Annotated in this window: 55 protein-coding genes and 1 tRNA gene (2 of these 56 cut by a window edge); 13 read left to right on the plus strand and 43 right to left on the minus strand. The window is 65.0% G+C overall.

Annotated elements, in window-relative coordinates; genetic code table 11:
* Nucleotides 1-1009 carry the 3' portion of a 3-deoxy-7-phosphoheptulonate synthase gene (locus QQM37_RS09815; RefSeq protein WP_285727006.1) on the plus strand. The gene continues 119 nt to the left of window position 1, outside the view, so only the last 1009 of its 1128 coding nucleotides appear in the window; its start codon lies off the left edge, out of view; it ends in the stop codon at nucleotides 1007-1009.
* 75 nt (nucleotides 1010-1084) lie between these two features.
* Nucleotides 1085-1585: a potassium channel family protein gene (locus QQM37_RS09820; protein ID WP_285727008.1), complete on the plus strand. Its 501-nt coding sequence runs from the start codon at nucleotides 1085-1087 to the stop codon at nucleotides 1583-1585.
* Between the two features lie 13 nt (nucleotides 1586-1598).
* Here QQM37_RS09820 and QQM37_RS09825 read toward each other — a convergent pair.
* Nucleotides 1599-1674: transfer RNA gene (locus tag QQM37_RS09825), tRNA-Lys, on the minus strand.
* Between the two features lie 152 nt (nucleotides 1675-1826).
* Here QQM37_RS09825 and QQM37_RS09830 point away from each other — a divergent pair.
* The 3 genes from QQM37_RS09830 to QQM37_RS09840 all read left to right on the plus strand — a co-directional run bounded on the left by QQM37_RS09830 (nucleotide 1827) and on the right by QQM37_RS09840 (nucleotide 4370).
* On the plus strand, nucleotides 1827-2462 hold the full coding sequence (locus QQM37_RS09830) for a hypothetical protein (RefSeq protein WP_285727010.1): 636 nt from the start codon (nucleotides 1827-1829) through the stop codon (nucleotides 2460-2462).
* A 278-nt stretch (nucleotides 2463-2740) separates the two neighbouring features.
* Nucleotides 2741-3358, plus strand: a complete 618-nt coding sequence (locus tag QQM37_RS09835; RefSeq protein ID WP_285727011.1) for a DUF47 domain-containing protein — start codon at nucleotides 2741-2743, stop codon at nucleotides 3356-3358.
* 1 nt (nucleotide 3359) lies between these two features.
* Nucleotides 3360-4370: an inorganic phosphate transporter gene (locus tag QQM37_RS09840; protein WP_285727014.1), complete on the plus strand. Its 1011-nt coding sequence runs from the start codon at nucleotides 3360-3362 to the stop codon at nucleotides 4368-4370.
* Nucleotides 4371-4458: 88 nt separating this feature from the next.
* Here the strand turns inward: QQM37_RS09840 and pstB are convergent, their stop codons facing one another.
* The 4 genes from pstB to pstS all read right to left on the minus strand — a co-directional run bounded on the left by pstB (nucleotide 4459) and on the right by pstS (nucleotide 8767).
* The gene (gene pstB, locus QQM37_RS09845) at nucleotides 4459-5238 is read right to left on the minus strand and encodes a phosphate ABC transporter ATP-binding protein PstB (protein ID WP_285727016.1); all 780 of its coding nucleotides are present in this window, start codon (nucleotides 5236-5238) and stop codon (nucleotides 4459-4461) included.
* A gap of 14 nt (nucleotides 5239-5252) precedes the next feature.
* Nucleotides 5253-6359 carry a phosphate ABC transporter permease PstA gene (gene pstA, locus QQM37_RS09850; RefSeq protein WP_285727018.1) on the minus strand — a complete coding sequence of 369 codons (1107 nt, stop codon included), beginning with the start codon at nucleotides 6357-6359 and terminating at the stop codon, nucleotides 5253-5255.
* A complete protein-coding gene (gene pstC, locus QQM37_RS09855; RefSeq protein WP_285727020.1) occupies nucleotides 6356-7489 on the minus strand; it encodes a phosphate ABC transporter permease subunit PstC in 1134 nt (377 codons plus the stop codon). The genes pstA and pstC overlap by 4 nt, the downstream gene beginning before the upstream one ends.
* Nucleotides 7490-7642: 153 nt before the next feature.
* Nucleotides 7643-8767 (minus strand): phosphate ABC transporter substrate-binding protein PstS, encoded by a 1125-nt coding sequence (gene pstS, locus QQM37_RS09860; RefSeq protein WP_285727022.1) that lies wholly within the window; start codon nucleotides 8765-8767, stop codon nucleotides 7643-7645.
* Between the two features lie 293 nt (nucleotides 8768-9060).
* On the opposite strand from pstS, the gene QQM37_RS09865 reads away from it, so the two are divergent.
* Nucleotides 9061-10260, plus strand: a complete 1200-nt coding sequence (locus tag QQM37_RS09865; protein WP_285727024.1) for an FUSC family protein — start codon at nucleotides 9061-9063, stop codon at nucleotides 10258-10260.
* A 45-nt stretch (nucleotides 10261-10305) separates the two neighbouring features.
* Here the strand turns inward: QQM37_RS09865 and QQM37_RS09870 are convergent, their stop codons facing one another.
* Nucleotides 10306-10791 (minus strand): MarR family winged helix-turn-helix transcriptional regulator, encoded by a 486-nt coding sequence (locus QQM37_RS09870; RefSeq protein WP_285727026.1) that lies wholly within the window; start codon nucleotides 10789-10791, stop codon nucleotides 10306-10308.
* Between the two features lie 60 nt (nucleotides 10792-10851).
* On the opposite strand from QQM37_RS09870, the gene QQM37_RS09875 reads away from it, so the two are divergent.
* The 3 genes from QQM37_RS09875 (at nucleotide 10852) to disA (ending at nucleotide 15040) form a co-directional block, all read left to right on the plus strand.
* Nucleotides 10852-12312 carry an MFS transporter gene (locus QQM37_RS09875; RefSeq protein WP_285727028.1) on the plus strand — a complete coding sequence of 487 codons (1461 nt, stop codon included), beginning with the start codon at nucleotides 10852-10854 and terminating at the stop codon, nucleotides 12310-12312.
* A gap of 87 nt (nucleotides 12313-12399) precedes the next feature.
* On the plus strand, nucleotides 12400-13791 hold the full coding sequence (radA, locus tag QQM37_RS09880; protein WP_285727030.1) for a DNA repair protein RadA: 1392 nt from the start codon (nucleotides 12400-12402) through the stop codon (nucleotides 13789-13791).
* A gap of 172 nt (nucleotides 13792-13963) precedes the next feature.
* Nucleotides 13964-15040, plus strand: coding sequence for a DNA integrity scanning diadenylate cyclase DisA (gene disA / locus QQM37_RS09885; protein ID WP_285727032.1), 1077 nt, complete (start codon nucleotides 13964-13966; stop codon nucleotides 15038-15040).
* Nucleotides 15041-15050: 10 nt separating this feature from the next.
* Here disA and QQM37_RS09890 read toward each other — a convergent pair whose 3' ends face one another.
* Nucleotides 15051-15740, minus strand: coding sequence for a hypothetical protein (locus QQM37_RS09890; protein WP_285727034.1), 690 nt, complete (start codon nucleotides 15738-15740; stop codon nucleotides 15051-15053).
* A 93-nt stretch (nucleotides 15741-15833) separates the two neighbouring features.
* Nucleotides 15834-16256, minus strand: coding sequence for an arsenate reductase ArsC (locus tag QQM37_RS09895; protein ID WP_420030155.1), 423 nt, complete (start codon nucleotides 16254-16256; stop codon nucleotides 15834-15836).
* 139 nt (nucleotides 16257-16395) lie between these two features.
* On the opposite strand from QQM37_RS09895, the gene QQM37_RS09900 reads away from it, so the two are divergent.
* Entirely contained in the window at nucleotides 16396-17373 is a 978-nt protein-coding gene (locus QQM37_RS09900; RefSeq protein ID WP_285727038.1) for an HhH-GPD family protein, read from the plus strand.
* 49 nt (nucleotides 17374-17422) lie between these two features.
* Here QQM37_RS09900 and dhaM read toward each other — a convergent pair whose 3' ends face one another.
* The 23 genes from dhaM to dacB all read right to left on the minus strand — a co-directional run bounded on the left by dhaM (nucleotide 17423) and on the right by dacB (nucleotide 42096).
* Complete coding sequence (gene dhaM, locus QQM37_RS09905) at nucleotides 17423-18163, minus strand: dihydroxyacetone kinase phosphoryl donor subunit DhaM (RefSeq protein ID WP_285727040.1); 741 nt, start codon at nucleotides 18161-18163, stop codon at nucleotides 17423-17425.
* Entirely contained in the window at nucleotides 18160-18795 is a 636-nt protein-coding gene (gene dhaL, locus QQM37_RS09910) for a dihydroxyacetone kinase subunit DhaL (RefSeq protein WP_285727042.1), read from the minus strand. The genes dhaM and dhaL overlap by 4 nt, the downstream gene beginning before the upstream one ends.
* A gap of 43 nt (nucleotides 18796-18838) precedes the next feature.
* Nucleotides 18839-19849: a dihydroxyacetone kinase subunit DhaK gene (dhaK, locus tag QQM37_RS09915; protein ID WP_285727044.1), complete on the minus strand. Its 1011-nt coding sequence runs from the start codon at nucleotides 19847-19849 to the stop codon at nucleotides 18839-18841.
* A gap of 156 nt (nucleotides 19850-20005) precedes the next feature.
* Nucleotides 20006-20545 carry an amino-acid N-acetyltransferase gene (locus tag QQM37_RS09920; RefSeq protein WP_285727046.1) on the minus strand — a complete coding sequence of 180 codons (540 nt, stop codon included), beginning with the start codon at nucleotides 20543-20545 and terminating at the stop codon, nucleotides 20006-20008.
* Between the two features lie 78 nt (nucleotides 20546-20623).
* Nucleotides 20624-21988 carry an alpha/beta hydrolase gene (locus QQM37_RS09925; protein ID WP_285727048.1) on the minus strand — a complete coding sequence of 455 codons (1365 nt, stop codon included), beginning with the start codon at nucleotides 21986-21988 and terminating at the stop codon, nucleotides 20624-20626.
* Nucleotides 21989-22112: 124 nt separating this feature from the next.
* The gene (locus QQM37_RS09930) at nucleotides 22113-24605 is read right to left on the minus strand and encodes an ATP-dependent Clp protease ATP-binding subunit (protein ID WP_285727050.1); all 2493 of its coding nucleotides are present in this window, start codon (nucleotides 24603-24605) and stop codon (nucleotides 22113-22115) included.
* A 103-nt stretch (nucleotides 24606-24708) separates the two neighbouring features.
* Nucleotides 24709-25035, minus strand: coding sequence for a histone-like nucleoid-structuring protein Lsr2 (locus tag QQM37_RS09935; RefSeq protein WP_285727051.1), 327 nt, complete (start codon nucleotides 25033-25035; stop codon nucleotides 24709-24711).
* 336 nt (nucleotides 25036-25371) lie between these two features.
* Nucleotides 25372-26832 (minus strand): lysine--tRNA ligase, encoded by a 1461-nt coding sequence (gene lysS / locus QQM37_RS09940; RefSeq protein WP_285727240.1) that lies wholly within the window; start codon nucleotides 26830-26832, stop codon nucleotides 25372-25374.
* 56 nt (nucleotides 26833-26888) lie between these two features.
* Nucleotides 26889-27836, minus strand: coding sequence for a pantoate--beta-alanine ligase (gene panC / locus QQM37_RS09945; RefSeq protein ID WP_285727053.1), 948 nt, complete (start codon nucleotides 27834-27836; stop codon nucleotides 26889-26891).
* Entirely contained in the window at nucleotides 27833-28816 is a 984-nt protein-coding gene (locus QQM37_RS09950; RefSeq protein ID WP_285727055.1) for a Rossmann-like and DUF2520 domain-containing protein, read from the minus strand. Before QQM37_RS09950 ends, panC begins: the two co-directional genes overlap by 4 nt.
* A gap of 12 nt (nucleotides 28817-28828) precedes the next feature.
* Nucleotides 28829-30292 (minus strand): PH domain-containing protein, encoded by a 1464-nt coding sequence (locus QQM37_RS09955; RefSeq protein WP_285727057.1) that lies wholly within the window; start codon nucleotides 30290-30292, stop codon nucleotides 28829-28831.
* A gap of 15 nt (nucleotides 30293-30307) precedes the next feature.
* Nucleotides 30308-30862: a PH domain-containing protein gene (locus QQM37_RS09960; RefSeq protein ID WP_285727059.1), complete on the minus strand. Its 555-nt coding sequence runs from the start codon at nucleotides 30860-30862 to the stop codon at nucleotides 30308-30310.
* Complete coding sequence (locus QQM37_RS09965) at nucleotides 30859-31416, minus strand: DUF3180 domain-containing protein (protein ID WP_285727061.1); 558 nt, start codon at nucleotides 31414-31416, stop codon at nucleotides 30859-30861. Before QQM37_RS09965 ends, QQM37_RS09960 begins: the two co-directional genes overlap by 4 nt.
* 59 nt (nucleotides 31417-31475) lie before the next feature.
* Nucleotides 31476-32030, minus strand: coding sequence for a 2-amino-4-hydroxy-6-hydroxymethyldihydropteridine diphosphokinase (gene folK, locus QQM37_RS09970; RefSeq protein ID WP_285727062.1), 555 nt, complete (start codon nucleotides 32028-32030; stop codon nucleotides 31476-31478).
* A complete protein-coding gene (folB, locus tag QQM37_RS09975) occupies nucleotides 32027-32422 on the minus strand; it encodes a dihydroneopterin aldolase (RefSeq protein WP_285727064.1) in 396 nt (131 codons plus the stop codon). The genes folK and folB overlap by 4 nt, the downstream gene beginning before the upstream one ends.
* Before the next feature lie 8 nt (nucleotides 32423-32430).
* Nucleotides 32431-33354: a dihydropteroate synthase gene (gene folP / locus QQM37_RS09980; RefSeq protein WP_285727066.1), complete on the minus strand. Its 924-nt coding sequence runs from the start codon at nucleotides 33352-33354 to the stop codon at nucleotides 32431-32433.
* Nucleotides 33355-33423: 69 nt separating this feature from the next.
* Complete coding sequence (gene folE / locus QQM37_RS09985) at nucleotides 33424-34029, minus strand: GTP cyclohydrolase I FolE (protein WP_285727068.1); 606 nt, start codon at nucleotides 34027-34029, stop codon at nucleotides 33424-33426.
* Nucleotides 34030-34121: 92 nt separating this feature from the next.
* The gene (gene ftsH, locus QQM37_RS09990; RefSeq protein WP_285727070.1) at nucleotides 34122-36176 is read right to left on the minus strand and encodes an ATP-dependent zinc metalloprotease FtsH; all 2055 of its coding nucleotides are present in this window, start codon (nucleotides 36174-36176) and stop codon (nucleotides 34122-34124) included.
* A 354-nt stretch (nucleotides 36177-36530) separates the two neighbouring features.
* Nucleotides 36531-37538 (minus strand): hypothetical protein, encoded by a 1008-nt coding sequence (locus tag QQM37_RS09995; RefSeq protein ID WP_285727071.1) that lies wholly within the window; start codon nucleotides 37536-37538, stop codon nucleotides 36531-36533.
* Nucleotides 37539-37714: 176 nt separating this feature from the next.
* Entirely contained in the window at nucleotides 37715-38266 is a 552-nt protein-coding gene (gene hpt, locus QQM37_RS10000) for a hypoxanthine phosphoribosyltransferase (RefSeq protein WP_285727073.1), read from the minus strand.
* Between the two features lie 32 nt (nucleotides 38267-38298).
* Complete coding sequence (tilS, locus tag QQM37_RS10005) at nucleotides 38299-39378, minus strand: tRNA lysidine(34) synthetase TilS (RefSeq protein WP_285727074.1); 1080 nt, start codon at nucleotides 39376-39378, stop codon at nucleotides 38299-38301.
* A gap of 93 nt (nucleotides 39379-39471) precedes the next feature.
* Nucleotides 39472-40581, minus strand: coding sequence for a zinc-dependent metalloprotease (locus QQM37_RS10010; RefSeq protein WP_285727076.1), 1110 nt, complete (start codon nucleotides 40579-40581; stop codon nucleotides 39472-39474).
* Between the two features lie 90 nt (nucleotides 40582-40671).
* A complete protein-coding gene (gene dacB, locus QQM37_RS10015) occupies nucleotides 40672-42096 on the minus strand; it encodes a D-alanyl-D-alanine carboxypeptidase/D-alanyl-D-alanine endopeptidase (RefSeq protein WP_285727078.1) in 1425 nt (474 codons plus the stop codon).
* Between the two features lie 195 nt (nucleotides 42097-42291).
* Between dacB and QQM37_RS10020 the strand changes: the two genes are divergently transcribed.
* Complete coding sequence (locus QQM37_RS10020) at nucleotides 42292-42777, plus strand: inorganic diphosphatase (protein ID WP_285727080.1); 486 nt, start codon at nucleotides 42292-42294, stop codon at nucleotides 42775-42777.
* Between the two features lie 92 nt (nucleotides 42778-42869).
* Here the strand turns inward: QQM37_RS10020 and QQM37_RS10025 are convergent, their stop codons facing one another.
* From QQM37_RS10025 to serS, 8 genes are all read right to left on the minus strand, one after another.
* Nucleotides 42870-43754 (minus strand): HAD family hydrolase, encoded by an 885-nt coding sequence (locus QQM37_RS10025; RefSeq protein WP_285727082.1) that lies wholly within the window; start codon nucleotides 43752-43754, stop codon nucleotides 42870-42872.
* A 129-nt stretch (nucleotides 43755-43883) separates the two neighbouring features.
* The gene (locus QQM37_RS10030; protein ID WP_285727084.1) at nucleotides 43884-45134 is read right to left on the minus strand and encodes an ABC transporter permease; all 1251 of its coding nucleotides are present in this window, start codon (nucleotides 45132-45134) and stop codon (nucleotides 43884-43886) included.
* Nucleotide 45135: 1 nt separating this feature from the next.
* Entirely contained in the window at nucleotides 45136-45843 is a 708-nt protein-coding gene (locus QQM37_RS10035) for an ABC transporter ATP-binding protein (RefSeq protein ID WP_285727086.1), read from the minus strand.
* A complete protein-coding gene (locus QQM37_RS10040) occupies nucleotides 45836-47149 on the minus strand; it encodes a peptidoglycan-binding domain-containing protein (RefSeq protein WP_285727088.1) in 1314 nt (437 codons plus the stop codon). Before QQM37_RS10040 ends, QQM37_RS10035 begins: the two co-directional genes overlap by 8 nt.
* Before the next feature lie 35 nt (nucleotides 47150-47184).
* Nucleotides 47185-48099: a hypothetical protein gene (locus tag QQM37_RS10045; protein ID WP_285727090.1), complete on the minus strand. Its 915-nt coding sequence runs from the start codon at nucleotides 48097-48099 to the stop codon at nucleotides 47185-47187.
* A 74-nt stretch (nucleotides 48100-48173) separates the two neighbouring features.
* Complete coding sequence (locus tag QQM37_RS10050; protein ID WP_285727091.1) at nucleotides 48174-48503, minus strand: beta/gamma crystallin domain-containing protein; 330 nt, start codon at nucleotides 48501-48503, stop codon at nucleotides 48174-48176.
* A gap of 167 nt (nucleotides 48504-48670) precedes the next feature.
* Nucleotides 48671-49591, minus strand: a complete 921-nt coding sequence (locus tag QQM37_RS10055) for a hypothetical protein (protein ID WP_285727093.1) — start codon at nucleotides 49589-49591, stop codon at nucleotides 48671-48673.
* Nucleotides 49592-49735: 144 nt separating this feature from the next.
* Entirely contained in the window at nucleotides 49736-51049 is a 1314-nt protein-coding gene (serS, locus tag QQM37_RS10060) for a serine--tRNA ligase (protein WP_285727095.1), read from the minus strand.
* 83 nt (nucleotides 51050-51132) lie between these two features.
* On the opposite strand from serS, the gene QQM37_RS10065 reads away from it, so the two are divergent.
* Nucleotides 51133-52182: a diacylglycerol/lipid kinase family protein gene (locus QQM37_RS10065; protein WP_285727097.1), complete on the plus strand. Its 1050-nt coding sequence runs from the start codon at nucleotides 51133-51135 to the stop codon at nucleotides 52180-52182.
* A 3-nt stretch (nucleotides 52183-52185) separates the two neighbouring features.
* Here QQM37_RS10065 and pheA read toward each other — a convergent pair whose 3' ends face one another.
* The 4 genes from pheA to QQM37_RS10085 form a co-directional block, all read right to left on the minus strand.
* Nucleotides 52186-53121, minus strand: a complete 936-nt coding sequence (gene pheA / locus QQM37_RS10070) for a prephenate dehydratase (protein ID WP_285727099.1) — start codon at nucleotides 53119-53121, stop codon at nucleotides 52186-52188.
* A 75-nt stretch (nucleotides 53122-53196) separates the two neighbouring features.
* Nucleotides 53197-53523: a rhodanese-like domain-containing protein gene (locus QQM37_RS10075; RefSeq protein WP_285727101.1), complete on the minus strand. Its 327-nt coding sequence runs from the start codon at nucleotides 53521-53523 to the stop codon at nucleotides 53197-53199.
* 31 nt (nucleotides 53524-53554) lie between these two features.
* Entirely contained in the window at nucleotides 53555-54052 is a 498-nt protein-coding gene (locus QQM37_RS10080) for a hypothetical protein (protein WP_285727103.1), read from the minus strand.
* A gap of 54 nt (nucleotides 54053-54106) precedes the next feature.
* The gene (locus tag QQM37_RS10085) at nucleotides 54107-54574 is read right to left on the minus strand and encodes a DUF4190 domain-containing protein (protein WP_285727104.1); all 468 of its coding nucleotides are present in this window, start codon (nucleotides 54572-54574) and stop codon (nucleotides 54107-54109) included.
* A 211-nt stretch (nucleotides 54575-54785) separates the two neighbouring features.
* On the opposite strand from QQM37_RS10085, the gene pgm reads away from it, so the two are divergent.
* Nucleotides 54786-56384, plus strand: the 5' portion of a protein-coding gene (gene pgm, locus QQM37_RS10090; protein ID WP_285727107.1) for a phosphoglucomutase (alpha-D-glucose-1,6-bisphosphate-dependent). 57 nt of this gene lie beyond the right edge of the window; 1599 of the gene's 1656 nt are visible here — the first part of the coding sequence; it begins with the start codon at nucleotides 54786-54788; its stop codon lies beyond the right edge, outside the window.

Below are 56384 nucleotides of genomic sequence, written 5' to 3' on the forward strand. Positions count from 1 at the left end.
CGAGGCCGTGAGCGCCGTCGTCGAACGCGGTCGGGACCAGGTCCGCGCCATCATGGACGGGGTGGACGATCGCCTGCTGGTGATCGTCGGCCCGTGTTCGATTCATGATCCCCAGGCTGGCCTGGAGTACGCCCGTCGACTGGCCCGCGAGGCGGAGCGCCATCAGGAAGATCTGCTCATCGTGATGCGTGCCTACTTCGAGAAGCCGCGCACCACCGTGGGCTGGAAGGGCCTGATCAACGATCCGCATCTGGACGGCAGCCACGATGTCGCCAGTGGCCTGCGGATGGCACGCGAGTTCCTGCTGCAGGTGGCGGCGCTAGGGCTGCCGGCGGGAACCGAGTTCCTCGAGCCGATCAGCCCGCAGTACACGGCGGACCTGGTGACCTGGGGTGCCATCGGGGCGCGCACCACGGAGAGCCAGATCCACCGCCAGCTCTCCTCCGGCCTGTCCATGCCCATCGGGTTCAAGAATGGCACCGATGGCGATCTCCAAGTGGCGATCGACGCCTGCTCCGCGGCCAGCGCAGCGCAGTCCTTCCTCGGCATCGACGGCGAGGGCCGGGCCGCGCTGGTGACCACCTCCGGCAACCCGGACACGCACCTGATCCTCCGCGGCGGGCGTAAGGGTCCCAACTACGCGGTCGATGACGTCGCAGCCGCCTCCGCCAGGCTGACTGCGGCCGGGCTGAACCCGCGGCTGATGGTGGATGCCAGCCATGCCAACTCCGGCAAGAATCACCACCGTCAGGCGGAGGTGGCGCTGGAGATCGGTGCGCAGCTGGAGGCCGGCGGTGCCGCGGCCGAGGCCATCGCCGGGGTCATGCTGGAAAGCTTCCTGGTAGGCGGGGCGCAGAACCTCAACGTCGACGACGTCGCAGCCGGCACCGCTGAGCTGGTGTACGGCCAGAGCGTCACGGACGCGTGCATGGAGTGGGATGTCACAGCCACGGTGTTGGAACATCTGGCGCGCAGTGCGCAGGTTCGGCGGGCAGGTGCTGGATGCTAGACCTGGATAGTGAGTCGAGCCCCCCGCCGCGCGTGCCGCGGGCAGCGCCAGGACCTCGCCCCGTAGGCTGGGAACGTGAAATCTACGTCCGAGGTGCGTCAGAAGGCCCGTCGCATCGAGACGGCCGTCCTCGTGATCGCCTCGGTGGCCGTGGCCGTGCTGTTCCTGGCCGTTCCACTCGATCTGCAGGATGGGACGGGATCCTGGTTGATCGTCGTCGCGATCGCGGCAGCCCTGCTGTTTCTGGCTGCGCTGGTCCGGATGATCCTGCGCGGCGCACGTCTGTTCCGTCTGATCAACCTTCTGATCACCGTGGTGATCGCCTTCAGCGTCGTGTTCTACGTCGTCGCGGTTCATTTTCCGGGCCAGTTCGACGGCATCAGCACGCGCATCGACGCGCTGTACTTCACGCTCACCACCATGACGACCGCAGGCTACGGGGACATCCACCCGACGGGGCAGCTTGCGCGGGTGTTGGTGTCATCGGCGCTGGTGTTCGATGTCGTCTTCCTGGGCATGCTGGGCTCGGAACTGAGCCGCCGGGTGAGCCGACGGAATGAAGCGCAACACCGCTGACCAGCGGTTTCAGTGGTGGGCCCTGTGGGGATCGAACCCACGACCCACGGATTAAAAGTCCGATGCTCTACCATCTGAGCTAAAGGCCCCCATCGTTCAGCGAAACGCCCCATGGGCACCGTTCAAACGACTGTATTACCTTACAACACCGTCCCCGGATCACCACAAAATCGCCGCCCCGTGCGGGCACCAAGTGGCCGATTTCCTCGACCGCATCACGGGGCCGGAGTATGGTCAAGGCATGAGTGACGACGCGCCCCGCCCGCATAAGCCAGTTCCGCTGGCCCCCATCGACTTTGAGCCCTTCGCGGGCGGAGCCGACCCTGCGCGCGTCTCCGAAGCAGCGCACCTCGCTGCCCAGGCGCTGGTCCGCCACGGCCGGGAAAGCGACGACCCGGAGGTCACCGCACGACTGGTCAGCCTGGCCGACCAGCAGGGCCTCGAGGCTATCGCCGAGATGTGGGCGGAGAGCCCGGCCCGTTCACTGCCGGGCGCACTCTGGCGGCTCTACGCCCTGCGCGCCGCCACCCTCCAGGACCCGGAACGCATCGCGGTCTACTTCACCGCAGGCAAGGACACAGCCCAGGTCTCCCATGTGGTGGCTGGCGTCGCTGAGCCGCCCGGAGCTGCCGAGCTGACCACCATGGCGGATGCCATCCTCTCCGGAGCGTTCGATGGCGACTTCGACGTCGCGCTGGAGCGCACCGCAGCCTTCTGCCGGGTGGTGGCTCTGGGCCAGACCCGGGTGGCGGATCAGCGCGAGCACAGCAATCAGGCGCACGCCAGCAAACTCACTCACAGCGCTCAGCGCCTGGTCAAGACCGCGGAGGACCTCGAATATTCCGCCGAAGCCTGGCGCCGGGGAGAACTCGACTGAACGGCATCGCGCACCTCCCGGCGCATGACCCACGTTGACATGGTCCCGTGAAGGCGCAAGACTGAGATCGGTGTCGAACTGCGGAACCCCCGGGCTCCAACATTTAGCCGCTTCGAGCGGCCTTACGCCGAGAGGCGCTCCCGGTTCGGCACCATTTTTATGCCCCGATGCGGCTGCCCTGGTCCATGCGCAGGGCAAAAGGAGGCCCTCCGTACCGTGCTTTAGACTGTTTCCGAGGCTCGGGTCCCCGCCTTTTTCCGACAGCGCTAGGAAACCACGTGACGTTGAGGCTGTTCCCCCAGGAGCGTGCCGGGCTGACCATTCTTGCTGAAATGGCTCAACAGCTTGTCGCGGCCGTGGACATCCTCTCCGAAATCTTTGGCACCGGCGTGGAGGATTACCCGCATCTTGCGGCGCAGATCCGTGACCGTGAGGCCGAATCCGCCTCCCTGCACTACGCACTCTTGACGCATATGCGCACCAGCTTCATCAACCCGCTACCCCGCGAGGACCTTTACGCGCTCTCCCGCTTTCTCCACGAAGCGATGGCCAAGCTCGACGGCGCCGCGGAGCTCCTGACGCTCTACAAGATCGGGAGGATTCACCGCCGGGCCACCGAACAGCTCGAGGTCATCGCCCGCCAGTCAGAGCTGACGGTGCAGGCGATGCGTTCGCTGGACGACCTGGACGGCCTGGAAGACTACTGGCTGGAGGTGCTCCGCCTGGCCAAACGCGCCGAGCATACCCACCGGGTCTATATTTCAGAGCTGCTGCAGGACGTCAAACCCTCCAGCTACATCAAGCATCGGGATTTTGCCGACCAGTTGGTGGCCATCACGCGCGATTTTCAACAGCTCGCCACCAGGGTGGGCAGCATTATCGTCAAGGAATCCTGAGGTGGCTCTCGCCCTCCTGGTGGTAGTCTGCCTGCTTGCGGCTGCCTTCACCGTACTCAACGGGGTCCGGGACGCCTCCGCCGCGGTGGCCCTCGCCGTGCGCACCCGGGCACTCACGCCCACCGTCGCCGTCGTTCTCGCGGGAGCATTCAATCTTCTGGGAGCGGCGCTCAGCGGGGGGTTCGCACTGAGTCTGCACGATCAGCTGTTCGTGCTGCGTGCCGGGCCGGAGGGTCTGACCATTCTGCTGGGCGCCTTTCTGGCAGCGTCCATCTGGGGTGCCTGGCAGTGGCGGATCGGCTACCCCTCCTCCTCGACCCACGGCCTGATCGGCGGCATCGCCGGGGCAGCCGGAGCCTCTCTGCTCAAAGGTTACCCGCCCATGGTGGGTCTGGGTGACACGCTGGTTGTGGTGGTCGTGCTCCCGCTGCTGATTTCGCCGATCCTGGCCTTTGTGCTGAGCTACCTGCTGGTCTACCCGGTCATGTGGCTCTCCCGCTATGCCCAGCCCAACAGCATCAATCGGCGCTTCCGCCGGGCGCAGGCGGTGGCCACCACGGCGGTTGCCTTCGGTCATGGCCTGCAGGACGGATCGCGTGTGGCGGCCCTGATGGTGTTCGCGTTTATCGCCGTCGGCGTCCCCGCGACCGGTTCGCTGCTCTGGGTCTTCACGGTCCTGGCCGGGGTATTCCTCTGTGCCGGAACGTTGCTGGGCGGCTGGCGGATCAGCTATATGCTCTCCGAACGGCTGGTCCGGGTGGACCCGCTCCGCGGCCTGGTCTCGCAGGTGGTCAGCGCGACCATGTTGCTGCTGGGCGGCATCGCGCTTCACCTTCCGCTGGCTACCACACAATTGACGACGGCGTCCGTGATCGGCGTCGGGACCACGCACCGGCTGATGGCTGCCAACTGGCGGCTGACGCTGAAGATCGTGAGCAACTGGCTGCTGACCCCTGTGGTCTGCGCGCTGGGTGCGGCGATCTTCTATCTGGCCCTCTCCCCCCTGATTTAACGCTTAACGCCCGCGAGCGCCCCGATAGAGCGGGGCGCGAGGGCCCCGTCGTGGCGACGAAGTCGACACCACGGGAGGGCCCCGATAGTTACCCGAACCGGCCGGAGACGTAATCCTCGGTCGCCTTGACGGCAGGATTGTTGAAGATCGTGGTGGTGTCCGCATATTCGATGAGCTTGCCCGGCTTACCGGTCCCGGCGATGTTGAAGAACGCCGTTTTGTCGGAGACGCGGGCAGCCTGCTGCATATTGTGCGTCACAATCACCACGGTGTAGGTCTCTTTGAGCTCGTTGATCAGATCTTCCACGGCCAGCGTGGAAATCGGATCCAGTGCGGAACATGGCTCGTCCATCAGCAGCACCTGCGGCTCCACCGCAATGGCCCGCGCAATGCACAGACGCTGCTGCTGACCACCGGAGAGGCCCATCCCGGGTTTGTCCAGACGGTCCTTGACCTCGTTCCAGAGGTTCGCCCCCTGCAGCGACTTCTCCACCAGATCCGTGGCATCAGACTTGGAGATCCGCTTGTTGTTCAGCCGCACGCCGGCCAGCACGTTGTCCCGGATGGACATGGTGGGGAACGGATTGGCCCGCTGGAACACCATCCCGATCTGGCGGCGCACCGTCACCGGGTCAACCCCGGGGGCGTAGAGATCGTCGCCGTCCACCAGCACTTCACCCTTCACATGGGCACCCGGAATCACCTCATGCATGCGGTTCAAGGTGCGCAGAAAGGTGGACTTGCCACAGCCGGAAGGACCGATGAACGCCGTGACGGAGCGGGGGGCGATGTCCATGGACACACCCTCCACCGCCAGGAAATCGCTGTAGTAGACGTTGAGGTCCTTGACCGAAACACTCTTAGACATGGTGGTTTTCCGCCTTACCGGCTCGACTTCGGAGCGAAGATCATGGCGACCAGACGGGCCGCAAGATTGAGGATGATGACCAGGATGATGAGCAGCAGCGCCGCACCCCATGCCTCCGACTGGGAGAGCGCCTGGTTCTGGTCCGGGAACTTATAGGAGGTGTACGCCATCACAGGAAGCGTCTGCATGGCGTCCGCAAAGGGGTTCACGTTGAGCGAGTTGGTGAAGCTTGCCGCGATGAAGATCGGGGCCGTCTCACCGATCACGCGCGCAATGGCGAGGGTCACGCCCGTGGCGATGCCCGCGATGGCGGTGGGGATGACGATCTTGACGATGGTCACGAATTTGGTCACGCCCAGGGCGTAGGACGCTTCCCGCAGATCAGTGGGAACCAGGCGCAGCATCTCCTCGCTGGAGCGCACCACGATCGGGATCATCAGCACGGACAGCGCCACCGAGGCGGACAGGCCACTGAACGCCTTCGGGCCGAAGATCAGCGTGAACAAGGAGAAGGCGAACAGACCGGCCACAATCGACGGGATGCCGGTCATCACGTCCACCAGAAAGGTGACCGTGCGGCGCAGCCACTGCTCCGGCTGAGCGTATTCGACCAGGTAGATGGCGGTCATCAGGCCGATCGGCACGGAAAACAACGTGGCCAGACCGGTAATTTCCAGCGTGCCGACGATGGCCTGCCAAGCACCGGAGGAACGCACCACTTCCAGGGTGTCCGGATTGATCGTGGCCTTGCCGCCCACATTGGTGATGAAGCCCCAGCTCATGACGCCCAGGCCGTTGGCCAGCACCGTCCAGAGGGTGGAGACCAGCGGGGCGAGCGCGACCAGGAAGAACACCACGATCAGCCCACGGACAAAACGGTCCATGGCCCGGCGGCGATTCTCCACCACGATCGACATCACCGAAATACCCGCGAGGTAGATCACGGCGGCCAGCACCACGAAGCCGACCAGGTTGAAGCCGAGCAGACTCAGGATGGCAGCGGAGAGCACCACCGAACCGGCAATCGTGTACCAGTTGATGAGTCGGGGCAGCTGGCCGGAGGTCAGCCGGTTGCGGGTGTTGCTCCGGGTGCCGGAGGGTGCATCGGTGAGCGTACTCATTTCGAGGCTCCTTCGATGACGTCGGTGACTTCAGTGATGCTGACGGCGCTCTCACCGGCCGGGACGCGCGGGTGGAGGGCCTCCAGCGGGGAGGCTGCGGCATCGTCCAGGGTGTGCGCCCCAGGCAGCTCAGCGGCCGTCGCCGGACTCTTTTTCTTTTTCCTGGACGAGTTCGGCTGCCGATTCACAATCGCCCGGGCTACGAAGTTCACCGCGAAGGAGATGACGAACAGCAACAGGCCGGTTCCGATCAGCGCGGCGCGCCCCTCATCGGTGGCAATCGGGAAGTTGAGCGCGATGTTGGCGGCGACCGTCTGCGGGTTCTGGCCTTCGGTGACCAGGGTGAAGGAGACGATCACGGCGGGCGAAATGATCATCGCCAGGGCCATCGTCTCGCCCATTGCCCGGCCCAGGCCGAGCAGAATGGCGCTCACGACGCCGGAGCGTGCGTAGGGAAAGACCGCCAGACGGATCATTTCCCAGCGGGTGGAACCGAGCGCCAGTGCGGCTTCTTCATGCAGCTTGGGAGTCTGGAGGAAGATTTCACGGGAGATCGAGGTGATGATCGGCAGAATCATCACGGCGAGCACCACGGCGCCGGTCAGAATGGAGGATCCGGTGCTGGTGACCTCGCCCTGGAAGAGCGGAATCCAGCCCAGATTGTGGTTGAGCCACTGCTGCAGCGGCTTGAGGAAATCGCGCATCACGAAGATGCCCCAGAGACCGAACACCACCGAAGGCACGGCAGCCAGCAGGTCTACCACGTAGCCGAGCGCGTTGGCCAGCTTGCGGGGGCTGTAATGCGAGATGAAGAGGGCGATGCCGATGGCGACCGGAGTGGCCATGACCAATGCCAGCAGGGAAGCCCAGATGGTGCCGAAGGCCAGCGGGCCGACGTACGCCCAGAAGTTGGCGAATCCAGCGGTGAAATCGCGGTTCAGATTGGGATTGGTGGTCCAGTTCGTGAACAATGCCGGGAGTGCCCGGGCTACCAGGAAGATGGCGACACCGGCCAGGACCACCATGATGGACCAGGCGGCCGCGGTGGCCAGGAACTTGAAGATCCGGTCGGCCGGTCGGGCCTTGGTCGCCGATGTATGTCGTCGGCTGGCAGTGGTTGAAGTACTCACAGCGTGCTTTCTGAGTGCTCGGGCTCGGGTTGATGCCGGAGGTGACCTGCAGACTCTCCCAGGGAGCCAGGTCTCCTGGAGGAATCTACCGCTTGAGCCGCCCGAGTGACACTGGCGTCGCTCGGGCGGCTCAAGGGTGACAGTTCTGAAGAACTAGGAGATGGCCTTCAGGCTCTCCTGGATCTTTGCCGCCAGATCGGTCGGCAGAGGCGCGGAGCCAGCGTTCTTGGCGCTGATCTTCTGGCCCTGATCGCTGGCCACGTAACCGAGGTAGGCCTTGACCAGAGCAGCCTGCTTGGGGTCAGTGAACTTGTTGCAGGCGATGGCGTAGGAGATCAGCGGGATCGGGTACGCGTCGCCGGTGCTCAGCTTGGTGTAGTCGATCTTCTGGGACAGATCGCCCTTGGCCCCGGAAGGAGCCGCGGTCACCGAGGCCTGGATCGCCTTGGTCACGCCGTCGGCGCTGAAGTCAACGGCCTTGCCGCCAACCTTGATCGAGGCAGCTGCCACGGTACCGATGGCGGAGTGATCGGCGTAGCCGATAGTTCCGTCGCCGGCCTTGACGGTGTTGACCACACCGGAGCCACCCTGCTGGGCGGACGATCCGGCCACCGGCCACTTGTTGGAGACCGGGTCGGTCCATACGGAGGGGGAGACCTGGCTCAGGTAGTTGGTGAAGTTCTGGGTGGTGCCGGATCCGTCAGAACGGGTCACCGTGGTGATCGCGGTGGAGGGCAGCGTGGCGCCGGGGTTGTCCGCCTTGATGGCGGCATCGTCCCAGGTCTTGATCTGCTGCTTGAAGATCTTGGCGATCGTGTCAGCGGAAAGCTGCAGCTTGTCGACGCCCTTGACGTTGAAGATGATGGCGACGCCGTCAAGGTAGACCGGCAGGTTCACTGCGCCATCGGCGCCACACACGGCCTGAGCCTTGGTGGCCTGGTCTGCGGTGAGGGCTGCGTCGGAGCCTGCGAAGTCGTAGGACTTGGCGAGGAAGTTGGTGACGCCACCGCCAGAACCCTGCGACTTGTCGTAGTTGACCTTGACGTTGCTGGCCAGCGCGGTGAAGGCGGTGGTCCAGGCGTTCTGGGCGTTGGCCTGGGCGCTCGATCCGCCAGCGGTGATGGTGCCTGAGAGGCTTGAGTAGTCCACGGAGGCCGTGGAAGCACCGGCGCCACCGGAGGCGCTGGTACCGGAAGTGGAGCCACCGCCGCAGGCGGAGAGTGCAAGGGCGCCCACGGCCAAAACTGCCGCGACGCTACCGTAGCGAAGAACCTTCACGTGTTGTTACCCCTTCCAGGGATCCGGCAGGCTGATGGCGAAACTGACTCAGCTCTGAGACCGCCGGACGAGTGCGATGCGTGTATTTACCTCACCGAGGCTAGGGGGCTGAGGTAAAGGGATGGACCGGCCATGGTGAACGGAAGGTTAACTCCGCATGGACATTCGGTGATCGCCCGAGCGGCATCGATACGCGGGTGGCAATCCTGTCTACCGAGGCTCTCCCCTGGCGTCCAGGACGCTCCCAGGCTTCGCAAGCTCAGTCTGGGTCCCTAGCGTCCTAGACTTAGACCATGCCCGGCAGCAGCGGATCGACATCGCACACTCATGACTTGCCGGGCCACGATGCCGTCCCGCGGAGCCCGGTCATCCGCCGCACCGGCGTCCCGGCACTGCGGCGGTTTCTGAGCGCGCGGCTCCGCCTCGGGGTAAGGCGCAGTTCCCGCTCTTTCGTCCCGGCCCTGCAGATGACGATCTGCGCCATCTGCGCTTATTCCTTCGCCGAGTTCGTCCTCGGTCACGCCGGTCCGCTTTTTGCGGCCACCTCCTCGCTGATCGCCCTGGGCTTCTCCCGGGATGCCCGTATCCGCAGAGTCCTGGAGGTGTCGCTCGGCTGCACCCTCGGCATTGTGATGGGCGAGCTCGTCCTGTTCGGCTTCGGTCCCGGCATCTGGCAGGCGGCGGTGGTGCTTTTCGCCTCCATCATGCTGGCCCGGTTCCTGGACAGCGGCGGAATCTTCGCCACCCAACTGGGCCTGCAATCCGTGCTGGTGATCTTCCTCGCCCCTCCGGCTGCCGGCCCCTACAGCCGCAGCATCGATGCCGTGGTGGGTGGCTGTTTTGCTCTGCTGGTCACCCTGCTCACCCCCCGGGACCCACGACGCGAGCCACAGACCGAAGTACGACGGCTGCTCTCCACCCTCTCCGATGTGCTGCGCGAATGCGCTGCCTCGTTGGAAACCGGCGATTCCACCAAGGCCTGGCATGCTCTCGTCCTGGCCCGCGGCTCCCAGCCGATGGTGGATGCCCTGCGTGGCACCCTGCGGTCCTCGGGTGAGGTCGCCACGATATCTCCGGTCTACCGCAGATATCGTGGCGAGATCGGATCCCTGGAGAAATCCGTGGAACATATCGACTACGCCTTGCGTAACAGCCGCGTATTCGCCCGAAGACTCACCAGCGCCATCAACAACGCCGCGCTCAGCGATGCAGGCATGGAGGGCCTGGCGGAGGTGCTCTCCGAGACGGCCTCCGCCGTAGACCTGCTGGGTCTGGGGCTGGCCGAACGGGATCAGAGCGCCAGCACCATTTCGGTGCACGACGCCCGCTCCGAGTTGAGCCAGGCGGCCTCCTCACTCCACCCCCGGTTGTTGCATGTGGAGCGGCTGGAGGGAGTGGCCCTGATCATGATTCTGCGCCCGCTCATGGTGGACATCCTGGAGGCCGCCCGGATGCCGCACGAGGAAGCCAAGGGCCTGCTCCCAACGCTCTGATCGGCGCTTCGACAGTCGCCCTGACCAGCCACGACGCCGTGACGCTCAGTTCGGTGGTGGCGTCGTCTGGTCGTAGAGCCGAATCAGCTCGTCGAGGAAGCCTGCGGTGGCCGCCCGCTCCTGCTCGCTCATCGAGGCGATGATCTCCTCAACTCCTTCGACGAGCGGCAGAACCATCTGCTGAGCCTGGTCAGAGGACCCTTCACTCGCGATGACGAGAAGCTTGCGGCCGTCGCTCGGGTGCCGCTCACGGCGCACGTGCCCCGAGTCCTCCAGACGGTTGAGTACCAGCGTCATCGCGGCCGTCGAGACTCCGAGCCGGTGGGCAAGATCCGTCGGGGTGAGCGGGCCAGTTGCGATGAGGTGATCGAGGGCTTCGAGCCCGTGCCCATCCACCTCGAGTCGCTTCGCAATCGACCGTTCGAACCGCTGCTGGCGCAGGGTGAGTTGTTGCACCCGCGCCCGGATGTCGCCATCTGCAATATCACCACGATGGCGTCCGGCTGGGTCATAGGCGGAGTTGACAGTCATACAGGAGATTGTAATACTCAATATTGCTAATATGATTGATAATCAAGGAATGAGACAAGTATGGCTGCGTCGGGCACACGACCCTACCGATGGCGATGGGCGATTCTTGGCGTCATGCTTGCTGCCGAGCTCATGGACATGCTCGATTCAACGATCGTCAACGTCGCCGGTCCCTCCCTCGAGGTATCCCTCGGAGCCTCTTCGGTGGGCCTGCAGTGGGTCATCGGCGGATACGCGCTGGCACTGGGCGCCGGGCTCATTCTGGGCGGTCGCCTCGGTGACCGCTTTGGACGTCGGGGGACCTTTCTGCTCGGTCTCTCCGCATTCACGGCTGCCTCGATCCTGTGTGCGATGGCGCCAAACATCGAGTCGCTGATCGCCTTCCGCCTGATTCAGGGGGCGGCGGGCGCCCTCCTGCTCCCACAGGGACTCGGGCTACTGCGCGAGAACCTCTCCGGTCAAGAGCTCGGGATCGCGTTCGGCATCTTCGGCCCCGCACTGGGTCTTGGCGGCATTCTGGGCCCTGTCATCGGTGGCGGCCTGATCGAGGCGAACCTGTTCGGTCTGGGCTGGCGGTCGGTGTTCCTGGTGAACCTGCCAATCGGCGTGGCGGCACTCGTCGTTGCCTGGCTGACCTTGCCGCGCCGCTCTGGTGCCCGGGAGGTCGGCATCGACCTCGTCGGCACGGCGATCATCATCGCATCCTCGGGCTCGCTCGTCCTTGCGCTCAACTTCGGCGTCGAACAGCATTGGCCGCTCTGGACGTGGCTGTGTGCCGCAGCAGGGTTTGTCGGCTTCGTCCTGTTCGCCTGGCAGCAGAGCCGCGTGACCGCGCTCGGCGGAGTCCCACTCGTGGTACCGGGGATCTTCACGAAGCCTGCCTACACGCTCGGTCTGGTCGGCATCGCCCTGTTCTTCAGCGGCCTGATCGGAACGCAGCTGGTGTTGACTCTCTTCCTGCAGATGGGCAATGGCTTCAGCGCCGGCGAGGCCGGGCTGGGCAATCTGCCGATCGCCATCGGAACGGCCGTCGGCGGGGCAATCAGCGGCGCCTTCCTTGCAGAAAAGATCGGCAGACCACTCTTCCACCTCGCTGCCGTCGTGCAACTTGCCGGCGTCGGGGTGCTCTGGTTTGAGCTGCAGCCCGGTGGAGAGTTCAGCATCTGGCACATCGTTCCCGGCATCTTCCTGTTCGGCGTAGGCGGCGGAGCAGTCATCGCCGCGCTGTTCAGCAGCATCCTCGCGGCCGTCAACGACGCCGAGATCGGCTCGGCGTCAGGCGTGCTCACCGCTGTGCAAACGATCGCGAGTTCGATCGGCGTCGCGATCTTCGGTTCGGTGTTCCTCAACGCTCTTGCCTCTCGGAGCTCTGCGGAAGAGGCATTCCGGCAGACGCTCGCCGTCGAGGCCATGCTGCTTCTGGCCTTCTTCGCGGTGGCGTTCCGGTTCCCGAAGGAGCTGCGAGGAGACGTCCACGGGGCCGTCAACGACGATGCTGACGGGCGGCTTCTGACGTCTTGATCGAACCCTGGCAGACCTTCAGGATGTGAGGGTGGACCCAACAATGCACCCTCACATCCTGTCGGTAACCACCACTACGCTGGACTCATGGCCAAAACCTCCCGCACCGGTGGCAGCACCGCCCAGAAGCCTGGCTTTGCCTGCACCGAGTGCGGGTGGACCACGGCCAAGTGGGTAGGACGCTGCGGCGAATGCCAGTCCTGGGGCACGGTCACCGAGACCGGAACTCACGTGGCACGCACGACGGCGGCCAGCACCGTGGCAGTCCCGGCAGCCAGAATTTCCGAGGTCGACGCCACGGCAGCGGCTGTGGTCCGCACCGGCGTCGATGAGCTGGACCGGGTGCTGGGCGGCGGCGTCGTGCCGGGTGCCGTCATCCTGCTGGCCGGTGAGCCCGGCGTCGGAAAGTCGACGTTGCTGCTGGACGTCGCTGCCCGCTATGCCCGCACCAGCGGCACGGTCCTCTACATCACCGGGGAGGAATCGGCTGCCCAGGTGAAGCTGCGCGCCGGGCGTATTGGCGCCATCGCCGATCAGCTCTACCTCTGCGCCGAAAACGATCTGGGGACTGCGCTGGGCCAGATTGAAAAGCTTCAGCCATCGCTGGTGGTGGTTGACTCGGTGCAGACTCTGGCCAGCGCCGCGGTGGACGGCAGCGCCGGTGGGGTCACCCAGGTCCGCGAAGTGGCGGCCTCCCTGATTGCGGCCGCAAAGCGGCTCAATATCGCCACCCTGCTGGTGGGCCATGTCACCAAGGACGGCTCCATTGCCGGCCCCCGTCTGCTGGAACATCTGGTGGATGTGGTCTGCCAGTTTGAAGGTGAACGGCATTCCCGCCTGCGGCTGCTGCGCGCGGTCAAAAACCGCTACGGGCCCACCGACGAGGTGGGGTGTTTTGACCTCAATGAACAAGGCATCGAGGGACTGGCAGATCCCAGCGGGTTGTTCATCTCCCGCACCAAGGATCCGGTCTCCGGCACCTGCATCACGGTGGCCCTGGAGGGCCGCCGCCCGCTGCTGGCTGAGGTGCAGTCCCTGCTGGCCACCACCTCCACCTCGCAACCGCGCCGGGCCACCAGTGGACTGGATTCCGCCCGGGTGTCCATGCTGCTGGCGGTGCTCCAACAGCGTGCCGGGGCCAACCTTTCCGGGGAAGACTCCTATGTGGCCACCGTGGGTGGGGTTCGGCTGACCGAACCGGCCACGGACCTCGCCATCGCCCTCGCCCTGGCCTCGGCCAAATCGGGAGTGGCCCTGCCTCCCCGGTTGGTGGCGTTCGGGGAGGTGGGTCTGGCCGGAGAGGTCCGCCAGGTGCCCGGCATCGGACAGCGGATCCAGGAGGCGCACCGGTTGGGCTTCACGCATGCGGTGGTTCCGGCCAGCCCGAACGGGCCGGGACCGGTCCCCGAGGGATTCCGGGTGCGGCAGGTTCATCAGCTTTCCGAAGCGCTGGAGCTCCTTTTCCCTACCGAGGAGTAGCTGTTCAGCCAGCACCCCGGACGGAGCCGCCGGCGGCTCCGTCCGACGACTGATTCACCCGACGACGGGGAACACTAAGATTGGCATAGATTTGTGTTCTTTGTGCGTGCCCGCTGTGCCGGATTAGTCCGGCCATGCGGATGGATACCTGATGTCCGGGAAAGGAAACACCATGGTTCGCAGCCCCGAGGAGTCACTCCGGGCAACTCTGGCGCGCGTGGCACCGGGCACCCCGTTGCGGGACGGGCTGGAGCGGATCCTGCGCGGACGCACCGGTGCGCTGATCGTGCTCGGTCACGACCGCACCATTGATTCGCTGTGTTCCGGCGGATTCATGATCGACATCGACTTCGCACCCACCCGCCTGCGCGAGCTGGCCAAGATGGATGGCGCCATCGTCTGCGACCGGGATGCCTCGAAGATTCTGCGCGCTGCCGTGCAACTGGTTCCGGACCCGGCCATCGAAACCCAGGAATCCGGCACCAGGCACCGTACCGCGGAGCGGGTGGCCATTCAGACCGGCGTTCCGGTGATTTCGGTCAGCCAGTCCATGCAGATCATCGCCCTCTACGTGGAGGGGCTGAGATACGTGCTGGAAGGCTCAGAAAAGGTCCTGGCCAGAGCGAACCAGGCGCTGGCCACTCTGGAACGCTACCGGGCCCGCCTGGATCAGGTCACTGCCTCTCTCTCCGCCCTGGAGATCGAGGCGATGGTCACCATCCGCGATGTCGCGGTGACCCTGCAGCGCCAGGAGATGGTGCGGCGTATTTCTGAGGAAATCGCCCAGTACGTTCTGGAGCTGGGCGTGGACGGCCGTCTGCTGTCGCTGCAGTTGGAAGAACTGACCGTGGGCCGTGGGCCGGGCAGCGATATGGTGATCCGGGATTATCTTGACCTCGATGCCGACTCGGGCCGCGCAGACGAGGCCCTTGCAGAGTTGCAGGACATCAGTGCAGCCGACCTGATCGATCTGCACCGGATCGCCGTCATCGCCGGTTTGATGGAGCAGAATGGCAACCTGGACACCGTGGTGCACCCGCGCGGGTTCCGACTGCTCTCCAGCTTCAAGGCCGTCCCCCGGGCGGTGGCGTTCCGCCTGGTGGAGCACTTCGACGGTCTGCAGAACCTCATGGCGGCCACCATCGAGGATCTGATGGCGGTCGAAGGAATTGGCGAGCAGCGCGCCCGTACCGTCCGTGAAGGTCTTTCCAGAATCGCCGAATCCAGTCTGCTGGACAGGTTCCTTTAGGGGGCTTTCGTCAACCAGCTAGGGTGAATGCCTGGCCGGCGCTGGTCACTGAGCCCAGTTTGACGCTCAGCGTGTAATTGGCCGTCGGGCCTACGGCCGGAGCCGGACCTGCCGTCGCGCAACCAGGAACGGTGGAGTTCCGTTGCCAGGTGAAATTGGCCTTTTCAGCGACTCCGGGCTGCAGAACCTTCACCAGATCCGCGGCACCGTCCTGGCAGTCTTTGGAGGAGAACACCCGATTCTGGCCACTGAATACCAGGAATTCCATCTGGCTGGTCCCCACATTGAGCTGGCAAGGGGTAGTTCCCGTGTTGGTGACCGTCAGTGTGAAGACGGGGTTCTTGCCAGCCGGGTAACTGGGCGCATCGGTGCTGGCCACCACGGGGGTCGCGGTCGCGGCACAGCTCGCAGCCGCCGCTGTGCCGCTCGGCGTGCTGGTCGACGTAGCCGTCGCGGACGGCATCGGCGAAGCACTCGGTAAGGCTGTTGCCGAGGGCGTTTCGGAGGGGCTGGACATCACACTGGAGGAGCTCTCTGAACTCTTCGCTTCGGCGCTCTTTGCACCGGGCTTGTTGCTCAGCACCACCGCACCGATAACCACCAGGGCGATCACCGCCAGTAACGCGATGCCTGCCACCAATCGTCGTCTGCGGTACACCGCTGGTGACGGCTTGCGCCTTCCTGCAGTGCCCCTTGCCATGCCCTCCAGCTTACGGACAGCGACGCGATCCCGCCGACTCCCACGCCGCCGCAGAGCCGATCCGCGCGCCCAGCGGCCATTGACCCGCTGCCTTCACCCGCCCAGCAGGCCGGGTTCGAGGGAGGCGATCAGCGCTTCAACCCTTGCCCTGATCTCGTCGCGGATGGGGCGAACAGCCTCCAGGCCCTGCCCGGCCGGATCGTCCAGCTCCCAGTCCTCATAGCGCTTCCCAGGGAAGATCGGGCAGGTGTCGCCGCAGCCCATCGTGATGACGACATCGGACTCGCGGACGGCCTCCGTGGTGAGAACCTTGGGGATTTCCGTGGCGATGTCGATGCCCAGCTCCGCCATGGCGGCAACGGCGGCCGGGTTGACCCGTTCCGCCGGCTCGGATCCGGCGGAACGCACCTCGATGGCGCCACCGCCCAGGACCGTCAGGAAGGCAGCGGCCATCTGCGAGCGCCCCGCATTGTGGACGCAGACAAAGAGAACGGACGGCTTGGGGGTACTCATCATGGTCTCCTGCGCAGCAATGACGGGCTGCCTCCGTAGTGGGGCACAGTATCGACACCGAGCTTACGTCCTTCAGTGCCTTGCGAACACTCGCCGGGCGCTCGCGCTGCACTACCTCTGGCCGGGCATTACAGTGAAAGGAATGAACGGCAGCCCTCCAACCCAGCTCGTACCGGACCGCCTGGGTGCCGCGCATCGTGCGATCCCCCAGTGGTTCGCGAACCAGGCCCGGGACCTGCCGTGGCGTTCTGCCCAGCGCACCGCCTGGGGCGTTCTGCTCAGTGAAGTCATGCTGCAGCAGACTCCGGTCGTGCGGGTGCTGCCCATCTGGCACGAGTGGATGGCACGCTGGCCCAGCCCCACGGCACTGGCCGGGGCACCCACCTCCGAGGTTCTGCGCGGTTGGGGCCGCCTGGGGTACCCGCGTCGGGCACTGCGCCTTCAGGCCGCGGCGCAGGCGATCCGGGACCAGCACGATGGCGAGGTCCCCCGCACCGAGGAAGAGTTACTGACACTGCCCGGCATCGGCAGCTATACGGCTGCTGCCGTGGCGGCCTTCGCCTTCGGCGCGCGGACGGTGGTGGTCGATACCAATATCCGCAGGGTCCAGGCGCGGCTCTTCAGCGGGCAGGCCCTCCCCGCCCGGAGTCTGAATGCTGCCGAGACGGCACTGGCTGCCGCGGTACTACCCGATGCGGCCGAGGAGTCGGTGCGTTGGAATCTGTCCGTGATGGAGCTCGGCGCCCTGATCTGCACCGCCCGGAGCCCGCTGTGCGATCAGTGCCCGGTGCGACAGGAGTGCGCCTGGATCGCAGCGGGCAGGCCCGAGCCCACGTATCAGCCCAAAGGCCAGGCCTGGGCGGGGACGGACCGGCAAATGCGGGGTGCCGTGATGGCGGTTCTCCGGGCCGCAGAGCATCCGCTTCCGCTGGAGGCCCTGCTCGAGAGGATCTCCCCTGTGGACGGCGTGGAGCGCCCTGCTTCCGACCCGCTGGCCGCGGCGCTGCGAACCCTGCATGCCCTGGAGGCGGATCCGGAGCGTCTGGAGGGCATTGTGGCTGGGCTGGTGGCCGATGGGCTGGCGCATCGCGCGGCCCAGGGCCTGACGCTCCCCCACTAGCCACACCAATCCCCATGCCCCCTCCCAACTAGTGGCAGTTGGGAGGGGGTCAGAGCTCGCCGAAGCCGGTCTCCACCTCGCGGCGCACCAGGTCCACGGCTCGCTGCGCATCCGGCCCGCTGGCCCTGACGTGCAGCTCCGCGCCCTGCCCCGCGCCCAGGGTCATCAACAACATGACGGACTGAGCGTCGACGCCGTTAATCTCGATGTCGACGTCCAGCGCACCGAGCGCACCGGCCAGAGTGGCGGCCGGGCGGGCGTGCAGGCCCATCGGGTTGATCAGAGTCAACTCCGCGGTCACCGCAACGTCACCCGGCGCAGCCCAAGCGCCCGCAGCAGCAGCCTCGGCTGCCGCACCGACGGCACCGCCCAATCCACCGCCATCCGGAACAACTCCATCCGGAACACCCCGACTGAGCGCCTGCTCGGCAGCCCGTTGGACGGCCTCCACTCCGGCTCCGGCCTGGGCGGCCACGGCGGCAGCGACCGCGCCCTCCACGAGGGGCGCGTCAGCCAACAGCACCCCAGTGGGATTCCCGGCAAACTCCAGCGCGGTTTCCGCCGTCATCACCGCGGACCCCAGATCTGCGAGCAGCACGGCCTGCGGACCAGCCGCCTCCAATGCTTCGGTGACCTTGGTCAGCGAGGTGCCCAGGCCGCCATCGTCCATTCCACCCGCCGCGATCAGCCGGACCCGTGGCGCCATCTGCGCCGCCAGCTCCACCACTCCCTGAGCCAGGGTCGCACTGTGCGAGACGATGATGATCGCCACCGGCGCCTCGGAACTCATTCAGCCTCCACTGCGGTGGTCGCGGCGTCGCGGAGGATCAAGGCGCTGGACTGGGCACCGGGATCCCGGTGCCCAGCGCTGCGTTCACCCAGGTAGCTGGCCCGGCCCTTCCGGGCGACCAGTGGCTCGGTGGCACGCGCCCCGTCCTCCGCCGCCTGCGCCGCAGCCGCCAGAACCTCTTCCGGGCTCAGCCCGCTCTGCACCGCTACATCGGCTGCTTCCACAGCGGGCGTCCATGCGTCGACCATGGTCTTGTCGCCCAGTTCGGCCTTGCCACGGGCCACGATGCCGTCACGCGCCGCAGTCAGTGCCGCCGAGACCAACTCACCGTCAAGTTCGGCGGCGTCCCCCACTGCGGTGGCGGCCCGCAGGAACGCCGTGCCGTACAGCGGACCGGCTGCGCCGCCCACCACGGACATCAGCGTCATCGCGGTCAGTTTGAACACGGCCCCGGGCGTTTCCGGCGTGGTCTCCGCCAGCTTCTGGACCACGGCGCTGAAGCCGCGGTCCAGGTTCTCCCCGTGATCGCCGTCGCCGATCTGCCGGTCCAGTTCGATCAGCTGCGTGCGGTGTTCGGCAATGGTGGCAGCGCTTGCTTGCATCCAGGCAACAGCCCAGTCGGCATCCAGCATGGGATTCCTTTCCTCGGGTCCTCAGGGGTTGGTCAACAAAAACTCAGAGTCCCCAGCGCAGAGCGGGGGTGTTCACCGGCGCATCCCAGAGGGCTGTGGTTTCCTCGTCGAGCCTCAGTATGGAGATGGAGGCACCCTGCATTTCCAGGGCCGTGACGTAGTTGCCCACCAGGGACCGGGCCACGGTCACCCCATGCTCGGCCAGAACCTGCGTGGCGCGTCGGTACACGATGTAAAGCTCGCTGAGTGGCGTGCCGCCCATGCCGTTGACAAAGAGCAGCACCTTCTCCCCGCTGGAGACTCCGAGATCTGCCAGTATCGGATCCAGCAGACGGTCAGTGATCGCATCGGCCGGTTCCAGTGAGATGCGATGGCGGCCGGGCTCGCCATGAATGCCGATGCCGATCTCGATCTCATCCTCGGCAAGGTCGAAGCTGGGCACCCCGGCGTGCGGAACCGTGCACGCCGACAGGGCCACCCCCATGCTCCGGACGTTGTTGTTGACCCGCTGCGCAATCGCCGTCACGGCGTCCAGATCATCGCCACGCTCGGCAGCGGCACCGGCGATCTTCTCCACCAGCACCGTGCCCGCCACTCCGCGCCTGCCCGCGGTGTACAGCGAGTCCTCCACGGCGACGTCGTCGTTGATCAGGACGCTGCGCACCTGGACACCCTCGGCGGCCACCATTTCCGCGGCCGTCTCAAAATTGAGCACATCCCCGGTGTAATTTTTGACGATCTGCAGCACGCCCGCGCCAGAATCGGCGGCCAGCGTGGCCGGAATGATGGCGTCCGGGGTGGGCGAGGTGAACACCGCGCCCGGAACAGCGGCATCGAGCATGCCGTAGCCGACGTACCCGGCATGCAGCGGCTCGTGTCCGGAGCCACCGCCGGAGACCAGCCCCACCTTGGTTTTTCTGGCGCCGTCCGCGGGCACCGCCCGGGTCACGAAGAGCGGGTCAGGGTGCACAGTGACCAGGTCCGCATGGGCCAGACCGAAGCCCTCCACCGACTCTGCCACTACTTGTCTGGGATCATTGATGAGCTTTTTCATGGGTACCTTCGGATCATCCTCACATCGTTGTCAGCGGATATCCACGGACGCCCGGGTGCGGCGTTGCGGTGCTCTCAGCGTAGTTCTGATCCGGGTCGCTGAACAGTGCAGCACCGCCCTGAACCGAACGCAGGACGCACGGTCAGCCCGGCAAGTTCAGAGGCTGCGGATCATCCGGGTGTTGCCCAGCGTATTGGGCTTGACCCGGGCCAGATCCAGGAACTCCGCCACCCCTTCGTCGTGCGAGCGCAGCAGCTCCGAGTAGACATCCGGGCTGACAGCATCCTGAATCGGCATCACTTCAAAACCGTGACGGATGAAGAAGTTCACCTCGAAGGTCAGGCAGAAGACCCGGCTGACCCCCAGGCCGCGAGCCCGCGCCAGCAACTCCTCCACCATGGCATGACCCACACCGTGGCCACGCCAGCGGGCGGCAGCCGCCAGTGTGCGGATCTCGGCGAGGTCCTCCCACATGACATGCAGTGCCCCGCAGCCAATGACTTCGGCCTTCGTGGTGTCCGTGGCCGGGACCTCCGCGACCAGCATCTCCTGGATACCCTCGAAATAGGCCACCGTCTCCTTGGAGACCAGGACGCGCTGCTCAGCGAGGGGAGCCACCAGGCCCTTGATCGCCTGAACATCGCTGGTCCTTGCGGGGCGGAGGATAAAAGGCCGCCCGGAAATCGCTGTAGTCACGGCTTGAGTCTAATCTCCTGGGAGCCGATATATGCACACCTGCGGTTATTCATGCGGACCCAGGTCCCGGCCAGAACATCACAGCACTCCGTACGCGCTCATCAGCCAGTCCATATTGTTGGTCAGTCCCGGCCGCCAGACGTTCCAGCTGTGGCCGCCGGGCAGCACCTTGAGCTGCACCTGAACCCCGGCGTTCTTGAGTGCAGCATAAACTTCCTCACCCTGTGGGCGGTAGGTGGAATCGGTGCCGCCCACCACCACCATGGCCGTGCTCTGCGTGAAGCGCGTGGTCTTGAGGATGGCGAGCGGATCCACCCTGGCGAAGGCTGCGGCATCCCCCCCGAAGTATTTCGCCACCAGCGCGGCATCCCCACCCTGCAGATACGGTCCGCGTTCGCCGGAGATGTCCAGGAATATCGGGAAGGCGTCTGGCGCCGTGACGCCCAGTTGCAGAGCGCAGGTGCCGCCATAGGAGAAGCCTGCGATGGCGAACTGCTTGCTGGAGCCGAGGCCCAGTTTGAAGGTCTGACGGACGTAGTTGGGAACGTCGACCGCCAGGAAGGTCTTGCCCTTACCCAGCGCGGAATCCATGCACAGCGGCCATTGGGCGGCTGAGTTGCCGGAAACATCCGGCATGACGACCAAGGGCGCGATGCCCTGATGCCCTGCGGCATAGGCATCCATCTCCTGGGCGAGCTTCCCACTCTGAATCCAGTCCCCCGCGCTACCGGGGTTGCCGTGGATCAGCACCAGCACCGGGACATTGGCGGGCCTGTCCACCTGGTACGCCGGCGGGATATAGATATAAGAATCCCCGGAGGCCATGCCGGACACCGGACCGGGGATGGACACCTTGACGACTTTTCCTGTCGAGGGCATCCCCGCTGGCGGCTTCCAGTCCTTGAGCGTCACAGTGGGCGTCTGGGCCGTCAGTTGCCCGGCCTGCTCACTGGGGATGACCGGCCGGGTCTCCACGTGCACGCCGTTGTCACCCCACACGCTGCCCAGCGTGGGGTAATAGCCAAAGATCTGGTTGATCTGGCCTGCGAGTGCGGCGACCACCAGAACCAAGGCCAGCGGAACCAGCGCCCTGGACCACCAGCGCTTCGCCGAGAGCAGCCTGGGCACCACCAGCACCAGGGCGGTGGCACCGAGTCCCAGGTAGAGGTAGATGCGCCAGTCCAGCGCGGCGCCCCAGGGGTTGAGCACATCGTCGATCAGGACCTTAAGCCCGATGCCGACCACCGCCCCGACGCCCAGAGCGATCAGTACCGTGCGGAGAAGGTGCTTCCTCGGGAGCCAGAGCAGCCACAGGCCGCCGAACGCACCGAGTGCCGGGAGGAGCAGGGCAAGCCAACCGACGGTCAGCTCAATTCCCGCCATATGCTCTCCCGTTCGGTCGATATTGTCCAGGTGCGCGAAGTGCCCTTGGGGTTGCAGCATCGACGTGCTGCAACCCCAAGGGCACTCTAACGCGCAGCAGCGCTTGGGCCCACTCGCCCGAGGGCCCCACTGCGAGGAACGAACAGAGGGAGGGCGTGGGGACTATCCGGCGATTCTGGCCAACTCAGGCAACCGGTGCGATCTCGGGAACCCGGGGCTTGGCCGTTCCGGCGAAAGTGAACTTCGCGGTATCGCCCTCACCCTCGACGTCCACCACGATGATCTCTCCGGCCTTGATCTCACCGAAGAGGATCTTCTCAGAGAGCTGATCCTCAATCTCGCGCTGGATGGTGCGGCGCAGCGGCCGGGCACCCATTGCGGGATCGTAGCCGCGAGTGGCCAGCAATACCTTGGCAGCGGGCGTGAGCTCGATGCCCATGTCCTTGTCCTTGAGGCGCTCCTCCAGGCGGGCCACAAACAGATCGACGATCTCCACGATCTCCGACTCGGTCAGCTGCGGGAACACCACCACATCGTCGACGCGGTTGAGGAACTCGGGGCGGAAGTGCTGCTTGAGCTCCTCCGTCACACGGGCCCGCATCCGGTCGTACCCGGTCTGGGTGTCCGTTCCGGACTGGAAGCCCGTGGCCACGGAACGCGAGATATCCCGCGTACCCAGGTTGGTGGTCATGATGATCACGGTGTTCTTGAAGTCGACCACGCGACCCTGGGAATCGGTCAGGCGACCGTCTTCCAGAATCTGCAGCAGCGAGTTGAAGAGATCGGCGTGCGCCTTTTCCACCTCATCGAAGAGAACCACGGAGAACGGACGACGCCGGACCTTCTCGGTCAGCTGACCGCCCTCTTCGTAGCCGACGTATCCGGGAGGGGCACCGAACAGTCGCGAGACCGTGTGCTTCTCCGAGTACTCGGACATGTCCAGGGTGATCAGGGCATCCTCGTCGCCGAACAGGAACTCGGCGAGAGCCTTGGCCAGTTCTGTCTTGCCGACGCCGGTCGGGCCGGCAAAGATGAACGAGCCACCGGGGCGCTTGGGGTCCTTCAGACCGGCACGGGTACGACGGATCGCCTGGGACAGCGATTTGATCGCCTCGTTCTGGCCGATGACGCGCTTGTGCAGCTCATCCTCCATGCGCAGCAGACGCCCGGACTCTTCCTCGGTGAGCTTGAACACCGGGATTCCGGTGGAGTTCGCCAGAACCTCCGCAATCAGCTCCTCGTCCACCTCTGAAATGGAATCCAGGCCGCCACTGCGCCAGTCCCGGTCCTTCTCGGCGCGCTCGGAGATCAGCTTCTGCTCGGTATCGCGCAGAGCGGCAGCACCTTCGAAGTCCTGTGCGTCGATCGCAGCTTCCTTCTGGACCTTGACCGCGGCGATTTCCTCATCCATGGCCTTGAGCTCCGGCGGGGCCGTCATCCGACGGATCCGCAGCCGGGCACCGGCCTCATCGATCAGGTCGATCGCCTTGTCCGGCAGGAAGCGGTCCGAGATGTAGCGCTCGGCCAGCGTCGCTGCGGAGGTCAGGGCACCATCCGTGATCGAGACCCGGTGGTGCGCCTCGTAACGGTCACGCAGGCCCTTGAGAATCTCAATGGCCAGGGCCACCGAGGGTTCCTTGACCTGGATCGGCTGGAAGCGCCGCTCCAGGGCGGCATCCTTCTCAATATATTTGCGGTACTCGTCCAGGGTCGTAGCACCGATGGTCTGCAACTCTCCGCGCGCCAGCATGGGCTTGAGGATCGATGCCGCATCAATGGCACCCTCAGCGGCACCGGCACCCACCAGGGTGTGGATCTCATCGATGAACAGAATGATGTCCCCGCGGGTGCGGATCTCTTTGAGCACCTTCTTCAGGCGCTCCTCGAAGTCACCACGGTAGCGCGAACCGGCCACGAGCGATCCGAGGTCCAGGGTGTAGAGCTGCTTGTCCTTGATGGTCTCCGGCACATCACCGCGCACGATGGCCTGTGCGAGGCCTTCGACGACGGCGGTCTTGCCGACGCCGGGCTCACCGATCAGGACGGGGTTGTTCTTGGTCCGCCGGGAGAGGACCTGCATGACACGTTCCATCTCCTGCTCACGCCCGATGACGGGATCAAGCTTGTTTTCCCGTGCGGCCTGTGTGAGATTCCGGCCAAACTGGTCCAGTACGGCGGAGCCCGCAGGGGTACCTTCAGGCTGTCCCTGGCCCACGCCTGCGCCAGCGGGCTCCTTACCCTGGTAACCGGAGAGCAGCTGGATGACCTGCTGGCGGACGCGACTCAGATCCGCGCCCAGCTTGACCAGCACCTGAGCGGCCACGCCTTCACCTTCACGGATCAGGCCCAGCAGAATGTGCTCGGTACCGATGTAGTTGTGACCCAGCTGAAGAGCCTCCCGCAGTGAAAGTTCCAGAACCTTCTTGGCGCGAGGCGTAAAGGGAATGTGGCCATTGGGGGCCTGCTGACCCTGACCAATGATCTCCTGGACTTGTTCCCGCACCGCATCCTGGGAGATGTTCATTGACTCCAGGGCTTTAGCCGCAATGCCTTCACCCTCGTGGATGAGACCCAGCAGCAGGTGCTCGGTACCGATGTAGTTGTGGTTGAGCATGCGGGCCTCTTCCTGGGCCAGCACCACCACTCGACGGGCTCGGTCGGTAAATCTTTCAAACATTGCGCCACACTCCTCACTACTGCGTACTTTGATGCTACGCATAGCCGCCGCAGTGTGGCGCAATGTTCGCCACAGGGAAAACTGCGGCAGGAACCTCGTGGCCTCAGCCGTTGGCTTTGCGGTAGGCCTCAACGATCTCGGCGGGAATGCGTCCACGGTCGCTCACCGAATGGCCGTTGTCCCGGGCCCACTGACGAATCTGAGAAATTTCATTCGGTCGGGTCACCGCTGGGCGACCGGCACGGGCCGAACGCGCCGTGGCACGACGCGCGGCATTCAGATATGGGCGAATAGCATCACGGAGTTCCGCCGCGTGCAGCTTGGAAAGATCGATCTCATAGGTGGCTCCGTCAAGGCCGAAACGCACGGTTTCATCCGCAGTACCACCATCGAGATCGTCAACCAGAATAATTTTTACGCGCTGTGCCACTGTGGTCCCCTCACCAGACGACTCACCTCAGGAGTGTCCCTATGCAGGAATTACTTCGTACGTAAAAAGTATGCACGAAATCGGGGAATGGGTCAAAGAGGCTCACAATAATGAAATATCCACCACTCAGGAAGAAAATTCCTATTATTCTGGCTGGCCCCTGCGGAGCTGCTCGGCATGTTCAGCTTCCGCTGCTGCTAGCGCTTCACGTTCTGAACGGTCCGCACGGAATATGGCGCGCATTGCGAAAAAGAACAGCACACCGACTCCCAGCGAGGGGAGAATGACCGCCAAATAATCCATCGAAATCATCTGCTTTCGTTGTGCTCCAGCGGGTTAGCCCCGTGAAGAATCGGGCTTGAGCAGGGGGAACAGGATGGTTTCCCGAATGCCCGCATTGGTGAAGAGCATGACGAGCCGGTCGATGCCCAGGCCGATCCCGCCCATCGGCGGGGCGCCGTATTCGAGCGCCCGCAGGAAGTCTTCGTCGAGCTGCATCGCCTCAGGATCGCCACCAGCGGCACGCAGAGACTGTTCGGTCAGGCGTTCGCGCTGGATCACCGGGTCGATCAATTCGGAGAATGCCGTACCGCGCTCCATTCCACCGATAATCAAATCCCAGGCCTCGATCAGCCCTGGCTTACTCCGGTGGGGGCGAGCCAGCGGCTGTGCGGACGGCGGGTAGTCATAGACAAAGGTCGGCTGCAGCAATCCCGGCTCGACGATTTCGCTGAAAAGTTCCACCACCAACTTTTCAGCGTCCCAGGCCGGGCTGACCGCGAGGTCGAATTTCGTGGCAATATCGCGCAGCACCTGAACATCGGTTTCGGGAGTGATGTCCTGCCCCACGGCCTCAGAAAGCCCGGGATATACCGCCAACCAGCGCCATTCGGCATCGAGGTCAATAACACCCGCCTCGGTGGTGATCTGCCGGCTTCCTACCGCATCCGCGCAGTCAAGAATGAGTTGCTTCATGCGGTCCGCCATAACGAATTGGTCGCCATAGGCCTCGTAACATTCCAGCATGGTGAATTCGGGGCTGTGAGTTGAATCGACGCCCTCGTTGCGGAAAATGCGACCCATTTCATAGACCTTGTCGATGCCGCCCACCACGGCGCGCTTGAGGTAAAGCTCCAACGCGATGCGCAACGTCATTTTCTGATCAAAGGCATTGACATGCGTTTCAAAGGGCCGGGCAGATGCCCCACCGTGCACCAGTTGCAGCACCGGGCCCTCGACTTCAACATAGCCAAAACCGTGCAGGGTCTCCCGGATGGACCGGGTGATCGCGGCGCGGGTGTGCACCATCTGGCGGGCTTCCTCGCGCACCATCAGATCCACATAACGCTGACGAACGCGATTCTCCTCATTCAGATCCGCATGCAACACCGGAAGCGGACGCAAGGCTTTGGAAACCATCTGCCAGGAATCAGCCAGAACGGAGAGTTCACCCCGCTTGGAGGAAATGACTTCGCCGTGCAGAAATACGTGGTCACCCAGATCGACCAGGGCTTTCCACTCGGCCAGCGATTCGGCACCCACCCGGTCCAGACTCAGCATGCCCTGCAGTCGGGTGCCGTCACCCTCCTGAAGCGTAACGAAGCACAACTTGCCGGTATTGCGGACAAACACCACGCGACCGGCGACGCCGACCTCCTGGCCACTGGCCTGATCAGCCTCCAGGTGCCCCCACTGCTGGCGGATCTCCGCCAGAGTGTGTGTGCGGGGAACACCCACCGGATAGGCTTCCACCCCGCGTTCGAGCAGACTGGCCCGCTTGTCGAGTCGGATCTGCATCTGCTCGGAGATGTCAACGGCTGCGGGGGAATTGTGCTCGGTCACGATAGCCCAGTTTACCGGCACTGCCACACATCTGAGCCATCCGGCAACCCGGGCCCCGCCAGCAGCTCCATATTGTCGATCAGCCGCACCGGGCCGACGCGTGCGGCCACCACGGCGAGCGCCTGGCCGGTGAACGGCGTCTCAGCGCAGTTCTCCGCGCGCGGGCTGAAGGTCTCCGGATCCAGAACCTCCAGATAGTCCAGCTCCACCAGGGGCTCGCTGCGGATCAGCGCCACCGCCGATTCCAGATCGAGAGGCTCGGAGCGCGCAGCGCGCTCGCTCAGCAGACGCAGTGCCCCGGAAAGCACCAGTGCGGCTTCGCGTTCCGCCACGGAGAGGAAGCGGTTGCGGCTGGAGAGCGCCAGCCCGTCCGCATCCCGCACGGTAGGCACCCCGACGATCTCGACGGGAAAATTCAGATCGGCCACCATCCGGCGCACCAGCGCCAGTTGCTGCGCGTCCTTCTGACCGAAATAGGCGCGGTAGCCGCTGTGGATCACCGGCTGGGCGACGTGCAGCAATTTGGCCACCACGGTCAGCGCCCCGTCGAAATGACCGGGTCTGGAGGCCCCTTCCAGCCTCCCCCCCAGGGCGCCGGATGAGAGGCGGATCAACGGATCCCCGGCAGGGTACATTTCCGCCACACTAGGCGCGAACACGAGGGCGACGCCCACCTCCTCGAGCAGGGCGACATCGGCATCCAGAGTCCGGGGGTAGCGTTCCAGGTCTGCCGGATCCCCGAACTGCAGAGGATTGACGAAGATCGAGGCTGCCACCACCTGATTCGCCACCACCGCCGCCCGCGCGAGGCTCGCATGACCCTCGTGCAGGGCACCCATGGTCGGTACCAGGCCGAAGCTGCGCTTCGCTGCGGGCAATACCTCTTCCTCCAGTTCTTCCAGGAGCCGCACCGATGCCTCACGCAGCTCGGCAATGGTGTGAACCACCTGAATGCTCATGAATCCTCTTCTGTCGCTTCTGTTGCTGAATCCATTCCTGAGTTCCCGCCATCGAGCACCCGCTCCAGCGCCCCCCATTGTTCCGGACTCAGCCGCCCCCGCTCAAAGGCGCGGATCGCTGTGGCTCGGGCCATGGCGAGATAGGCCTGCAGGACGTCCTCTGACCCGGCCACCGAGTCCACGGCCTCCTCGACCGCCGCCCGGTGCGCGGCGACCGTCCCGGCATCGCCCCTCACCACGGGCCCGGTCAGCGCGTTTTCCCCGGAGGCCAGCGCATTCTCCAGCGAAGCCCGCAGCAGCGGGCCCAGCAGCCGTTCAGGGCGTTCGATGCCGATGCCGGCCAGCAGCTGAGCAGATTGCGCCACCAGCGTGACCAGGTGGTTGGAACTATGGGCCAGGGCCGCGTGGTAGAGCGGGCGGTCCGCCTCGGCGATCACTACCGGCTCCGCCCCCATCTCCACAACCAGCGCCTGGGCGATCGGCAGCATGGCCGGATCCGCACTGACCCCGAAGCTGCAGTCGCTGATTCTGCTCAGATCCATGCTCAGTCCGGTAAAGGTCATTGCCGGGTGAATCGCCAGCGGGATCGCCCCGACGGCCCGCACGGGTGCCAGAACCCCCACACCGAAGCGCCCGGAGGTGTGCGCCACCAGCTGCCCCGCCTGCCAGGCGCCCAGTGTGGCCAAGCCCTCCACCAACGTGCTCAGGGCGTCATCCGGCACGGCGAGCAGCACCAGTTCCGCCCGCTCCACGACCTCAGGGATCTCCAGAATGGGTACCCCGGGCAGCAGCGACTCGGCCCGCTCCCGTGAATCCTCGGAGACCGCGCTGACGCCGACGACGGCATGGCCGGCCCCGCGCAGAGCCGCACCGAGGACGGCACCGACCTTGCCCGCACCGACCACTCCGACGCCAAGGCGCCCGGGCCTGCGCGCGTTGCCGGATACCGCATGATCAGGGCCAGGCCCGGAGGCGCTCATGAAATCCACCCCTTAATCTTCGCGCATCTCCATCCAGCGTTCCGGACGGGCGATCCGCCGCGCCACAGCAGCGCGTCCGGCCTGCGCGGTAAACAGCTCCCGGGCCACCGCAAGATCGAGATGCGGCACCAGCGGACGGACGGGGCCGGTGGTGGAATGCAGGTGAAAGTCCGCCACCCGCAGCAGACGCTGCACCGGGCCCTGGTTCAGCTGAAGGGACTGGGTGCGCTCATGGGGTACCACCGCCAGCTGGCGGTGCAGCACGCCGTGACGGCACAGCAGCGCGGTCTCCGTGGAGCGGTAGCCATTGCGACGCCAGGCCAGAGGGTTGAGCCAGGCAGCCCGGCGCGGCGAGGTGACAAAGCCCTGCGCTGAGCCGTGGCCTCTCATCCCGGCGAGGAACACCGCCTCGGGGCTGCCTTCAGAGGAAGCGTCGCCTTCGCCGGCAGAAGCCTGGACCCCCGGATCGGGGAGAACCAGAGCCAACACCGCCAGAGCATCCTGCGCCGTTCCCACCGGCAGCAGCATGGACCCGTTCTCCCGACCGTGATGCCCATACCCGGCCACGTTGACCTGCAGGCGATACCAGCCGAACGGCCGCCACAGCAGGTTCTGCTGGACCCTGACCGCCTGGATCCGCCCGGGAGGAATGGTCTGCGCCCGCGTTTCGAGCAGGCCATAGTGAAGCCGGATGCCGTCCGGGGAGATGGCCACCCGGAAGTTGAAATCCTTGACGAAGCGCTGCCAGTAGGTGCTGCCCAGGCCCAGCAGACCGGGCAGCAGCGCCACCACGGCCGGCCACCACCCCTGTGTAAGGCACCACACCAGAAATCCCAGGAAGCCCAGCATGATGACGGTGGGCGCGGACGCGACCGAGGAGGCGATGATGCGCCCCGGAGGGACTCTGAGCACTTCCTGCTCCGGCGCCTCAGGGATCTCGGCATCGTCCCCGGCCTCGAGGCTGACCCCAGCGGCACGGGCCAGAATGGCGGCCCTCAGCCGTTGCGCGTGCCCCAGCGTGAGGAAGGAAAGCCGCATGACCGACTTCCCGCCATCGGCCACCTCGAATTTGAGCTCCGCCAGATTGAAGATCCGCGCCAGCAGCGGTTGCACCAGATCGATCGCCTGAAGCCGGTCGATCCGCGCCTGGCGCTGCTGCCGGATCAGCACGCCCGAGGTGATCCGCACATGGGTCTCGGTGACCTGGTAGCGGGTGAAGATCCAGGAGAGCACAAAGAACACGCCATAGACCACGATGGCGCCACCGAAGGTGGCCAGCGGAACCCAGTCCAGCGAAATCCCGGCCCCACGGCCGGACGCGATGCCACGGATCAGTTCTTCCAGCGAATTACGGCCAAAGATGACCATCACGGCCAGAATCGCGATCCAGCCGCGAATGGCGGGGGAGGCGGGGTGCACGCGGTGCCAGTCTGCCTCGCCATCGGCCGTCACTGTCGGCTCAGAGCCGAATCTCATGTCAGAGGGTTCATGTCACAGCCCGGCCAGCCTGGCTTCACCGAGCGCGGAGAGCTGCTCGCGCAGTCGCGCCGCCTGCTCCACCGGCAACCCCTCCAGATGGGCCCGTGTCCCCGGGGAGGCGGTGTGCAGTTTGAGCGTCGCCACGCCGAACATCCGCTCCAGCGGGCCCACCGAAACATCCACGTATTGCATGCGCCCATAGGGGATCACCACCAGGCGCTGGAAGAACAGGCCTTGCCGGATCAGCAGATCCTCGGCCCGCTCGGCATAGCCCACCGCAGCCACCTGACGCGGCACCAGCAGCAGCCGCCACAGGCGCACGATGACCGCCACACCCACCACCAGCCAGGCCAGCAACGGCGGGATGGCCGCCCAGACGCGGGTCAGGACGAGCACCACCGGAATGCTCAAGACGGCCAGCATCAGGAGGGAGGTCAAACCTTCGCGCAGCAGCCGCACCGTGACGAAGGCTGGCGCAATGCGGGACCAGACGACATCGTCGGGGTCGATCGGCTGCGCTGCCGGACGACTCGGGCCAGCGTGGCTGCGGCTCAGGCTCGGGTTCATCGGGCGTATTCGCCGCCATCGTCCTGCACGGGCCGGGCGCCGGCCTTGTCCGGGTCTTCCGGCGTGTCCGGAGGAATCCGGCAGAACCGCTCCACCAGCAGGCCCACGGCCACCACCACGGCAGCACCACCCAACAGCACGGCTGGCTGAATCACCAGGGTCAGCGGGGCACCGTATCCGACGACGGCGCTCAGCGCGTCCACCACGACGCCCAGGTGCCAGCCCATCAACAGGGCGCCGGCGTAGCAGCTCGCCTGCGCCAGGATCAGCGTGCGGGCGGCCAGAATCGGGTCAAGCGGCCGCGCTTTCGCGGGAGCCCTGCTCCCCTCCTGCCGCGCCCTGCTGCGGTTCTCCCGCCAGGAGCGCACCCGCCAGCCCAGCAGGAAGACCCCCACCGAGACAATGCCCAGGGTGATCAGTGCGCTGTAGGGCAACGATGGCGCAGGCCAGCCGACGCGCCCGGCCCAGGTGGCGGCCAGCCAGCCCAGGACCGTAGTGACGAACACTATGGAGCCCAGCCGCCACGGGCTGATAGTGCGCATCTGCCGTGCCATGGATTCCTCTGCTGTCGGTTGGTGCTGTTCGTTCTCGTCTGCCGGGCGGTGGTGAAACGCTACGCGAGCGTCTCGGTGTCCTTCCACGGTACCCGTGCCGCGGCGGGATGCACACGCTCCAGCGGAAAGCCATCAAAGTCCTGCACACCGGCCAGATCGGGAGCCTCCCGGACCAGATCCCGCACCGGGATCCCGGACAGGGCTGCCTGCGGGTTCATCAGCAACCACGGCACCAGGACGAAGGCACGTTCCGCTGCGCGGGGATGCGGCAGGGTGAGCACCGGGTCGTCGCTGATCATCCCGGCATAGTCGATCACGTCGACGTCGAGCGTCCGGGGGCCGAACCGCACCAGCCGCACCCGGTGGTGCTTGGCCTCCACGGCGTGACAGAGCTCCAGCAGTTCATAGGGACCCAGCTCGGTCTCGATTTCGAGGACCATATTGAGGTAAGGAGGTTGCCCTTCCGGGCCGCCCACAGCCTCGGTCTGAACCACCGGCGAGACATTGATCATCCGCACTTCCGGGGATTCGACCAGGTCCTGAACCGCCTCGGCCAGCGTCTCCGCCCGCTCGCCCAGATTGGAGCCCAGCGCAAGGATGGCCCGTGCGCTCATGGCTGACCCTCCGGCTGCGCGCTCCGCGTGATCGAGACCGTCACATCACCGAAAGGCACCTCGATGGGCGCCTGCGGCTTATGCACGGTGACCTCCACCTTGGCCAGCGGGAATCCCGCCAGCAGTCCGGCAGCGATCCGTTCGGCCAGCGTCTCGATCAGCTTGAACGGCTCACCGACAATGAACCCGTGCACCAGATTCGCCGCCAGGCCGTAGTGGACGGTTTTCTCCAGGTCATCCGTGGCTGCGGCGGCACGAAAATCGGTGTACAGGACGACGTCCACGATGAACACCTGCCCCTCGCGGCGCTCGTGGTCGAACACCCCGTGGTACCCGGTGCCGCCGATGCCGTTCAGGGAGATCCGGTCCAGCGGATCAGTGTGCTGCGTCATCGCGAGCCTCAGCGTGCCGCACGCGCGGCAGCAGCCACGCGCCCGGCGACCTTGGCGGCATCGAGGTTGCCGGGGACGTCATGGACCCGTACGCCCCAGGCACCCTTTGCAGCGGCCAGGGCCGTCGTCGCGACGGTGGCATCATCGCGCTCCAATGGCGCGGCCGCCTTGCCCGCCGTGGTGAGCAGGGTACCGAGGAAGCGCTTGCGGGAGGTGCCGACGAGCACGCGGTTGCCCAGTTCGGCAAAGCGCTCCAGCGCCGCCAGCAACACCCAGTTCTGCTCACTGGTCTTGGAGAAGCCCAGGCCGGGATCCACGATCAGCTGCTCCGGAGTGACCCCGGCCGCGTAGAAGCGTTCCTGGGCTGTGCGCAGCTCCGCCAGGACCTCTGCCACAACGTCCTGGTAGCGGGCCAGGGAATCCATGGTTTTGGCGGTGCCGCGACGGTGCATGAGCACGTAGGGGACCTGACGCTCGGCAATGAGCTCCACCATTTCTGGTGAGGCGTCCACGGCGGAGATGTCATTGATGATGGCGGCGCCGGCGTCCAGGGCTGCGCGAGCCGTTTCTGCGTGGCGGGTGTCCACGCTGACCAGCGCACCGGCCTTCACCATGGCCTCCACGACGGGCATGATGCGCCCCTGCTCGGTCTGAGAGTCGACTTCTTCCGCGCCGGGGCGGGTGGATTCACCGCCGATGTCGATCACATCGGCACCGGCGTAGAGCATCCGCAGACCGTGACCGATCGCCGTGTCCAGCGAGTTGTACGCCCCACCGTCGCTGAAGGAATCCGGGGTGACGTTGAGGATGCCGAAGACGACGGCGCGGTCCTGCGGCAACTTGGCGAACTCGGCGCGGGGGCGGGGCGGTCGCAGGGTCGGCAAAGGGGAGGTAGCGGGCCCGGTTCCGGGGGCTGCGGCGAGGGAGTCCATGGGTGTGTTCCGTTCCGTACGCTATCGGGAAGTATCAGAGGTGCTGGGATTCCGTCAGGTTCCCAGACGTCATTTCCCCAGAATGAGGCTCATCGCCTCGGCCCGGGTCGCTGGTTCATGCAGGATGCCGCGAACCGCCGAGGTGACGGTCTTGGCGCCAGGTTTGCGTACACCCCGCATGGACATGCACAGGTGCTCACATTCCACCACAACAATGGCACCCCGCGGGCTTAATTGTTCCACCAGGGCATCCACAATCTGCGTGGTGAGCCGTTCCTGAACCTGAGGCCTGCGAGCAAAGACCTCCACCAGCCGGGCCAGTTTACTCAGGCCGGTGACCTTGCCGTCCAGCGAGGGGATGTAGCCGACGTGCGCCACCCCGTGGAAGGGCACCAGGTGATGCTCGCAGGTCGAGTAGAAGGGAATGTCCTTGACCAGCACCAATTCCTGATGCGAGATGTCAAAGGTCCGCGAGAGCACCTCGGCCGGGTTCTGCGTCAGGCCGGAGAAGATCTCCGCATAGGCCCGGGCTACCCGCTCAGGGGTTTCAGCCAGGCCGGAGCGGTCCGGATCTTCGCCGATCGCCAGCAGGATTTCCCGCACCGCGGCGGCGATCCGTGGCTGATCCACGGAACTCCCGGCCGGGATGCTTCCTTCATCATCAATCTCGCACATAGGCCAGGCCCTTTCTCGGGTCATCCATCAGACACTGCCCGATGAGTCACTTTACGCGTTGGCACACGGCCAGATCACTGAAAGGTGATGGGTCACTGACCTTGCGGCGGGGTGTGGTGCCCAGGAGCCTGCGGCGCCGTCCCGTTGGAGGGATTTCCCCGCAGAGGAATCCCCTGTGCCGGGAATCCCTGCGTCTGACTCGCCTGCGCCTGACTGGCCTGGGCCAGGGCGTCTGCGTGCTCACGCCGTGAAGTGACCGGCGGAATGTCGGAGACCGGACGGTTCCCGGCGGACAGCCAGACCTCGCGCAGATCGCGCTTACGCAGATCGTGGAAGATCTGCTCCACTTCCTGCTGGTTCAGGGTTTCCCGCTCCAGCAGTTCCAGGGCCAATCGGTCCAGTACATCGCGGTTTTCGGTGAGTGCAGCGTACGCCTCGTTGTGCGCCTGCTCGATGAGCCGTCGCACCTCCTCGTCGACCAGCGCGGCGACCTCTTCGGAGAACTCGCGGCCGTTGCCGGCATCGCGCCCCATAAAAGGCTCTCCGCCGACGGAGCCGAGTTTCACGGCGCCGATGCGCTCGCTCATGCCGTACTCCATGACCATCTTCCGGGCGATGCCGGTGGCCTTCTCAATGTCATTCGAGGCACCGGTGGAGGGGTCGTGGAAGACGATCTCCTCCGCCACCCGGCCACCCATCGCGTAGGACATCTGGTCCAGCAGCTCGTTGCGGGTCACCGAGTACTTATCGTCCTCGGGGACCACCATGGTGTAGCCCAGAGCGCGCCCGCGCGGCAGGATGGTGATCTTGGTGACCGGGGCGGAATAGCGCAGCGCGGCTGCCACCAGGGCGTGGCCACCCTCGTGGTACGCGGTGATCTTCCGCTCGCGTTCCTTCATGACCCGGGTGCGCTTCTGCGGACCGGCCATCACACGGTCGATGGCCTCGTCCAGCGCGCGGTCATCGATCAGCTGAGCGTTGGAGCGGGCGGTCAGCAGCGCAGCCTCGTTGAGCACATTGGCCAGATCGGCACCGGTGTACCCGGGGGTCTTCTTCGCCACGGCGTTCAGGTCAACGCCCGGCGCCAACGGCTTGCCCTTGGCATGGACCTGAAGAATCTGCTCGCGGCCGATCTTGTCCGGCGCCTCCACCGGGATCTGCCGGTCGAAACGACCCGGGCGCAGCAGAGCAGGGTCCAGAACGTCGGGCCGGTTGGTGGCCGCGATCAGAATGACATTGGTCTTGGCATCGAAGCCGTCCATCTCCACCAGAAGCTGGTTGAGGGTCTGCTCACGCTCGTCGTTGCCGCCGCCGATGCCGGCACCACGGTGACGACCGACTGCATCGATCTCGTCCACGAAGATGATGGCCGGCGAGTTTGCCTTGGCCTGTTCGAAGAGATCGCGAACGCGGCTGGCACCCACGCCGACGAACATCTCCACGAAGTCAGAGCCGGAAATCGAATAGAACGGTACGCCCGCCTCGCCCGCAACGGCCCGGGCCAGCAGTGTCTTACCGGTTCCGGGAGGACCGTAGAGCAGGACGCCCTTGGGAATCTTGGCTCCGACCGCCTGGAATTTAGCCGGTTCCTGCAGGAACTCCTTGATCTCGTGGAGTTCCTCCACAGCCTCGTCGGCACCGGCGACATCGGCAAAGGTCACCTGCGGCATGTCCTTGGAGATCAGCTTCGCCCGGGACTTACCGAACTGCATGACCTTGGAGCCGCCACCCTGCATCCGGGAGATCAGGAACCAGAAGATCAACGCCACGATGATGAAGGGGATCATCAGCTGGAGGAAGCCAGTGAAGAAATTGCTCTGGATGGGCTGATCGTCGACCTTGGGCACCTTGGCGTCATTGAGCGCCTTGATGACATCCGGGAAGCGCTCCTGGAGGACATTGAAGTAGATGGTTTTGCCCAGGTTCTGATTGTCCTTGGTGAAGTTATCCTTCAGGGTCAGATCAACGCGACCCTCCTGGGAAACCTTGGCCGAGGCCACTTTGTCCCCCGAGATCAAACTCATGCCATCGGAGGTATCGACGCGGGCAGTCCCACCCATATTGAGCAGGGAGAATCCCACTCCGCCGATCACCAGCACCAGGATGATCCAGACCAGCGGACCCTTAAAGATCTTTTTGATGTCCATACAACTCGGAGCTCCCGCCCCGTCCTTCCTCCCGCGCACCTGCGGCGCAGGTGCCCATTCAGGGCCAACGCCCGGCCTAGATACTCTATCGAGCTTTTGGCCAGTGGCTGTTACTACCCGCACCATTCACGCATGGGGCCGCGGCGAAGTTCCCGCGCAGCGGGTGATGTTTGCCCACAGCGGAATCGCTGGTGGTGGTGCTGCTTCGGGTGGCTACGCGCCGTCTTGCGCTGCCGCCCGGTGTTTTGCCCTGCCGCCCGGTGTTTTGCCCTGCCGCCCGGTGTTTCGCCCTGCCGCCCGGTGTTTTGCGAACGTTAACGGAAAGAGCACCCGCTATTGCGGGTGCTCTTTCCGTTAACGTTCGCGATTTCCGATTCCCTGGGTGCCGGGCGAGTGCCGTTTGTTGCGGGGCACCCCTGCCCTCGTCAGGATTCCTGCCAGGTGAGCCGGGCGTCTGAGATCGGACCAGGTCCAGCGGACGACCTTCAGGCCCAACGCACGCAGCGCATCTTCACGCCGTTTTTCCGCAAACACCCGTTCCTGCGGTGTCAGCGGCGACCAGTCCTGCCGGTAGTACTTCTCCTTGCCGTCGAATTCGCCCACAATGCCCGCGTCACGCCAATGGAAATCAGCTCTGGCATCAGTACCATCGTCCAGAACAAACACGCTTTGAAGTTCCGGTATCTGAAACCCCAGCAGGTGCATCTGGGCCCGGCTCAGGGATTCCCCCGCCGATTCCGAGAGCCCGGAACCAAGACGCGCGACCGCCATCGCACGCTGTTCGCCTGCCCGGGAGAGCAGGCCCTGGCTGGCGACGGCCAACTCTTCCGGCGAGCAGGGCGGCCCCCAGGGCTTCCTCGCGTTCCAGGAACCGTCCGGATTCGGCCGTGACGACCGGAACGCGGCATCGACGATGGCGAGGGACCAGGGAAAGCTGAGTCGTGAGGCCAGCTCGAGAACGGTGCGGGATTTACTCGTCACCAACAAGCCACCCACCGCAACCACCTCCTCAACGGCACGGTCCAGGCCGCGCACCCGGCGAATATCGCCGCGCGACCTACCCCGGCTGGTGTCGGAGGTTAGCACAGTGGGCTTCGACGGACAGCTTGCCAGCGGCAAACCCCACAACAAAGCTGCGGATTCTCTAGCAAAGACCGGGGCGGCCGTGCTGCTGAGCGCCCACGAACAGGCTCGCATACCGTGTCTCTGGCGCTCATCGAGCGTGTCCCACTCCGCGACGCGCATATAGGAACCATGACGTACCCGATGAAGTTCCCCTCTCCGCTCGCGATCCACCAGGACGCGTGGGTCCAGGCCGAGCTCGCGCATGGTGCGGGTCAGAATAAGGCTGCTGGTTTCCATGCCATGACGCTACGAACCCGAGGAGCCGACCGCCAGCGGAATTGAGGTATTCATGACCTTATGTGGATAACTTTCCGATATTGGATGCAGGACGCACGGTTTCGCGAACGAAAACGGGAAAAGCACCCGTAATCGCGGGTGCTTTTCCCGTTTTCGTTCGCGAAACTGCCGGAAGCTTATTCGTAGACGTGCGGCGCCAGGGTTCCGACGAAATCGAGGTTGCGGTACTTCTCCGCAAAATCCAGGCCGTAGCCCACCACGAATTCATTGGGGATGTCGTACCCGACGTACCGGACATCGATCTCCACCTTGGCGGCCTCCGGCTTCCGCAGCAGCGTGCAGATCTCCACCGAGGCCGGCCCACGGGACATCAGATTGGCCCGCAGCCAGGAGAGCGTGAGCCCGGAGTCGATGATGTCCTCCACAATGAGCACATGCTTGCCCATCAGGTCCGTCTCCAGATCCTTCAGAATCCGCACCACACCGGAGGATTGTGTGCCGGAGCCGTAAGAGGACACCGCCATCCAGTCCATGGTGACGTGGCTGTGCAGCGCGCGGGCCAGATCCGCCATCACCATGACGGCACCCTTGAGAACACCCACAAGCAGCACCTCGCGGTCCGCGTAATCGGCGTCGATCTGGGCGGCGAGCTCAACGATCCGCCCCTGAATTTGTTCCTTGGTGTAGAGAACGTGCTTAAGGTCGGCTTCGACGTCGTGGGAATCCACCCGTTGCTCCTGACTGCGCCACTTCTGGTGGGCTAGCGGTGTCGTTTCAGGACTAGTTTTCCATAGTTTTGACCCGCTGACCGCGAGATCCGGTACGCAGAGACTCCGCCCTCCAACTGAATCGGTCCGGCGGAGCCGCGGCGCTGCAGCAGCGATTCGGCAGCCAGGAGCCTTTCGTAACTGGGCTGGGCACCCCCCAGACGCACGACGCCGATCGCCAACACTCGCTGCCTCAGTGCGGCAGGGAGCCGGTTCAGGGCTGCCTCCGGAAGCAGCAACTGCCCGGGATGCTGACTCGGGTCCGCCGGAACTTCTGGAAACTCCACCATCGCTTCAAATTTCGCGGCAGCCAGCTCATCAAGATACTCGGCGTCCTGAGCCAGAATCGCCGCACTGCGGGCCAGCGAGGGCGCCACCCCAGGCCCCAATTGACGTTCGAGCACCGGTAACACCAGATTCCTGGCCCGGGACCGGGCAAAACGTGCATCACGATTACTCGGATCATGCCAGGGTTCGAGCCCTTCCCCCCGGCACAGCTCCTCCGTCCCGGCCCGCCGGAGCGTCAGAAAAGGCCGCAGGAGTTCCACACCGGCAGCCTCAACAGCATCCCCGGCAGCGGGCTCCCGCAATAGCCGCCGCGCGGGCATCCCGGCCAGAGACCGGGTCCCGGAGCCCCGCGCCAGGCCCAGGAGCACCTGCTCCGCCTGGTCATCGAGAGTATGCCCGAGCAGCACCGCCCGTGCTCCGGATTCCCGCGCAGCAGCCGCAAAGGCCGCGTACCGGGCCTGCCGCGCCGCCGCTTCCGGGCCGCCGTCGTCCGCCACCTGGACCGTGCGCACCAGCACGGGATCCAGGCCCAGACCCGTCAGGACGTGCGCGGTGTGGGCAGCCACCTCGGCACTGCCCTCCTGCAGGCCGTGATCCACCACCACAGCACCCACCCGGACGATTCCGCGATGGCCATTGCCGCGATGGCCGAAGAATGCCGTCACAGCGGCGAGTGCCAGAGAATCGGGCCCACCGCTGCAGGCGACCAGGATCAGATCCTGGTGATTCAGGGGCGGTTCAAGCCCATCCAGGGCCTTGCGGACCAGTTGTCTCGCCTGCCCCATCCGCGGTTTCAGCCGAGGCCTGGGCCCGTCCGAGGCCAGGGAGCCCGGGCCGGAACCCGGCAAGCCAGAGCCCACCAAACCAGAGCCCACGGCTCAGAAACCCATGCGGGCGGTCCACAGCGCCGGCGCGTGGATCTCTTCCTCGGTGGGCAGATTACTGGCGCGCAGCCATACGGCGTTGAACCCGTCCATGCCGACCTCATCCACCACGGCACGGACAAACCGGGCACCATCGGTGTACTGGCGCATTTTGGCGTCCAGACCCAGCAACTTGCGCATGAACTTCTCCAGCGGGCTGCGGTCCTTGCCCCGGGCGTTGAAACGCTGCCGGATGGTGCGCACGGTGGGCACGATCGAGGAATCCACCGCATCCATCACCACGTTCGCGTGACCCTCGAGCAGACTCATGACGGCGGTCAGCCGGGACAGCGAGGCTTTCTCCTCCGGTGCCTCGAACAGGTCGATCAGCCCGGAGCCACCATTCGATGCCGCACCTGGACCCTCGGCGGTCAGCCCGCGCACCGCAGCACCCAGCCGCTCGCCCAGGGTGTCCATATTGCCCAGCAGGAGTCCGCCGAGTTGGTCGATTTCCGCCAGAAGATACTCCCGGAGCCAGGGGGCTGCGGCAAACTGCACCCGGTGCGTCTGTTCGTGCAGGCAGACCCAGAGACGGAAATCCTCCGGATCCACCGAAAGTTCCTGTTCCACGGTGAGGATGTTGGGAGCCACCAGCAGCAGCCTTCCAGCACCCGGAATGCCCGCCGAGCCAGCGCCCGGGCCAAGTGGGGCAAAGGGATCGTACTGGCCCAGCACCTTGGACGACAGGAATGCCAGCACCCCGCCGAGCTGAGCACCGGTCAGCGTTCCACTGACCTTCCGGGAAGCTGTGGAGAGCTGATTCTGCTCGCGGGCCTTCTCCTCCACCCGGGCCAGTGTGGAGCCGAGCATCACGGCAAAACCCTGAGTGTTCGCCTTCGCCCAGCCGGCCCGGTCCACAATCAGCACCTGAGAATCGCGCAGATCGGCGGCTGCCTGCAAGCCCGTGATCTGGTGGACATGAGGCACCGCGCGGTCCGCCATCTCGCGGAGGCTGGTCACCGCATGGCGGATCTGCTCGGGGCGCATCTGCGGGCCCGCAGGGGCCAATCGGGCGGCCGTCGTCGCCGCAAGGTCCCATTTCACCAGGCTCTGCTGTCCACTCACTCCCCCATCACATCACACTGATCAGACGGTGAGGCGGCTGCTCGCTACCAGCGCAACGAGGATCAGCCCAACGAGTCAGCAGCCAGCGCCTCAGCGACAGCCGCACGCGGCCAGCACGGTCGCGGCCTTATCGAGCACCGGCTGGGCGGTTTTAGCCCCGGCCGTGATGTCATTGGCCACCAGTGAGAAGACCAGCAGTCTGCCGTCGGCATCAACCACGGTCCCGGACAGCGCAGAGACGGTGTTGAGCGTGCCCGTCTTGGCCCGCACCAGCCCCGCCGCGGCACCCGTGCTGGGCCCGTCATAGCGGGTTTCCAGAGTGCCGTTCAGTCCCGCGATCGGCAGACCCGCCACAGCAAACCGGAGCCTGGGGTCCGATCCCTGGGCCAGCTGCCGCAGCAATGCCGCCAGCTGCGCCGGGCTCACCCGGTCTCCACCGGAGAGCCCGCTGTTGTCCGTGATGACCAGCCCCGCAGAAGGGACGCCCAAGGAGGTGGCGGTGGTCATCGTGAGCTTGGTGGCGGCGTCAAAGCTGCCCGGTTGCCCCGAGGCCATCGCGGCCATCCGGGCCAGAACCTCGGCCACATAATTATCGGAGTTGGTCAGCATATAACCGACCTGCTCAGCAACGGTCGCCGAATCCACGGAGGCCAGCACGGTTCCGCCAGCCGGGGCGCTGGAGCCGGAACTGCCGGAACCAACCCGAGCGACGGCGCCATCGACCGTCACGCCCTGAGCCTTCAGCGCCTGGGCAAAGACCTGCGCTGCGGTGAGGGCGGCATCCTGTGGGCGGCCCAGTCCACTCCCCGGAACAGCCAGTGCGCTGTGCAGGGCGAGTGGGTAGATCGGCGCGATTTCCCCTGCGTCAATATCGCCCTGTTCCCAGGCGGAACTCAGCGTGGGCCCGCTGAACAACGAGTCGTCGAGCAGCAGTCTGACCGATTTTTTGGGGTTCTTGGCCAGCTCCGCCGCGGTCTGCTGGGCCAGGGTGGCCAGCCCGGCCCGGCCGTCGATGGCGGACGGATCGGAGGCCTGCTCGCCCAGCAGGGCGTCGCCCCCGGCCACCAGGGTCAGCGTCGAGCCGTCAGCGGAGCGCTTGACAAAGGTGCTGAACCGGGACTGGGGGTCCATCGTGCTGAGCACCGCCGCCGCGGTGAAGAGTTTCAGATTGGATCCCGGGATGATCGCCGTGCTGGCCTGCCGGTCAAAGAGCACGGTGCCGGTCGCGGCATCCAGAACCTGCCCGGAGTAGCTGCCACCGGAGACGCTGAGAATGGGGGTCAACGCTGCGCTCAGCGCCGAGGTTGCTGGCAGCGGAGCTTGCGTGCCGGTCTGTCCGAGCAGGGACACGCCTGCCAGTGTCGGGGGGAGCTTCTGCGCCGCGGGAAGATTCGCGGTTGCCGGGGCCGGTGGGGGCACCAGCGCCGGGACCATCCGGACGCCGAAGGGAACTACCAGCGCTGCGACGGTGACGCTGAGCAACCCGACCTGGAGGAGGCGGGTCGATCTGCGCATAGGAGTACTCCGTTAAAAGTCATGGGGCGGGTGAGTGGCGATGCCGATATTTCGGGACAAATGTGGGGCACCACGGCGGACGCCTATATCCTCAATAGTAATCGGAGCGCGTGCTCCGAAAGAATCGCTGTGCCCGCACTGCGGCCCCTGTCTGGCAGCCGTCCGGGCAGTCACGGGCCAACTGAAGGAGTAACCATGAAGCACGATGTGACGATCGAAATCCCGCGCGGCTCGCGGGTCAAGTACGAGGTGGATCACGAGACCGGACGCGTCCGCCTGGACCGGGTGCTCTTCACCTCCATGCAGTACCCCACGCACTACGGCTTCTTCGACAACACCCTCGGCGAGGACGGCGATCCGCTGGACGCGCTGGTGTTCTACCCGGATGTTGACCTGTTCCCCGGCATCGTCATGGAGGCCCGCCCGATCGCCATCTTCAACATGGAAGACGAGTCCGGTGGAGACGCCAAGCTGGTGTGCGTCCCGGCGGACAAGCGCTTTGACCACCTGCAGGAAGCCTCAGATCTGGACGAGTGGCTGGTGAAGGAGATCGAGCACTTCTTCACCACCTATAAAGACCTGGAGCCGGGCAAGTGGGTCAAGCCGGCCGGCTGGGCAGACCGTGCGGCCGCCGAGGCAGAGTTGCAGGCCTCGATCGAACGGTTCGGCGCCGGGCACTGACGCCCAGTTGAACTCCCGCGAGTGGTGAGATGATGCCCCTAAACCGACGGTTTAGGGGCATCATCTCACCACTCGCGCGGGTTAAAGGCGGGTTAGATCAGGCTTCGCAGCACCCGGGCCGCGCCGTCGTCATAGACGGAGGCGGTGACCTCTGAGGCCACTTCCCGGACGCCATCGGGCGCCTGACCCATGGCCACCCCGCGCCCGGCCCAGCGGAGCATCTCGACATCGTTGAATCCATCGCCGATGGCGACCGTGTCCTCAGGCGCGATGCCCATGGACCGCCGCAGCGCCTCCAGCGCGGTGGCCTTAGTGACGCCTTCCGCGGCGATGTCCAGCCAGGAGGACCAGCCCACCGAGTAGGTCACGCCGTGCAGGCCCACGCCACGAACGGCCAGTTCAAACTCGTCCAGCGGCACCTCGCGGCTGTGCACCACCACGCGCACCGCCTCGGTGCTGAGCAGATCCTCAAAGTTCACCGCCTGAGCCTCGATGCCGAAGCTGGCGTCCTGGAAGCTGCTCGTGGAGAGGAAGGCGCCGGTGGCGGTTTCCACGGCGAACATCGCCTCGGGCAGCGTGGCGCGCAGGGCACTCAGTGCGGTGGCAGGAGTAAAGGTGGCCCGATGTAGCACCTCGTAGCCGGGCTCGCGCGAAGAATCCAGCCGTACAGTCACCCCACCGTTGCAGCTCACGGCGTGCCCGTCGCCGAGGCCGAGCAGTTTCACCACGGGCAGCGTGGCACCCAGCGAGCGCCCGGTAGCGATGATCAGGCGGTGGCCGGCACTGGCGGCATTACGTGCCGCCTCCCGGACCGCATCACTCATCGTGCCGTCGTGATCCACCAGCGTGCCGTCCACGTCGAGAGCCACAAGCTTGGTGCCCTGGCGGGTGGTGTTCCGGGTGGCCTGCAGGGCTGAAGGGGTCCGGTCATCGATGCCGGGGACTGCGGAGGCAGTCGTCTCAATCAATTCAGTCATGCTTCCAGTGAAGCAGACGCAGGTTCCCAGCCGGTCAACGGCGGCCTGCCTGAAGTGAACGATACGTAAACATTCACACGGTCATCCCCAGTGTGAATGTTTACCTGGCCTCAGATAACCTCCAGGCGCTCAGCGAGCCAGCGCCTGCGCGGGGGTGATTCGGGTGGCCTTGAGGGCTGGCCACAGACCGGCGATGGCGCCCGCGGCCGTCCCGAAGCCAATGGCAAGTGGGATGCTCCACGGGTCCAGCACGGGAGCCCAGCGATTGGCGGCGGAGACCGCCACCACGACGACCAGACCGACGAGCGAGCCGAGCAGGCCGCCAAAGGTGCCCAGGGCCGCGGTCTCGCCCAGCAGCTGGCCGAAGATGTCGATCCCGCGGGCGCCGAGCGCACGTCGAAGCCCGATCTCGGGTGCTCGGGTGACCACCCCGGTGGCGGCCGAGTTGCCGATGGACACGGCACCGACGATCAACGCGACGAGGCTGACCAGCAGGCTCAGGCTGGTCACCCCGGATTCGACCTGCTGCCGCAGCGACTTCAGGTCCGGTGGGGCCGTGACCATCACCGCGTTGACGTTCTGTGGCGAGATGGCCAGCGGCACCTGCGCCCCCACCTGCGCGGCCGCGCCCGGCGCAGTCTGGATGAGGTAGCCCCGGTTCAGGCCCTGCCCGTCAAAGAGGCCGTATTTCGTCACCGTGTTGAGCGGCAGGATGATGCCACCGGAGAGTTCCGGCATGCGCTGAGTGTCCTGGTAGATGCCGATCACCGTAAAGCCGCGATCGCCCATGAAGATCGCGCTGCCCACACCGGCAATCCCGAGTTTGGTGGCCACCGCCTGGGAGAGCATGACAACAAAGTCACCGCGGGTATTGTGCCCCACATCAAAGGTTCGCCCTTGCGCCAGGGTGGGCTGTGTCGCGGTGACGGCCCCTTCATCCATGCCGAAGACGTCCACCAGCACGGGTGATTCGGTCTGGAATAGCAGGCGTTTGACCGAGACGGAGCTCGTCTTGCTGACCCTGCCGGAGGCCTCTACCCCACTGAGGGTTGCCACCTTGGCCGCGGCCTGTGGTGAGAACCAGGGCCGATCCGCCGTCGGGTCAGCGGAGATAGTGCTGGGTTCGGTAACCGTCACTTCGGTGGCGCGGCGTGCGTCGAAGGTGCTGGAAACCTGGTTACTCACAGTGCCGGTCAGACCCAGCGTCGCGATGAAGGCTGCGCAGCCCAGAAACGTCCCCGTCAGAGTCAGCAGCGAGCGGACCATGTGCCGGGTGACGGACAGCCAGGATTCCTGGATCAAGTCCCGCCAGGTGATTCTGGTCGGCGCGATGCCCAGTCGGCCCAGTTCTTGTCTCAACGCCGTCTTGTGGGCGGTCATCTCAGTGCCCCACCGCTGGGCTCAGACCGTCGCGAGCATCCTCGGTGACCAGACCGTCACGCACCGTAAGCTGCCGCCCGGCCCGGGCTGCGAGATCGTGGTCGTGCGTGACCAGCACCACCGTGATGCCTTCCCCGTTGAGCGTGTCCAGCAGTTCCATCACCCGCGCCGAGTTGGCGGTGTCCAGGTTGCCCGTGGGTTCGTCGCAGAAGAGTACGTCCGGTTCGGCTGCTATGGCGCGGGCAATGGCGGCGCGCTGCCGCTCCCCACCGGAGAGTTCCCGCGGGTCGGCAAAGGCGCGGTGGCCCAGACCCAGGAACTCCAGGCTGTCGAAGGCCCGCTGTCGGCGCCGTTTGGGTGGAACCCGCACGTACATCATGGACAGTTCAATGTTTTCCACCACGGTGCGTCCGGGCAGCAGGTGAAAGGCCTGAAAGACAAAGCCGAAGGCGTGCCCGCGGGCCATTCCGCGCAGGTGATCCGGCGCATCGGCCAGCTCAACACCCATCAGCCGGTAGCTACCTGCGGTGGCGGTGTCGAGTAGTCCCAGCATGTTCAGCAGGGTGGACTTGCCGGAACCTGATGGACCCACGATGGCGAGGTAGTCGCCACGCTGAAGGGCCAGGTCCGTGGGCAGCAGCGCGTGGACCGGCACCGCGCCCGGGTAGGTTTTGGCCAGACCCGTCAACTCAATCAGCGGCTCAGCCATGAAGGCCTACGACGACCTCAGAGCCGTCCACCACGGCGTTGGCTTCGCCCGGGGTGATTTCCGCCCAGCCGTCCACCACCTGGCCCACGGTCACAGTGACATTCTTGAAGGCTGGTGTGGCACTTCCTTGACCGTTTCCAGAGGCCTGCACCCGGACGAAGGTGCTGCCGTCCGTGTTGGAGAAAATGGCGGTGATGGGTACGGCCAGTACCGGGGTGGCTTTTCCGCCGATGGTCAACGTGATCTTGAGGGTGGTGCCGCCCGGCGTGACCGGCTGCGTGGAGGCCTGGTCCTGGAAGGTGAAATCGAGCCTGTTGCCTTTGCCCAGCCCGGGAACATCCGTGGTGTCTTTACCCACGGCGCTCACCACGAGGGGGACACCGGCGGCGCCGGGCTGCGGCTCCAGCACGGCAGCATTGCCTGCTTTGATCAGGGCGGCTTTGTCCGGGGTGACCGCGCCCAGCACGGTGTTGACCCCGCCGTTGAGGAGCATCAACACCGTATCTGCGGCCATCTTGCTTCCGACAGCCACCTTGAGTTCGGTGACAGCAGCGGACGATGCCGGGAGCGGAAGGACGGCGGCCGCTGGCAGATAGGTGTGGAGTACAGGGGTGGTTCCACCGGAGGTGGTGGATCCGCTGGTCCCGCTGGGCGCCTGTACACCGCCTTTAGCGCCCTGCGCCTGCCCTGCCGGTGTTTGAGCTGCGGGGGCCTGGGCTGTGGGGGCTTGCGGTGCGGCAGCCTGTGGGGCCTTGTACCCGCGGTCCTTATAGAACTGGCGCAGCCCGGCCTGGGTGCTGGCGTCAAAGACTCCGGTGCCGGACTGTTGGTAGCCCAGCCCGGCCAGGGATTTTTGCAGTTGCACCACGTCTGGGCCACTGAGCCCGTCGGTCAGGTCACGGTAGGCGGGGAAGGGCCAGGTGAGGGCGAAAACCGGGTCCCCGTTGACCTCCAGTGCCACATCTCCGTCATTGATGGTGCTGCCACTGCCCAGCGGGGCATTGGTCACGTACCCAGCTTTGGCGATCAGCGCGTCGCTGGGCTTGAGTGGGGTGCTGGGGCCGGCCACGACGGCGCCGCGCAGCACTATCTGACTGGCCAGTGACTTGACCTGCGCTTTGGCGGTCACTTCTTTGGGTGGCGGAGGCAGCGCTTCCGCTGCGGCCTGACTGGGCGATTTGAGTGCGGGAAGCACTACCCAGGCCACCAGGAAGCAGGCCAGCACCACGATGACGACCACCCCGCCGATCCACCAACCCCGCCCGCGGCGTGGCCGCTGGCGGGTAGGTGCAGACTGCTCCGGCACGTCCGTAGCCTGTACTGGCTCGAGGTCCACCGACACTAGAGACTCAGCGCCGCTGCGGCCTTGACCATTGCCTCAATTTTGGGCTTCAACTCAGTCAGTGTCGCTTCATTCGCTGCTACGGCTTTCACCTTCGCGTCGTAGAGCCGTTTGGCATACTCTGCACGAGCGCCGGTCTTCACGGAGCAGTCGTACATCGCCACTGCCATTTTCACTTCCTCAGCTGTTGGTACATACTTCGCAACTTTTACTGCCGGAAATATTTGAACTCGGATCTTGTTGTTCGGAATCGGCAATGCGGGTTTTACGCTGGCACCCAAACTAATCCCCAGATCTCTACCATAGAAGGAATTGACCTGCGGCCCAGTCTTTGTTGTTTTAAACCCCACGGACTCGAGGCAAACAAACACTTTATCCTGAAGATCGTCCTTCTTGAGTGACTGAACGGGCGCAAACATGTTGTGTGCGAGATCGCCAACTTGCTGACGAATCGCTGTAGCACCGCCGAGTTTTTGGTAGGCCTTCTGCTCGCACTGATCCTGCACGGCAGAAAAAGCTTTATCATGCACCTCCACAAACGCAGGCATATCGGGCCAACCTGCCCCCAGGACGCCAAAACCGCGCCTAGCGGCATCATTTTGATCCTGAAACCAAAGAGGCTCATTGGCACTCACCACCAGACCATCGTAGCTGAGGCCCCCACCAGCAATTCGGAAACCATCAGCTTTCATTCCCGGAAGAACCTCCAAGAATTCGGGAAATCCACTTTCAGCAAAACACTGATACTCCATGGTCCACAGAGCAATGTTGACCGCTTTGAGATCAGTGCTCGGAAATACATCAAATGGATCTCCTGTGGGTGCTCCATCCTTAGTTGAAGCACCCACAGGAGATCCCTCACCCGCACAACCGGAGAGCAGTAGTCCCACGACCGAAACTGCCAGTACGGTCAATTTCCAATTCTTCAACATTTCCTCCGCCTGCACGGGATTCCGGACAATTTAGAACGCGAGCATGGAGTCTCTTGCTAAAGGATTGAAACCGTCCACAAAGTCCCGCCACCATAGTATTGGGTCGTTTGACGAGCGTTCCAATACCATGTTCCTTGAATATCAACCCAACCGTCATTGTTTCCAGATTCAACCCTACGCAAGTCGTACCAAACGTAATGCATGGCTCCTGCATTCGCGAAACATGCAGTGCCGTTCATGCTGTCGTAAATCTGGAAGAAATCATTTCCCGCTGGGCAGCCAACGAGGTTGATCGCCGAGACTGAGGGGATTGAGAGAAGCGAGGCCGAGGCGAGAGTCGCCAGGCCAACGGCGACCGAACTCAGGGCGCGAGTTCGTTTTTTCATGAGACATCCTTGTCTGTGAACGGTTGATGTTTTCAGTGAGCGTTCTGCCCTTGACAACCTAAGAGCTGCGCCCAACTCGAACAATACCCCCCCCAAGAACATCCAGACAAGGGGAACATAACATCAGTCGATAATTTCTTCTTGACTGCAGCACAGTTGCACCACAACTACAGACTCAGCGCCGCTGCGGCCTTGACCATCGCCTCAATCTTGGGCTTCAACTCGATCAACACCGCCTCGTTCGCTGCGACCGCCTTCACCTTTGCGTCGTGGAGCCGCTTGTCCCAGTCCGTCTGGGCACCCGTGGACTGGGAGCACTTGTGCATGGCCAGCGCCATCTGCACTTCCTCAGCAGTCGGCACGTACTGTGCGGTCTTCACCCCGGGCATGATCTGAACTTGAAGATTGGGGTCGGGCTGGGGATAAGACGGACGAACACTGGCACCCAGCTGAATCCCAAAATCACGCCCGTAGTAGGAATTAACATGTTCTCCGGTTTTGGATGTCTTGAAGCCCGCCTCATCCATGCAGGTGTACACCCTGTCCCACAGCTCCGCAGGCTTAGTGGCAAGAACTTGACTCATCAGGTCGTGGGCCACTGAACGAATCTGAAGAAACAAGTCCTTGCTGGCAGCCACTTTGGATGTGGCCTCCAAGGCACAGGAATCCTCAACGGCCTGGAATCCTTGATCGCGAACGTTAACTCGCGCCGGCACATCCGGCCAACCGGCACCCAGAACGCCGAACCCTCGACGCTTGGCGTCCGCTTCATCCCGGAACCATGGAGTCTTGTCAGTATCGACTGTGATGCCGACAAACCCGATAGACGCTACCTCGTTTGCGAAATGGTTCGCCTTCTGCCCTGCAAGCACCTCCAGGAATTGGGAGTATCCGTTCCTGGCGTAGCACTGGTACTGCAGAGTCATGACGGCATCATTTACCGTCACGAGGTCCTTCGCTGGAAAGGTGTCCAGCGGCTCATCGGATGGCACACCGGCGGCACTCGCTGCACCGGACGCCCCACCACCGGTACAGCCGGTCAGGGCCAGGGCGACTGCCAGAAGTACTGCGGAGGCACTGCGTTTCATGGCGGCCGTCCTGTCCTCAGAGGAAAATGCTGAACACCACTCAATCTATGAGCGATACGTCAGAATGTCTCTAAAAACACCCCAGCTGTAGCACAGCTGTGACACAGCCGCGGCGCGACAGCCCCGGGACGGTACGGTCAGGCATCAGATAACCTCCAGGCGCTCCAGACCGCCCAGGTACGGACGCAGGGCCGCCGGAACGTTGACCGAGCCGTCTGCGTTCTGATGATTTTCCAGAATCGCCACAATCCAGCGGGTCGTGGCCAGGGTGCCATTGAGGGTCGCGACGGCCCGCGTCCCCTTAGCTGCAGCAGCCTTGCCTTCAGCGACGCCATCGGCCGCCTCCAGGGTGCGCTCCGGGATACGCTCCCGGATGCCCAGACGCCGGGCCTGGAACCCAGTGCAATTCGAGGTGGAGGTCAGTTCCCGGTAGCGGCCCTGGCTGGGAACCCACGCCTCACAGTCAAACTTCCGGGCAGCGGAAAGCCCCAGATCCCCAGCTGCGGTATCGATCACCCGGTAGGGCACCTCAACCTTGGCCAGCATCTCCTCTTCCCAGGCCAGCAGCCGGGCGTGCTCCGCCTCCGCCTCCTCCAGCCGTACATAGCTGAACATCTCCAGCTTGGTGAACTGGTGCACGCGGATGATGCCCCGGGTGTCCTTGCCCGCCGATCCGGCCTCGCGCCGGTAGCAGGAGGACCAGCCCGCGTAGCGCAGCGGCCCAGCCGAAAGGTCCAGGATCTCGTCGCCGTGATACCCGGCCAGCGCCACCTCTGAGGTGCCCACCAGGTACAGGTCGTCTTTCTCCAGCCGGTAGATCTCGTCATCGTGCTTCACATCGAAGCCCGTGCCCGCCATCGTCTCGGGGCGCACCAACGTGGGCGTGATCATCGGGATGAAGCCGTAGCTCACCGCCTGATCCAGCGCCATGTTCATCAGGGCGATTTCCAACCGGGCCACGACGCCCTTGAGGAAACTGAACCGGGCACCGGAGACCTTCGCTCCGCGCTCCATATCGATGCCGCCCAGCAGCTCGCCCAGTTCCAGGTGATCGCGCACCTCAAAGTCAAAGCTGGGCTTCACGCCCTCCTCGCGGAGCAGCACAAAATCGTCCTCGCCACCGGCGGGAACGCCATCCACAATCAGATTGGGGAACGCCCGCAGCCCCTCATTCAGCGCCTCCTGCGCCACCTCCGCCTCAGCGGAAGCCTGCTTGACGCGCACGGCCAGGTCCTTCACCTGAGCCAGCAGAGCCTGCTTCTCCTCACCCTTGGCAGCAGCAACCTGCTTGCTGAAAACGTTCTGCTCCGCGCGCAGCGTCTCGTAGATGGAGATGGCGGCCCGGCGCGCGGCATCGGCTGCCAGGATGTCATCCACCCGGGATTCCTCTGCGCCCCGGGCGCGTTGGCTGGCTCGATAAACATCCGGTCGTTCCGCAAGGTCCTTGACATCGATCACCCCCTAAGCCTACCGAAGCTTGTGCCGCCCACCGCCCTGGTCTGCTGCCTGAGGGACGGTGCGGGCGTTATGGTTGGAGCACTATGTCCCCTTGGCTCTGGATTGTGCTGATCGTCGCTGCGGCTGCGGCCCTCACCGCGGCCGTTCTGGGCCTGCTCCGACTGCGTCAGAAGCACAACCGCAGCGCCGTGGCCGAGCTCCCCCACGAGCCCGGTGCGGGGCCGCAGCGCGTGGCCGTGATCCTCAACCCGGTCAAGGCACAGGCCGATCAGGCCCGGCACAGCATCCGCTCCGCACTGGCCGCCGCGGGCTGGCCCGAGCCGCTGATCCTGGAGACCACCGAGGATCAGCCGGGCGACCAGCAGGCGCGCCAGGCGCTGCAATGGGGTGCGGACGTCGTGCTGGTGGGCGGCGGCGACGGGACAGTCCGGATGGTCGCGCAGGAACTCCGTGGCACCGAGGTGGCGCTGGGTCTGCTGCCGCTGGGCACCGGGAACCTACTGGCCCGCAATCTGCATCTGGAGGTCAGCAATCTGGAGCAGAGCATCCAAACTGCCCTCTTTGGCCAGCAGCGCCGCATCGATACCGGCACGTTCGAGACGGAGAACACCGTCTCCGGCTCCCGCGCCACGCACACCTTCCTGGTGATTGCCGGCCTGGGCATGGATGCCGAGGTGCTCGGGGACACCAATGATCAACTGAAAAAATCAGTGGGCTGGCTGGCCTACAGCGAGGCCGGAGTGCGGCATCTGCCCGGACGTCGCAGGAAAGTCTCCCTGGCGCTCGATGACGAGCCACCCCGCCACCGCAAGGTCCGCTCCGTGCTGTTCTGCAACTGCGCTCTGCTGCCCGGCGGCATCGATTTTGTCCCGGGCGCGCTGATTGACGATGGCGTCCTGGACGTGGTGGTGATCAGCCCGCGCAGCGCCGTGGGCTGGCTCGCGGTGACCGGGAAGGTGCTCTTCCAGCACCGGCGCGGACTGCCCGTGATTGATTTCCAGCAGTCGCAGCGCGCGGTGGTGCGCAGCGCCACCCCCCAGCAAGTCCAGGTCGATGGCGATCCGGCCGGCCAGGCGACCAAGGTCACCGTCCGGGTGGAACCGCTGTCGCTGCTGGTCCGGGTGAACGGCTGAGGCTCAGTTCCCGGAGTGCAGGATTCCGTCCAGCCACTGCGCGGCCTCATGGAACGCCTCATCCGCGGTATGCGGCTCCACGGTCGGGTAGAAACTCTCCGCCCGTGGATAGGACCCCATGAATCGCAGATTCGGGCTCAGCCGGTGCAGGGCACGCAGGGCGTCCGCAATCCGGGCGTCCGCCACATGGCCTTCGGCATCAATGCTGAAGAAATAGCTGCCCAGGCCCTTGCCGGTGGGGCGTGATTCAATCCGGCTCAGGTTCACTCCGCGGGAGGAGAACTGATCCAGGATCTCCATCAGCGCACCGGGACGGTCCACGGGCAGCGGCACTGCCACCGTGGTTTTGTCGGATCCCGTGGGTGCTGGCAGCTTCCCAGGCCGGGCCACCATGACGAAGCGGGTCTCAGCGCCAGGGTTGTCCTCGATCTGCCGCGCCAGGATCTCCAGTCCCAGGCGGTCCGCCACCAGCGGCGCACAGATGGCGGCATCGACCGCGGGCTCACCAGGAGCCTCGGCCAGCACCGCGTAGGCGGCCGCCGCCGTCGACGAGGCCGGAACATAGTCCGCCTGAGGAATGTTCGCGTCGATCCAGCCACGGGTCTGCGCCCAGGCATGCGGGTGAGTGCCCACGGTCCGGACCTCGGAGCGGGAGATACCGGGCTTTCCCGCCAGCACGAAGGTCACCGGGACGATGATCTCGCGGATGATCCGCAACTCCTGGCCTGTCGCGATGGCGTCGAGGGTGGCAGAGACGCCGCCTTCCACGGAGTTCTCGATCGGCAGGACGGCGGCATCGACCTCACCGGACCGAATCATGGTCAGTGCTGAAGCCGCGCTGCTGATCGGCACGCGCCGGGCGGCATCGGCCCCCGGAACCTTGAGCAGAGCAGCTTCGGTGAAGGTGCCGGCCGGCCCCAGGTATGCATATGAATCCATCGGAATATTTCTGTGTGAAGGGGCCGCCCAGGAAACGACTGGGCGGTGGCGCGAACTGCGGCTAGCGGACCTGCTTCAGCGAACCTGCGGGGCCTGACCGTTCTCAGAGACCATGGGCAGCTCGGCATCCTGCCAGGCACCCATGCCTCCGGCAACGTTGGTCACCGAGTACCCCTGAGCCGTGAGCCACTGGGCAGCCCGGAAGGAGCGCCCGCCACTCCGGCAGATCAGCAGAAGATCCTGATCGGGATCCAGCTCTTCACAGCGCACCGGCAGGTCATCGAGCGGAATGTGAAGGGCTCCGGCAATGTGCCCTTCCTCCCACTCGTAGTCCTCACGGACATCCAGAAACAGCGCGCCTTCCGGGAGCGCATCCACCGGAAGGGTTTCGAATTCAGCCATGTATCCAGAATAGTGCTCTGGCATCACAGAGTCAGCCGAAGGTACCGCTCTGCATTGCAACGAAAAGCCCAATGAAAAGCCAGACAGCAAACGCCGCCAGACCCAGCAGGCACAGTCCACCCAGTACCAGGCCTATGCGAGTCGATGCCCGCCGGTCAGAATGCCGGCGCACGGCCCTGATACCCAGGATCACGGCAAGCACCGCGGTGATGAGCGTGCACTGACCGAGGAGGAAAATCAGGAGCGAGAGGAGGCTCAGCACCTCCGAAGAAGCCACCCGCAGGTGAGTGGTCACGAGCGCCAGCACAATAGCCACCAGACAGGCACTCATGGCAATGACACCCAATATCAGCGTGGTATTACCGGGCTTCAGGCTGCCTGTGCCGACAGACCCCTGCGTGAAAGCTGGATTGGCATAGTAGCCCAGAGGCGGGTAGCCGGGCGTTTGCTGCCCCGGCTGACCGCCTCCCGAATACCCCGCCTGGTACACAGGCGGCGGAGTGTAGCCACGGTCAGATGGTTCAGTCATCTGGATACCTCCGGGTGTGGTGGCGTTGGGCGTGGACTCAGCACAGAGATCGAGTCAGCGGTACGTACTGATGGCAGCAGCCCCGATGACCGCCACGATAATGAGAATGGCCAGTAGCACCAGCCCGATAGCCAGACCGATATACCCCAGAACCAGCCCGGTAATGGCCATCCCGCGGCCACCCGGCTCCTTCTTCAGGGCAATATGGCCAAAGATGACGGCCAGAATCTGCGGGATCAGCAGGACGCCCACGCCAAAGATGCTGGCAATAAAGCCAACAATACCCAGCACCATCGAGGTGATGCTCAGGCCTTTGGGACCGGAATCCGCATAGACCATAGGAGTCATGACATACCCGGGCGCGGTGTAGTAGCCGCTCTGCGGCCCTGCCATCTGGCCGTACTGAGGCTGCGGCGGCACCTGACCGAACTGCCCCGGGACGGGCGCGGGCGCAAAGGGCGCGGGCGGCATCGGCGCGGGCGGAACTGGAGGGATGCGCCCTTGCCCAGATTGATCGGTCACGGGTCACCTGTTCTGCTGGCTGAAGCTGCTGTGCTGGCTGAAGCTCTAACGTTTGGGGCGGCATCGAACACTATAGGAGAGCCCCCGAGTTACTCCTCTCTCTATACTAACTGCCACCCCCGCCCCCATCGCAGTCGTTACACAGCTGCTTCCCGCCGTAATGCCGGAGCAGGCACTGACAATCTCCGCACACCTCTGGCATGCTTGGTCCATGTCAAGCCGTGCGGGCACTGTCGCCCTCCCTTCAGACCTCGTTGATCTCACCGCGCTTCTGGATGCGTACTATGACGTGATCCCTGACCCGTCCAATCCGGACCAACGCGTGGTCTTCGGAACTTCAGGCCACCGTGGCTCCAGCCTCAAGGCCTCCTTCAACGAAAATCACATCGCGGCCACCACCCAGGCCATTGTGGAATACCGCCGGGCGCAGGGAATCACCGGGCCGCTTTTCCTGGCCAAAGACACCCACGCTCTCTCCGAGCCAGCACAGAACACCGCACTGGAGGTGCTGGCCGCCAATGGCGTCACGGTGCTCATCGATGCCCGGCACGGCTTCACCCCGACCCCGGCCCTGAGCCACGCGATCCTCACCTACAACCGCGGGCCGGTCGCACACGCTGACGAGGCAGACGGCATCGTGGTCACGCCCTCACATAACCCGCCCGCCGACGGTGGATTCAAGTACAATCCCCCGCATGGCGGCCCGGCGGATACCGACGCGACCAGCTGGATCGCGGCCCGGGCCAATGAACTGCTGGAGCGCAAGCTCGATGGCGTCAAGCGAGTGCCGCTGGCCGTGGCCCTGGAGCACGCTGGCTCCTTCGATTTCCTCTCCAGCTACGTTGATGCCCTGCCCGAGGTCCTGGACCTGGACGCCATCCGTTCCGCCGGAGTGCGGATCGGTGCGGACCCGATGGGCGGCGCATCGGTGGACTACTGGGGCGAGATCGCCTCCCGGCACCACCTGGACCTCACCGTGGTCAACCCGACCGTGGACCCGCAGTGGGGCTTCATGACGCTCGACTGGGATGAGAAGATCCGAATGGACTGCTCCTCCCCCTATGCGATGGCCTCGCTGATCGGCAAGCTCTCCGGTGGAGCGCCCTACGATGTCGCCACCGGCAATGACGCCGATGCCGACCGGCATGGGATCGTCACCGCGCCCGCGGGCGGCGTCCCCGGCCTGATGAACCCGAACCATTACCTCGCAGTGGCCATTCAGTATCTCTATACGCATCGCCCCCAGTGGCCCGCGGGAGCCAGCGTGGGCAAGACTCTGGTCTCCTCCTCGATCATCGACCGGGTCGCTGCTGATCTGGGCCGCGAACTGGTGGAGGTGCCCGTGGGCTTCAAGTGGTTCGTTCCCGGACTACTCTCCGGCTCCGGGGTGTTCGGCGGCGAGGAATCAGCCGGGGCATCCTTTGTGCGGCGCAACGGTTCGGTGTGGACGACCGACAAGGACGGCATCCTGCTGGCCCTGCTCGCCTCCGAGATCACCGCTGTCACCGGCGCCACCCCGGCGACGCACTACGCGGAGCTGACCGCCCGGTTCGGGGCGCCATCGTACGCCCGGATCGATGCGGCAGCCAACCGGGAGCAGAAGGCGGCGCTAGGCAAACTGTCCGCCTCTGACGTCTCCGCGACTGAGCTGGCGGGCGAGCCGATCACCGCCAAGCTGACCGAGGCACCGGGGAACGGGGCCCCGATCGGCGGACTCAAGGTCACCACCGAGAACGCCTGGTTTGCTGCCCGCCCCTCCGGCACCGAGGACGTCTACAAGATCTACGCCGAATCCTTCAAAGGCGACGAG

The organism is Psychromicrobium xiongbiense, assembly GCF_030271165.1.
GTDB classification, from domain to species: domain Bacteria; phylum Actinomycetota; class Actinomycetes; order Actinomycetales; family Micrococcaceae; genus Renibacterium; species Renibacterium xiongbiense.

Bases quoted from the DNA above. Each gene is read 5' to 3' on its own strand.
- QQM37_RS09830 (WP_285727010.1), top strand. From the start codon at position 1,827: ATGAGTGACGACGCGCCCCGCCCGCATAAGCCAGTTCCGCTGGCCCCC.
- pstB (WP_285727016.1), bottom strand. From the start codon at position 5,238: ATGTCTAAGAGTGTTTCGGTCAAGGACCTCAACGTCTACTACAGCGAT.
- pstA (WP_285727018.1), bottom strand. From the start codon at position 6,359: ATGAGTACGCTCACCGATGCACCCTCCGGCACCCGGAGCAACACCCGC.
- QQM37_RS09865 (WP_285727024.1), top strand. From the start codon at position 9,061: ATGCCCGGCAGCAGCGGATCGACATCGCACACTCATGACTTGCCGGGC.
- QQM37_RS09870 (WP_285727026.1), bottom strand. From the start codon at position 10,791: ATGACTGTCAACTCCGCCTATGACCCAGCCGGACGCCATCGTGGTGAT.
- QQM37_RS09875 (WP_285727028.1), top strand. From the start codon at position 10,852: ATGGCTGCGTCGGGCACACGACCCTACCGATGGCGATGGGCGATTCTT.
- radA (WP_285727030.1), top strand. From the start codon at position 12,400: ATGGCCAAAACCTCCCGCACCGGTGGCAGCACCGCCCAGAAGCCTGGC.
- disA (WP_285727032.1), top strand. From the start codon at position 13,964: ATGGTTCGCAGCCCCGAGGAGTCACTCCGGGCAACTCTGGCGCGCGTG.
- QQM37_RS09890 (WP_285727034.1), bottom strand. From the start codon at position 15,740: ATGGCAAGGGGCACTGCAGGAAGGCGCAAGCCGTCACCAGCGGTGTAC.
- QQM37_RS09895 (WP_420030155.1), bottom strand. From the start codon at position 16,256: ATGATGAGTACCCCCAAGCCGTCCGTTCTCTTTGTCTGCGTCCACAAT.
- QQM37_RS09900 (WP_285727038.1), top strand. From the start codon at position 16,396: ATGAACGGCAGCCCTCCAACCCAGCTCGTACCGGACCGCCTGGGTGCC.
- dhaM (WP_285727040.1), bottom strand. From the start codon at position 18,163: ATGAGTTCCGAGGCGCCGGTGGCGATCATCATCGTCTCGCACAGTGCG.
- dhaL (WP_285727042.1), bottom strand. From the start codon at position 18,795: ATGCTGGATGCCGACTGGGCTGTTGCCTGGATGCAAGCAAGCGCTGCC.
- dhaK (WP_285727044.1), bottom strand. From the start codon at position 19,849: ATGAAAAAGCTCATCAATGATCCCAGACAAGTAGTGGCAGAGTCGGTG.
- QQM37_RS09925 (WP_285727048.1), bottom strand. From the start codon at position 21,988: ATGCTGCAACCCCAAGGGCACTTCGCGCACCTGGACAATATCGACCGA.
- QQM37_RS09930 (WP_285727050.1), bottom strand. From the start codon at position 24,605: ATGTTTGAAAGATTTACCGACCGAGCCCGTCGAGTGGTGGTGCTGGCC.
- lysS (WP_285727240.1), bottom strand. From the start codon at position 26,832: ATGCAGATCCGACTCGACAAGCGGGCCAGTCTGCTCGAACGCGGGGTG.
- panC (WP_285727053.1), bottom strand. From the start codon at position 27,836: ATGAGCATTCAGGTGGTTCACACCATTGCCGAGCTGCGTGAGGCATCG.
- QQM37_RS09950 (WP_285727055.1), bottom strand. From the start codon at position 28,816: ATGAGCGCCTCCGGGCCTGGCCCTGATCATGCGGTATCCGGCAACGCG.
- QQM37_RS09955 (WP_285727057.1), bottom strand. From the start codon at position 30,292: ATGAGATTCGGCTCTGAGCCGACAGTGACGGCCGATGGCGAGGCAGAC.
- QQM37_RS09960 (WP_285727059.1), bottom strand. From the start codon at position 30,862: ATGAACCCGAGCCTGAGCCGCAGCCACGCTGGCCCGAGTCGTCCGGCA.
- QQM37_RS09965 (WP_285727061.1), bottom strand. From the start codon at position 31,416: ATGGCACGGCAGATGCGCACTATCAGCCCGTGGCGGCTGGGCTCCATA.
- folK (WP_285727062.1), bottom strand. From the start codon at position 32,030: ATGAGCGCACGGGCCATCCTTGCGCTGGGCTCCAATCTGGGCGAGCGG.
- folB (WP_285727064.1), bottom strand. From the start codon at position 32,422: ATGACGCAGCACACTGATCCGCTGGACCGGATCTCCCTGAACGGCATC.
- folP (WP_285727066.1), bottom strand. From the start codon at position 33,354: ATGGACTCCCTCGCCGCAGCCCCCGGAACCGGGCCCGCTACCTCCCCT.
- folE (WP_285727068.1), bottom strand. From the start codon at position 34,029: ATGTGCGAGATTGATGATGAAGGAAGCATCCCGGCCGGGAGTTCCGTG.
- ftsH (WP_285727070.1), bottom strand. From the start codon at position 36,176: ATGGACATCAAAAAGATCTTTAAGGGTCCGCTGGTCTGGATCATCCTG.
- QQM37_RS09995 (WP_285727071.1), bottom strand. From the start codon at position 37,538: ATGGAAACCAGCAGCCTTATTCTGACCCGCACCATGCGCGAGCTCGGC.
- tilS (WP_285727074.1), bottom strand. From the start codon at position 39,378: ATGGGGCAGGCGAGACAACTGGTCCGCAAGGCCCTGGATGGGCTTGAA.
- dacB (WP_285727078.1), bottom strand. From the start codon at position 42,096: ATGCGCAGATCGACCCGCCTCCTCCAGGTCGGGTTGCTCAGCGTCACC.
- QQM37_RS10020 (WP_285727080.1), top strand. From the start codon at position 42,292: ATGAAGCACGATGTGACGATCGAAATCCCGCGCGGCTCGCGGGTCAAG.
- QQM37_RS10025 (WP_285727082.1), bottom strand. From the start codon at position 43,754: ATGACTGAATTGATTGAGACGACTGCCTCCGCAGTCCCCGGCATCGAT.
- QQM37_RS10030 (WP_285727084.1), bottom strand. From the start codon at position 45,134: ATGACCGCCCACAAGACGGCGTTGAGACAAGAACTGGGCCGACTGGGC.
- QQM37_RS10035 (WP_285727086.1), bottom strand. From the start codon at position 45,843: ATGGCTGAGCCGCTGATTGAGTTGACGGGTCTGGCCAAAACCTACCCG.
- QQM37_RS10050 (WP_285727091.1), bottom strand. From the start codon at position 48,503: ATGAAAAAACGAACTCGCGCCCTGAGTTCGGTCGCCGTTGGCCTGGCG.
- QQM37_RS10055 (WP_285727093.1), bottom strand. From the start codon at position 49,591: ATGAAACGCAGTGCCTCCGCAGTACTTCTGGCAGTCGCCCTGGCCCTG.
- QQM37_RS10065 (WP_285727097.1), top strand. From the start codon at position 51,133: ATGTCCCCTTGGCTCTGGATTGTGCTGATCGTCGCTGCGGCTGCGGCC.
- pheA (WP_285727099.1), bottom strand. From the start codon at position 53,121: ATGGATTCATATGCATACCTGGGGCCGGCCGGCACCTTCACCGAAGCT.
- QQM37_RS10075 (WP_285727101.1), bottom strand. From the start codon at position 53,523: ATGGCTGAATTCGAAACCCTTCCGGTGGATGCGCTCCCGGAAGGCGCG.
- QQM37_RS10080 (WP_285727103.1), bottom strand. From the start codon at position 54,052: ATGACTGAACCATCTGACCGTGGCTACACTCCGCCGCCTGTGTACCAG.